Source organism: Roseovarius sp. ZX-A-9 (assembly GCF_028369135.1).
Lineage (GTDB): Bacteria > Pseudomonadota > Alphaproteobacteria > Rhodobacterales > Rhodobacteraceae > Roseovarius.
Map to the genome: position 1 here is coordinate 113,587 of NZ_JAPWHW010000005.1, position 57,671 is coordinate 171,257.

Sequence of the window (57,671 nt, forward strand, 5' to 3'; positions counted from 1 at the left end):
GTCCAGATCACCCGAGGTCGGCATTGGCATCACGCGCACCACGCCCTGATCCGCATTTCCCTGATAGATGCCGAACTGACCATGCTTGTACTCTTGCCGGTAACGCGCCAGCATCGAGCGTTCGGGCGCGCTGTGCATCTTGTCCAGCGGGATATCCTCCAGCGGCAGATAGACCATCCCGGCAGGTGCGGGTCCGTCGACGGTACCGTGGTAGATCATGGCATGATGGCCATGCTGCGGATCCTTGTAGACCGAATATAGGTGATCCAGCTGTACAGTGAGACCCAGAGCCCCCAGATGCGCAGCCAACCCCGTCACGCTGCCCGCGCCAGCCGGGGCAACCGGCACACTGACCCGACCGGCCGCATCCCGGCGAAGCAACAGCGCGCCGTCGCGCTCCATGATCGCGCCAATCCGCATGCCGCCCTGTCCCGCAGCGGCATCGACTAACCGATCTTCCAGCCCGATGGAAAAATAGCTGCCCCGGTGATAGCCCAGCGGCGCGCCGCCGCGCATCTCGAAGCTGAGTACGCGTCCCATCAAGACGACATGATCACCCGCATCAATCTCTGCGTGACGCGCGCAGACAAACGAACACAGCGAGCCGGGCAGGATCGGCATGCCTTCGGGGCCAGGGCGCCAATCGCTCTGATCGAATTTGTCAGGCGCGCGCGAGGCAAAAAGGCCCGAAACGTCGCGCTGCTCTTCGCTAAGAACATTAACGGCAAAATGCGATGCCGCACAGAAGGTGGAACAGCTTTGCGCAGTCTTGGCAACGCAGATCAGCAACAAGGGTGGATCGAGCGAAACCGACGTAAAGGAATTAGCCGTGAAACCACGCGGCGTGCCGTCCGCCTGCCGCGTCGTGACAACGGTGACGCCGGTGGCAAAACTGCCGAAAGCGTCGCGGAGCGCGCTCTTGTCGGCCTCTGTCATTGCGCCGTCCCTTGCCTCAGCCATACTACCCTTCCGCGTTTGCGCCTGCGATCATACCGCCATTGCCACCACCATCGTAACGGGCAGGTCTTTGGCGGCAATCACATAATGCGCAGCGGAGCCACGGCCTGCACCGAACGGGGCTTGGGATCACGTGTGATGCTTTAGATCGCGACCAGGTGATTATCCCAACGCAGCCCGGCCTGTGCCGCCCGCGACAGCCCGCTCCCCTCGATGAGCGCCAACGCCCCAGTGCCCGAAGAGACCAGAACGCCAGTCTCCGAAGGCGCAGCACCGCAGGCATCTGCAAGCGGCAGGGACGCCGCCAGCTCCTGCGCGCCGGTGTCAAAGACCAGCACGGTATTGCCGCGCGGCGAAGTGACGATGACCGCCTGATCGCCGGGAGCCAAGGCGACGCTACCGATATAGCCCTGCATCTTCCGCCATTGCTCATCCGGCGCGCTTAACAGGCGTGGCGCGCTGCCCCTCTCGTGCAGCCCGACCAGCGGCGGTGCCTCGCCCGCCCCTTGCCATTGCATCCCAAAGGCGACCTGCCCGCGCGCTGAAACAGCCAAATGACGGATCGAATTCTTGTGCCAGTCATGCGGCAGTTCTGCCGTTTCGACGATCTGCCCCTCCGCGACATAGCTGAGATTCGGACGCATCGTCGCGATGTTCAATGCGGTTTGGCCGGTATCGGGGTGGGTATCTATCCCGCCATTCGCAACGACCAGCACATCGGTGCCCGGCAACCGCCTGATATCATGCGGGCCGGTCCCGCCGCTGGCGAATTCGTCCGCGCGGGCATAGCCGCGCGCCGTGTCCCAGACCCCGATACGCCCCTTCCCCGCCTCGTAATCATTCTCGGTGGTGAAGAGCCATCTGCCATCCTGCGAAAAAGCGCCATGCCCGTAGAAATGCCGTCCTTCCGGCGCGTTGAGCACCGCCTTTTGAGCCCCCGACATGCAGTCGATCACCACGGCGAAAGTGCCGGGGCGGCGGGCAAAGGCCACCGCCTCTGGCCGCGTCGGGTGGGCCGCCGCCGCATGGCCGCGCGCTGGCAAGGGGATCTGAAACAGCAGATCGCGCGCAACACCGATTCCACACAGCGCATAGCTGCCATCTGCCGTCGCCGCCGCCGACAGGAACGCAGGCCCGCCCACGTCCGCCCAGGTCGGGCGCGGTGCCAGTCCGGTGGCCAGAAGCCCGGCCAGAAATCCCCGTCGACTGGTCATGTCAATCACCATCCAGTGCGTTGAAACCGGCGGAAACGCCCAACCGCGGGCCAAGTCGGGCCGCAACCAGATCGCGGATGCCATCCACCGATTGCTGCACCGCCTCGATGCGAAACCGGCTTTGCGGCTCGGCTACCCCGGCAAAGATCGGATCATCCAGCGCGACAAGATCGCGCTGGACATGATCGAACAATGTACCCAGGCGGGCTGCCAGCTCCGCATCCCCCCCTGCAAGCCGAACAGCCAGATCCCGCAGGGATGCCAGCGACAGCGCCACGTTGCGCGCCGACCGACCCGACCGCCACGCTTCGGCGCGTTTGGGATGCGGACGTTCAAACGTGCCCAAAGGCCACCCCAGGCGCGCATCCGAAGTGAATTGCAGCCCGGTAGTCAGCGCCTTGAAGATCACCTGCAACGCTTCTTCATCGCTGCGATACGGCCCGTTGGCCGATGGCGCGGTCAGGCGTCTTGCATGATCGTGCCGCCATGCGTCGTCGATATCGGCAGCAGTGGCAGCGATATCCGCGGTAATGGTACGAACGAGCGTGCAGCGATACGCCGCTGGGCCAGCGGTGCTGACCTGCGTATCGTACAGCAGAAACTCCAGCGCGTAGAATCCCCGGGCCGCAATCGAGACCTCCCCATAGGCCTGCGGGCTTTGCGCAATCGGATCCTGCGCGGCGATCAGCGCCCCAAGCGCCTTGGGCGTCGCCCCCCGGCTGTCAGGCCAGAAGGCAAGCGCAAAACCGCGATCCGCCTCTTCGGTCGGACCAAAGCGCAGATGGCTGGCCGAAATCCACGCATCAAACGCCGCCCCGTAGGCTGTGCGCAGGGGCCGGGAGGCCGCATCGCAATCGGTTTCTGCCGCCGCGGCCAGTGTCTGCGTCTCCTTCGCCAGCGTCTCGAAACGCGGCAAGATATGGTGCGTGACGATATTCTCGACCAGCTCATCTGCTGTTTGCGCGGCAATCGGGGTGGACATCGCCACCAGCAGGCAGGCAATCTTCAGATGTTTCATAGGCTCTCCAGAAACCGGATCAGGGCCGCGCGGTCTGCCTTCGGCATATTCACGACATTATCACGCGCGACCTGCGCTTCGCCACCATGCCACAGCACCGCCTCCAGCAGCGATCGCGCGCGCCCGTCATGCAGAAAATATGTGTGGCCGCTGACCTGTTGCGTCAGACCGATCCCCCAGAGCGGCGGCGTGCGCCACTCGTATCCCGTTGCGCGGGCTTCGGGCCGATGGTCGGCCAGCCCCTCGCCCATGTCATGCAACAGCATGTCGGTATAGGGCCAGATCAACTGAAAGCTCTGTTCGGGTTGGTTGCGCAAACGGTGCGTGACAAAGCTGGGGGTGTGGCAGGCGGTGCAGCCGGTGGTGTAAAACACCTCCTTGCCGCGCAGCACCTCGGGGTCATCCACATCGCGGCGCTTCGGCACAGCTAGGTTGCGACTGTAGAACGTGACCAGATCCAGCCCCTCGGCGTCGATCTCGAAGCCGCGATCGTCGCCGTCGCCATGTGGCGCGGCCATGCAATCGGCTTGCAGATCGGTGCATTCGCCCGATGCCGCCGGAAAAAGCGGGTTGGAGATGCCGATATCCCCGACAAAGGCCGAGGCCGATTGTTCGCGGATCGTCGGATTGCCCGCCTTGTGGCCGAACCGCCCCAGCATCGGCTGCCCGAACTCGACCGACCAAACGATGTTGGCGCGCCCCGATAGACCATCACCATCCGCGTCCTCTGGATCGGCCCCTGCCAGAATATCCGCCGCCGGGATCGCCTCCAGCAGGCCAAGGCCGATCATCTGCGGCGCGACACGCGGGCTGAGCATCGCCCGTGGGTGCAGCGGCCCGTAGCCAAGATCGGTTGCAGTGTAGGTCGGGTGACGCAAGGAAGCGGTTTCGCCATCCGACATCAGTACCGCGACTTCTTCGTAGGTGATGGCCAACCTGTATTCGGCGGGAATGCCCGGCAGGCTGAAATCCTGCAATTGGGTGCCGTAGGTCGGTTCCGGCAGCGACGCGATGTAATCCTCGATCTCGGCAATCGCATCCGCTTCGGTGCCCGGGATCGACACCCGCAGGAACATCGACACCGCGTTATCCTCCGGCCCTTCGGGCGGGTGGCCGCGCCCGTCCTTGATATGGCAGCGCTGGCACGAGCGCGCATTGAAGAGCGGGCCCAACCCGTCCGAGGCCAGTGTCGACGACGGCGACGACACCCACAGCTTGCGAAACAGGCCGTTGCCGACCTTGAATGTCAATTCATCCTCGAAAGCGACGTTGCCCGAGGGCAACGAGAACGCATCGGCGTTGGGCCGTACGCGCACCGTAGCGGCACCGGCCGACATCTCTTCGAACGGGGCTGCGACATCGAACGTGGTGGCGGGCGCGGTCACATCCGCGATGCGCGCGGCCTCTGCGGCGGTTCGCGGCACGATATCCAGATGCGGTTCGTCCAGCGGACCAGCGAGTGCGGCGGACCCGCAAAGGGCCGCCACGCAGATCAGGCTACTCGACCTCGTCCATTTTGGGTGCGTTGAGTTGGGCATATTTCTCTTCGCCAAGTTTTTCGAGCAGACCGAGCCGTATTTCCAGAAAGCCGGTATGCCCCTCTTTGTCGGCCAACAGCTCCTCAAAAAAGCCCGCTGCCGATTGCGGCACGGGCCTCGGTGGCAAAACCCGCGAGCTCTAGCACCACAAGGCAAGAGATCTGTAGGGTGTTGTTCATTTATCTGGTTCATCATGAGCGGGTGCTGTCTGGCTGAAGATATGGCTGGGGGTGCACGCATGTTTCAGAATGTGTCAGGGGGCGGCGGCTTTGGACCCCGCCCCCTGATGGCCGTCGCGGTTACTGAAAAACCGCGCCGGGGTCGTCGAGGCTATCGGATCCTTCAAAACCGATTTGATCAAGGCCCAGCACCGTCACGACGCGCTCGATGCTGCGGGTCTGGTCAATCAAGCCGTTCACGCCGCCCATCACCAGCGCTTCGCCTCCCGAATTGCCGCGCTCCAGCATCTGGTCATAGGCAAAGCCCGCTTCGGCTGCAGTCTTGATCCGCGCCAGCGCCTGCATCGTCGCCGTCAGTTTCTGCTGCATCTCGGCATCCAGCGCCGCGTCTTTCTCGGCGACCAGATCGGACAGGGACGCGCCCGAAACCAACGTGCCATCGACGCGGACATACTCGCCCAGATAGACATTCTGGATGCCAAGCCCGTCGTAGTAGTGGCTGTTATGGGTATTGTCGGAAAAACAGTCGTGCTCTTCCTCGGGATCGTTCAGCATCAGGCCCAGCCGCATCCGCTCGCCCGCCTGCTCGCCGTAGGACAGCGATCCCATGCCGGTCAGGATGGTGGCGATACCTGCCGCCTCGTCCTCCAACAGGGTCGCACGGGCGGCACCGTCAGCGGCCCATTGCGCCGCCATCCAATCCAGATCGGACACCAGCAATTCGGTCGCGGCGCTCAGATACGCGCCCCGGCGGTCGCAATTGCCGCCCGTGCAGGCATCGCCCTGCGCATAATCCGTCCAGGGACGATTGCCCGCCCCGGCTGCGTGCCCGTTCAGATCCTGCCCCCAGAGCAGGAACTCGATCGCGTGATAGCCGGTGGCAACATTCGATTCGACGCCGTCCGCCTCGTGCAATGTCTCTGCCAGCAGCGCGGGCGTGATCTCGGAGGCGTCCACGTCCTTGCCCGAAAGGGTGAAAACGGGGTTGGCCACCACATTCAGCGCCGCCAGCGCATTTTCGTCCGTCGCGCCCCCATAGGCGCTATCGACATAGTCAATCAGCCCCTCGTCGAGCGGCCAGGCGTTCACCTTGCCTTCCCAGTCATCGACGATGGCATTACCAAAGCGGTAAACTTCGGTCTGCTGATATGGCACGCGCGCTGCCAGCCACGCGGCGCGGGCGGCTTGCAACGCCTCGGCAGAAGGCTCGGAGACCAGCGTTTGCACCGCATCCTGCAGTTTCTGGGCCAGCGTCAGGCTGTCTTGATACTTGGCCGCGGCGATGTTGGCGTAGTTGTCCAGCACTTCCGCCTTTTCCACCGCCAACGCTGAGCTGGCGCATCCCAAGGTTAGAGCAACGGCAAGGGTAAGTGTGTGTTTCATGAATAATCCGATCAGTGGAGTGTTGTCTGTTCGGGCCGCGCAGGCGCGACCGGATTGCTGGCAATGGATAGCCGCATGCGCCGCAGCGCCATGCCGACATCGTGGGCGAGTTCGGCCATCTGCCCCGCCATGGCAGGCCGGACCATCAACGACGCGATCAGCATCGCATCCGCCTTCTCGCCCGCGGCCGCTGTCGCGACGAGATTGGCAAAGCACGCCTCATCCGCGCCGAGGCATTTGCAAGTGGTCGCATGGCGCATCAGCGGCCTACGACCCTCGCGCGTACACATTTCGCAAAGCTGCAGGAAGCTCCGGGCGGCATGCCGGCCCTCGACCTTGCCAAGCGTTGTGGTGAAATCGGTCTCGATTTCCGCCTTGCCCGCCACGCTATCGCACCAGAGACGCAGGTAGATGACCGATGCGGCCTCGACCCTATCCAGATCCCGGATCATCCCGACGGGGGCGCCCCCGCGTCTTGCCTCTGCCCCGTTCATTTGGTCAGGATCAGCTTGCCTGCCCGCGTGATCCGCAGGGTGTAGGTCTGATCGCCCAGGACGATCTGCGCCTGATCGCCGCCCTGCATCAGATCGCGGGCGTCGTAGGCAGGCAGTTGGTTGTTTGCGACAATCTGTTTCCGGGGCGGTGTATGAAACGACATCACAGGCGCTCCTGAAGGGTATCATGGCGGTCGAATATCCATTCCAGATTGAACCCGTCCATAGCTTCGGCCTCGGCTTCGCGCAGCAATGTCGCGATGTCGGCGCGGACGACGCTCGGAGGGCAGGAATGCGATGCTGGGTCATTTCGTCTCTGCTTCACCTGTGCCATGCGAGAAATCCTTCTATCTTTTGGATGTCGGGCTTCCCCAATGAAACTGAGGTGGCTGGAACGTTGCGCGATTATCTGATGGATTCAATCAGGTATGTCAATCCGACTTTTTCAGTCAGGTAAATTTTTACGGAAACATGCGACCGTTCCCGCCCGCATCAACAAGGCCCGCAACGCACAAAAAAACCGCCAGCGCGAGCGCTGGCGGTTGGTCAGCTCTCATAGAGCCTAGACCCGTTAGGTCAGTCCATCGTGCCGTGTTTCGAATGATCCATGGCTTCCCCGTTCCGCTCTTCGACGTCGAAGACAACCTTGACCTCGCCCGCCTTTTCAAAGACGAGCGTCGCCGGGATCTTTTCACCGACTTCAAAGGGATCGCCGTTCAGCCCCATGAACATCACATGCAGACCACCTGGCGCGAATTTCACGGTTTCGCCCGGCGAAATTTCGACCGCCTCAACATGCATCATCTTGAAGACGCCGTCTTTTTCCTCGGTGGTATGCAGTTGGACCTTGGGGTAATCGGCACGCACTTCGATCAGACGGTCAGGCGTGCTGCCGGTATTGGTGATCGTCAGGTAGCCACCGCCGGACATGGCGGTTTTGGGCGTCTCGAACGCCATTGGATGGTCAATGACGAGATCGCCAGCCTTGAATTCATGGGCGCTGATCGGATGGCAGGCAAGGGTAAAGGCCGCAACGGCCGCGAGTGTATAGCGTTTCATGAGGAAACTCCGTGGAAACTGTACCAGACAGGGCTGGCAGGAATGGGAAAACGATGGTGTAACTCGGCTCAGGCGCTCGGGGGCGCCCGCGGCGGGCACGCAAGATCCAGTTGCGCAGCCGGTGCACAGACGCATTGGGTGCCGATCTGATCGGCAGCAAGCCGAATGTGCAGCGGGCGCAGGACGACAGCGGCCTCGGGCAAGACCGCGGCACCAACCAGACGACAAACCTCGCATCGCTGCCCGGATGTGTTCTGCCCCTCGCCGAGGTCGCCGCAAATATCCGAGAACGTTCCGCCAATTGCCAGATACTGTGCCAGAGCCGCATCACGCGGCGCGGCAAAGCCGCGATGCGCAAATCCGGTCGCCGCCAGCGCGAAGCAAATCGCCGCAACGCCCAGGGTCCGGAAAACAAACTGGAGGGTCGGAACATTCATGCCGCCTGAATACCCCTGCCACCCGACGCTTTCAATCGCTGTTGGAGCCGTCGGCGCAAGCCCACTCACCGCTCGCATCCGCCTCAAGGCCAGAGCCGCGCTGCTTATTCGCCCAGCTTGGCGTGAACTTCGTCCAGATCAATCTCACCGATGGGCATCTTGTTCGACGGGTCGGCAGCGTCATACTTGAACAGCTCGAAGTCGCGCTTGTAGATTTCGTAGACCAAGTGCATCGAAAGGTCATCAAAGTAGTCTTCCACCGGGTGGGCGCGTTTTGGCCCATGCCCTTCGCTCTCGTTAAAGCGCGGGATGGTGGACAGATCGACCGGCTTGGGTGTCTGGATAGAGTTCAGAACGTCCTGCATGCCGTCGTTGAAATGTTCGGTCCAGAAAATCCGGTCATAAGTGCCGCCGTTCACGATAAAGGTGCTGACATGCCCCGCCTGAGCGGACCAGTGAATGTCAGGTTCCATCGGGCGCCGCCAGCGGATGGTATCGCGTGCGAACAACAGGAAGCGGCGGAAACTGGCGATCTGATCAAAGTCCTGCTTGCCATCGTCGCCACCCACTTCGACACCGTATTTCTGCATCACCAACGGGACCAGCTTGCCCCGGTATCGCTTGCCATTGCGCTGGATGCCGCAAATCTTGTCAAAGAACGAGCTGAGGATGCGCGTATAGGGGTTGCGAACGCAGGTGAACGCATAAGAGCTGTGCGACGTCACATTGGCGGTGATCAGCGGCTGGCTTTCGTCCAGCGCCCATTTGTGCAATCCGTCCTTGGCATCGTGGATATCGCCGTCGAAAAACTCACCATGATCGGAATAATACAGGATCTGTCCGATGGTTGAGCAGGCGCATTTGGGCACCACGCGGTACACCACGCTTTCGCTCTCGGTCATCCATGTACCCGGAAAACCCATGCCTGCCTCTCCAAACCTCAAATGCCCTGTTTAGGGTCTATTGGTCATTTTCACGTTAAAACCAGAGAAAGCCTGTTTATTCAACGCTTCATCGCGACTATCACTGTAAACAATCACGGTCACAAGGGCTAGTCTGTTTCCCGCATGGCAAAAATCGCCTACATCCTTCTATGCCACAAAGGCCCCGAAGCCATCATCGGGCAGGCAGAGATGCTGACCGCCGCTGGCGACTATATCGCGATCCATTTCGATGGGCGCGCCAACCCCGAGGATTTCCAGCAGATCAAGACCGCACTGGCGGGCAATCCCAATGTCACTTTCGCTCGCAAGCGGCTCAAATGCGGGTGGGGCGAATGGAGCCTGGTGCAGGCAACGCTGCTGGCGGTCGAGGCCGCGGTGCAGGCGTTTCCGCGGGCCACGCATTTCTACATGTTGTCGGGCGATTGCGCCGCGATCAAATCGGCCCGCTATGCGCATGAATTCCTCGACGCCGAGGATGTCGATTACATCGAAAGCTTCGACTACTTCGAAAGCGACTGGATCAAGACCGGGATGAAGGAAGAGCGGCTGATCTACCGCCATTGGTTCAACGAACGCAAAAATAAGTGGCTTTTCGATACATCCTTTCACCTGCAGCGCAAACTGGGACTGAAGCGCGAAATCCCGCACGACATACAGGTTCAGATCGGCAGCCAGTGGTGGTGCCTGCGCCGCCGCACGGTGGAATGGATCCTGAATTTCACCCGCGAACGCCGCGATGTGATACGGTTCTTCCGCACCACATGGATTCCGGATGAGACGTTCTTTCAGACAGTCGTGCGCCATCTGGTGCCCGATTCAGAGATCAGGACGCGCACGCTGACATTTCTGATGTTCACCGAATACGGGATGCCGCAGACATTCTACAACGATCACTACGATCTGCTGCTCGGGCAGGATTTCCTGTTTGCGCGCAAGATCAGCCCCGAAGCCATCGAGCTGAAACAGCGGCTGGGTGCGCTCTATTCGAACGACGAGGCAGAGTTCAAGATTTCGAATGAAGGCCGCAGTCTCTTCAAGTTTCTCACCGGCCGGGGCCGAATCGGGCGCCGCTTTGGCAGCCGCTTCTGGGAAACCGAGAGCACGCTGGGCCGACATCGCGAGCTGATGATCGTGATCTGCAAGAAATGGCATGTGGCCAAGCGTATGCTGGAGCAGATCCGTCAGTACACCAACGTGCCCGCGATCGAATACCTCTTTAACGAAGAACATACCGACCTGCCCGATCTGGGCGGCATCCAGTCCAGCCTGAGCAAGCGCACCCGCCACCGCCGGGCGCTGATGCGCATGCTGTTCGACTATTACGAGACCGATCAGCTTATCGTCTGCATGGACCCCAGCGCGCTCGACCTGTTGCAGGATTTCGCCAGCGACCGTTCCACCACCCGGATGCTGGAGGTCCAGTGCGTGTTCACGGACGAATACCTGATCGGCCATGCCATGCGCGTCGGCCTCGCCGGGGAACAGACCAGCGCCGAAACGCTGGAGCGGCTTCTGCCGACGATCCGCGGCGACATGACATTCGAGAGCGACAAGATACGCGATGCCGAGTTCGAGCATCTCTATGTCGTCAACGAAACCCGCGACCCCGAGGAAAACGCCGGGCCTATCGCCGCGTTCCTTGATATCGACCACGACAAGGCGCGTGCGATCGCGCAATCTGAACACCTGTTCGCCGATTGAGGCGTTTCATGTCCAATCCGGGACAAGCGTTTGACATGGAACCCATGAAACGCTTGTGTGTCGCGCGGAGTTTCGCAAAATGCAGCAATTCCGCGTCCCCCAACTACGGTGAGAACTGCAATGCCCTACGACTATGACGACCAGAACATCTTTGCCAAGATCCTACGCGGCGAGATTCCCAACACCACCGTGCTGGAAACCGAGCATTCGCTCGCCTTCGAGGATATCGCACCCGAAGCGCCGGTGCACACGCTGGTCATCCCGAAGGGGCCGTATGTGACCTATGATCATTTCGCGGCAGAGGCATCGGACGCCGAAATCGTCGATTTCAACCGCGCAATTGCCGAAGTCTGCCGGATCAAGGGCGTTGTGCCCGGCGATGGGCAGGGCGGTTTCCGGATGATTTCCAATGCCGGAGAGAACGGCGTGCAGGAAGTGCCGCATCTGCATGTGCACATCTTGGGCGGACAGAACATGGGCCGGATGGTTCCGCGCCCGACCTGAAACCTTTCAGAAAAACCTGAGACATTGGACAAAGGCGAGGCGCGTGCAGCGATCATGCCCTGCACCGCGCTCCGCCAGATACCGTGATTCAGGCTTCTTGCGGAACGCTTTCGCGGCTCTGCGTCAATTCCAGGAAAACGTCCTGTAGATCGGGCTGTTCGGTGCGCACGTCGCGGATGCGGATGCCAGCCTCGCGGACAGCCGCCAGAACTGCCTCGGCGCTGGTCTGCCCCGCGTGATAGGTCAGCGCCAGCGTGCCGTCGCTGCGCATCGCCACTTCGATGCCCGGGGCGTCCGGACGTGTCTCTACCGGCGTTTCAGGCGCGATGATCATGGTACGCGAATCGAGCCGCGCCAACAGATTCGCGGTGCTGTCGCGCGCCACCACCTGACCGTGATTGATGATGGCGATCTGGTCGCACATCTCTTCGGCCTCTTCGAGGTAATGCGTGGTCAGGATGATCGTCATGCCCTCGGAATTGAGACGGCGGATATTTTCCCACAGCATCTGGCGCAGCTCGATATCCACGCCCGCTGTCGGCTCGTCCAGCACCAGCACATGCGGCGCATGCACCAGCGCCTTGCCCAACAGCAGCCGTCGCCGCATCCCGCCCGACAGGGTGCGCGCATAGGCCTGCGCCTTGTCCTCCAGCCCGATCAGCTTCAGGATCTCATCGCTGCGCCGTTGCGCCTTGGGCACACCGTATAGCCCGGCCTGCACCTCCAGCGCGCCGCGCGGGGTAAAGAACGGATCAAGGTTCAGCTCTTGCGGCATAACGCCGATGGTCGCCCGGCTCTGACGTGGGTTCACGTCCTGATCGAAGCCCCAGATCGTCACCTGCCCCGCGGTCTTGATCACCAGCCCGGCCAGGATATTGATCAACGTCGATTTACCGGCCCCATTCGGCCCCAGCAGGCCAAATACGGATCCTGCCGGAATATCCAGGTCAACGCCGCGCAGCGCCTCTTTGCCCGGAACACCGCGGCGTCCGGCATAGGTTTTGCGCAAACCGCGAATCTGGATGGCGTTCTCGCTCATGGTCCTCTTGCCCCTACCTTTGGGATCGCTCATAACTGGACCTAGGTGAAGTGACGGCAAAAGGAAACGCCCCGATGGTGACGCAGGCCCCTGAAATTCGGATCGTAGACCAGTACAAGGTGGCGTGCGACGGCAGCGAGGGCGCGCTGGGACATCCACGCGTCTGGCTGCAAATCCCGGCCGAGCTGGGTTGGGTCGAATGCCCCTATTGCGACTGCAAGATCATCCACAAGGATTTTGAAGGCAAAGTCTGAAGACATTTGCCCGTTGCGCCGTGCTGCTACGGACCAAATTGAGTATTTGGCCAAAGTAGAAGCCGGGGCTTCAGGATCGCAAGCAGATCTGCCCTGTCGAAGTGGTCAAGGCGTGCAAACGGGTGGCGAGCGGTGCCGCGCCGTGTCATATCATATCCATCCATTCGAGGAGGCGCGCGCGCATGACCACGCAATTCGGCAAGGGATGCCACCTGCATCTGATCGACGGCTCTGCCTTTATCTTTCGCGCATATCACGCGCTGCCGCCACTGACGCGCAAGTCTGACGGGCTGCCTATCGGCGCCGTCTCTGGCTTCTGTAACATGCTGCAACGCTACATCGACGGTAATGCCGGCCCCGATGCGCCGACCCATGTGGCAGTAATTTTCGACAAGGGCAGTCACACGTTCCGCAATGATCTCTACCCTGAATACAAGGCCAACCGCGAAGCGATGCCTGAGGATCTGCGCCCGCAGATCCCCCTGACGCGGCGCGCCACGGAGGCGTTCAACATCGCCTGCAAGGAGGTCGAGGGATACGAGGCCGACGATATCATCGCGACGCTGTCGGTGCAAGCGCGCGATCTGGGCGGGCGGGTGACGATCATCAGTTCCGACAAGGATTTGATGCAGCTTGTCGGCGGCGGGGTCGAGATGCTGGATGCGATGAAGAACAAGCGCATCGATGTCGAAGGCGTCGAGGAAAAGTTCGGCGTCGGGCCAGACCGCGTGGTGGACGTGCAGGCGCTGGCAGGCGATTCGGTGGATAACGTACCCGGTGCACCCGGCATCGGGATCAAGACCGCCGCACTGCTGATCAATGAGTATGGCGATCTGGATACGCTGCTGGCACGCGCAAGCGAGATCAAGCAACCCAAGCGGCGCGAGACCCTGATTGAAAAGGCCGACCAGATCAGGCTGTCGCGCCAGCTGGTTCAACTCGATTGCGAAACGCCGCTCGATTTCGGACTGGATGATCTGGAGGTGCGCGATCCGGATCCCGAAAAGCTGCTGGGCTTTCTGGCCGAGATGGAATTTCGCACGCTGACCAAACGCATCGCCGACGCGATGCATGTAGAGCCGCCCGTGATTGATGATACCCCCCCGCAAGGGGCGGAAGAGGCCGCCCCCGAATGGCCGCCGATCGATGCGGCGAGCTATGAAAAAGTCGCAGACATGGACGCGCTGCAGGTCTGGATCGACCGGATCACCGCTCGTGGATACGTGGCCGTCGATACCGAGACGACATCGCTCAACGAAATGCAGGCCGACCTTGTCGGCATCTGCCTCAGCGTCGTTCCGGGACAGGCCTGTTATATCCCGCTCACCCACAAGGATGGCGAGGCGGATGACCTATTTGGGTCGGACAAACTGGCGGATGGCCAGCTTGATCTGGACGCCGTGCTGACCGCGCTGAAGCCTGTTCTGGAGGATGACAGCGTCCTCAAGATCGGTCAGAACATGAAATATGATACCAAGATCTTTGCCCGCTACGGTATCGCGGTCGCACCCATCGACGACACCATGCTAATGTCTTATGCGCTCAATGCCGGCCTGCACAATCACGGTATGGACAGCCTTGCCGAACGCTATCTGGGCCACACCGCTATCCCGATCAAATCGCTTCTGGGAACCGGCAAATCCGCGATCACCTTTGACCGCGTTCCGATCGATGATGCGGTGAAATACGGCGCCGAGGATGCCGACATCACCCTGCGCCTTTGGCACTATTTCAAACCGCAATTGCACCGTCAGAAGGTCACGACCGTCTACGAAACACTTGAACGGCCGCTGGTCCCGGTGCTCGCACAGATGGAGCGGCACGGGATATTGGTGGACCGTGACGTACTCAGCCGCATGTCGAATGCCTTTGCCCAGAAAATGGCCGGTCTGGAAGCTGAGATTCACGAGCTTGCCGGGCGCAGCTTCAACGTGGGCTCGCCCAAGCAACTGGGTGAAATCCTGTTTGACGAAATGGGGCTGGAGGGCGGCAAGAAGGGCAAGACCGGTGCCTATGCCACCGGGGCAGACGTGCTGGAGGACCTTGCGACCGAGCATGAACTGCCCGCGCGGGTGTTGGACTGGCGGCAATTGAGCAAGCTGAAATCGACCTATACAGACGCGCTGCAGGATCATATCGACCCCGATACCGGACGCGTGCACACGTCCTATGTCCAGACCGGTGCCAACACCGGGCGGCTGGCCTCAACCGACCCGAACCTGCAGAACATCCCCGTGCGCACCGAGGAAGGCCGCCGCATCCGCACCGCCTTCATCGCGCCCGAGGGCCGGACGCTGGTCAGCCTCGACTACAGCCAGATCGAGCTGCGCATTCTGGCGCATGTCGCCGATATCCCGGCGCTCAAGGATGCCTTTCACCAGGGCCAGGACATCCACGCGATGACCGCAAGCGAGATGTTCGACGTGCCGATGGACGAGATGACACCAGAGGTGCGCCGCCGCGCCAAGGCGATCAACTTCGGCGTGATCTACGGCATCTCGGGCTTTGGGCTGGCGCGCAACCTGCGCATTCCGCGTGCCGAGGCACAGGGCTTCATCGACCGCTATTTCGAACGTTTCCCCGGCATCCGCACCTACATGGATGCGACGGTGGAATTCGCAAAAGAACACGGATATGTGCAGACGCTGTTCGGGCGCAAGATCCACACGCCCGAAATCGGTGCCAAAGGCCCGCGCGCGGGCTTTGCCAAACGCGCCGCGATCAACGCGCCCATTCAGGGTACTGCCGCCGACGTCATCCGCCGCGCGATGATCCGCATGCCCGCCGCCATCGAGGGGCTGCCCTGCCGGATGTTGCTACAGGTGCACGACGAACTGCTGTTCGAGGTCGACAATGACGCGGTGGATGATGTGATCGCCGCCGCCCGCGCTGTGATGCAGGGCGCAGCAGACCCAGCCGTGCGGCTCGATGTGCCATTGATCGTGGATGCAGGCCAAGGCGCCAACTGGGCCGAGGCCCACTGACCTCAGCCGAACTCGCGCCGGATCGCCGCACCGTGCTGGTCAAGCGACGGCACCGGGCCATAAGGGGCACCTTCCTCCGAAGCGATCGTCGCACCGGGCGCCAGAACCGCCACCGGCCCACCCGGCAGCGGGGTATCGGCAAAGCGGCTCTGCGGGTGCTCCACCAGATCTTGCATGCTCGACAACCGCCCATAGGCGATGCGCGCCGCATCCAGCAGCGCCGCCGTGTCTTCGCGGCTCTGGCGACCCAGCAGGCTCTGCACCAGCGCATCGACCGCCGGGCGATTGGCCACGCGGTCGTCATTGGTGGCAAACCCTTTGGCGGTCGCATATTCCGGCACGTCGAAAATCTGCATCAGCGCCGCCCACTCGCGATCATTCTGGATCGAAATCAACAATTCCTGCCCGTCGCCACAGACAAACAGGCCGTAGGGCGCAATGGTCGGATGCATCAGCCCCTGCCGCGCCGGCGTCTTGCCGCCATAGCGGTGCTGCAGATAGGGCACGTTCAGCCATTCGGCCATCGCCTGATACATCGACACTTCGATATGGCGGCCCTTGCCGGTCACGCCGCGCCCGATGAGTGCCTCAAGAATGGCGGTATAGGCCGTCATCCCTGCGGTGATATCCACCACCGAGACTCCGACGCGGGCCGGGCCTTCGGGCGTGCCGGTGATCGCCGACAGCCCACATTCGGCCTGGATCAGCAGATCATACGCCTTTTGCCGGGCACGCGGGCCGTGTCGCCCATAGCCAGAAATCGAACAGCAGATCAGCGCGGGAAACTCGGCGCACAGATCGTCCGGGCCAAAGCCGAGGCGCTCCATCACTCCCGGCCCGAGATTCTGGATCAGGATATCCGCCGTGGCGACGATCCGGCGCAGAACAGCCTTGTCCTCGTCGGCCTTCAGATCAAGCGCAATGGATTCCTTGCCCCGGTTCAGCCACACGAAATAAGAGCTCTGCCCGGCGACAAGCGAATCGTAGCCACGCGCGAAATCGCCCTCGGGGCGCTCGACCTTGATCACCCGCGCGCCGGCATCCGCGAGCTTTCGCGACGCAAATGGCGCTGCGACCGCATGTTCAACAGAAACAACTGTCAGTCCCTTCAGATCCTGCATCTTCACCCTTCCTGTTCGCGTTCCCATCACAATGACCGTGCAGGAATTTTTCGGCAAATACCTTGTTTATTACCGCGCGATAGGTTCATCCTATAGGGACACAGAAATCAGCGCATCCGGAGGGTGCTGGCATGGACTCCCGGCAGCTAAAACATTTTCGCAAGATCGTCGAACACGGCTCGATGAGTGCGGCCGCGCGCAGCCTGGGGATCGCCCAGCCGTCGCTGTCGCAACTGGTGCGCAACCTCGAGGCGTCGCTGGGGGTCGAACTGCTTATGCGCTCGGCGCGGGGCGTCTCGGCGACCGAGGCGGGTGATCGGCTATACAACTACGCCTGCCGGATCGAGACCCTGCTGGAGGATGCCAGATCGGAGGTGATTAATGTCGGGTCGCGCCCCGCCGGGCGCGTCACCTTCGGTATGCCGCCGTCGATCTCGATGGCATTGTCGATTCCGATGGCCGAAACCCTGCGGGTTGAGCTGCCCGAAATCCAGTTCTGCGCCACCGAAGGGATGAGCGGACATCTACGCGAATGGGTCATGAGCGGCGAGATCAACCTGGCGATCCTCTATGACAATACCGGGCTTGGTGACTGCATGGCCGAGTTTCTGCTGACCGAAGAGCTGTGGGTCTATTCGGCACCTGACCTTTGGCCGTTCAAGACCCCGCCGGGCACGCCGGTGGATTTGCGCGACGTCATCGCGCAGGACCTCGTGCTACCGTCCAGACGCCACGAGCTACGCAAGTTCATCGACCAGGCAGCCCGCAACGAGCGGCCAGAGCCGATCGTGACGATCGAGATGGATTCACTGCCGCAGATCCTGTCGCTGGTCGCGCGCGGCAGCGCCTACACGGTGATCTCGCCCGCCGCGGTTTTCGGGATGGTCCAGGAGGGCAAGCTGATCGGCAGCCCGATCCGGAACCCCAGCCTCAGCCGCAAGCTGTATCTCGTACGCACCGCCGCCGCCCGCATTACCGCCGCAACCCGCGCGACCGAGACCTGCTGCCGCGAGGTGGTTGGCGATCTGGTCACGCGAGGTTTCTGGCAGGCGGAACTGCCACAAACGGAATAGGCTGGCTCTATCGCCCCTCCCCGCCGGACACTATTGGTCTTGGCACCCGCATCGACGCTAGGATGCCCGAAACCGTGCCAGAAACAGGAGCCGCCGCAATGACTGCCGAAACGGGAAAACTGACCGACGCGGTGCGCGCAGAATGCGAGGCCGCCATTGGCCGGACCCGCACCGTGACCGACAGCATGGCCCCCGAGCCGGCCGCAAAACTCGCCGTCCTGCTGGGCCGCGACATGCCAGAGGCCGGGTTGCCGCCGACCTGGCATTGGGCATATTTCAACACCGGAATCCCCGAGGCCGATCAGGGCCGCGATCTGCACGAAGAAACCGGCCGTTTCCTGCCAGCCGCCCCCTTTCCGCGCAGGATGTGGGCGGCGGACGATGTCACGGTACACGTTCCCTTGCAACTGGGCGTGCCCGCCCAGCGGCGCGTCACCGTGGCCGATGTCGCGTTCAAGCAAGGCAAGTCTGGCGCGATGTGTTTCGTCACGCTCGCCCATGAAATCACCCAAGGTGGCGTGCTGGCCATCGAGGAGGCACAGACAGTGGTCTACCGGGATCGCGGCGCGCCGGACGCAGGTTTACGCGGGCCGAACGACCCGGTGCCAGAGGGCTACCGCCTGCATTCCGAAAGCCAGCTCTTTTTCTATTCCGCCGTCACCCATAACGGCCACCGCATCCACTGGGACCGCGATTTTTGCCGCAAAGAAGAAGGTTATCCCGATCTGGTCGTGCACGGGCCGCTGATGGCGACCGAACTGTGCATGCAGATGTTTGATGGGGTCACCCCCTGCCGCTACAGCTTTCGCGCGCAGGCGCCGGTATTCCTGACAACACCGGTGCGCTACCTGCCGGGCGCGCCGGCGAACCCGCGCGAGGGGCGCATTGAGCGCTCCGATGGTGTCACCTCCATGAGCGCGACGCTGACGGCGCTCTGAGTGCACGCCACACGGTTGCTACCAGTTATTCACCACCTGCGTGCCCCCCCACGGCGCTGCCGATCAGCCCGAGGATCGTCCGCACGTTCGTAACAGGCGATTCGGTGGCAATAATCTTGTCTCCGGGATTGATCTGGAACTGCCGCGCGGCAAAAAGACCATCGGCGCTGGTCAGATCGATGGTAAAGACCACCTGCTGCCGCGCGGGCCCCTTTATCCCGTCGGCCACCTGTTTCGCTTCATAGTCCCGCAGCACCAGCACACCCTTCGGGTCGGCGCGGCTATCGGCCAGCCCGCCCATCGCCGACAGCGCTTCCATCGCGCTCATCCGGGCTTTTTCAAGGTAGATGATCCGCTCGTCGCCCGCGACCCCCAGCGCGTTGAAGCTGCGCGTGTCCTCGACCACCGCGATCTGGTCACCGCCACGCATCAGCACATTGGCCGAGGCCGTGGCCAGCAACCGCTCGGCGCGTATCTCGTAGGTATGCGACCCACGGATCAAACCCACCAACGGATGTCGCAAGTCGCTGTCGATCCCGCCGCCCTGCGCCAGCACGCTGTGAGGATACCCGTATCGCGATTTTCCAGCGTGTAGCGTCCGGGCGCGCCCAGGCCGCTGACCAGATCGACCGCATTGTTGCGCCCGGGCGTCACGTTCAACTGCACCTGCGCCGAGGTCGATATGCCGGTCAGCGCGTCCTGTATCCTGTCGCGTGCCCGAACGGGCGTCAGGCCGCGCACCCGCACCTTGCCCACATATGGCATGAAAATCTCGCCACTGGCCGAAACGGTCATTTGCGGCAATGCCGTGTTACGTCCGCCCCTGCCGATCAACAGTGACGTTTCGTCCGCGTCCCAGACATGGATATCGAGCACGTCACCAGCACGAATGAGCGTCGAATCGGGGCCGCGCCCAGCCTTTGGCCAGTGATAACGCCCTGACCAACCGGTCACCGGCCATGTCGCGATATGACCCATCGCCGTGCGCGTGACGGGCACTACGGCAAAAGTGGGATTAGCCGCATCCTGCTCGGTCAGTATCTCGGATTGCAGGGCGGCACCGCGCGGTAAACTGCACGCAGCCAGAAACACGCTCAGGCCCGAAATGGCCAGTAAACGCAGCAGCACGGACACAGGCGAATTTCTCCAAGCTGAAACAACCCAGAGGTACATAGCCCGACACGCCGTCGAATCACAAACGTAAAAAGTTAGTCACCATAGGGTGTTGCGTGCTCCTCTTGTGGCGCCTCAATCCCCCAGATCAATCGGCCCCATCTCTGGATAGGCTTCGCCCGGCCCGGGGTTCCCCGGATGCGCCCGCCCGCCATAATGATGCATCACGCCCCAGACCGCGTTCAGCGCCGTCTGCACCGCGCCCTCGACCCAGGCCGGCGTCCAGCTGATCCCATCCCCGGCCAGAAAGAGCCCGCGCTGTTCGGGCGGCATGTCGTCCTGCATGAAATGGCCGTACATCCGGTGGTTATAGCGGTAATGGCCGGGCAACGCGCCCTTGAACGCACCGAGGAAATTCGGGTCGTTCTCCCAACTGACGGTGATCGGATTGCCGATGATATGCTTGCCGATATCCACCTCCGGATAGATCTTCGACAGCGCCGCCAATGCCAGATCGACCCGCTGCTCAACCGGCAGAGGCGCCATTTTCAGCGCGTCGGACATCCATGAATAGGTCAGGCAGATCACGCCCGGCTTGTCTGGCCCGTTCTCGAACAGGTAGGTGCCCCGCGTCATCCGATCGGTCAGGGTGACGCTCATGGTCTCGCGCCCCGTTTTCGGATCGCGGTCACGCCAGAACGGGCGATCCACCATCACGAAGGTCTTGGACGATTGCATGTAGCGCGTGCGGTCCAGCGCCATCCACATGTCCTGACTCAGCAGGCGCTCTTCCACATCCATCGCGGTTGTCAGCAGCCAGCTCTGGCAGGTGGCGACCACGGCACCGTAGTGCTTGGTACGCTTCCATCGGTCTGTAACGGCGAAATCTCCGTCACCATCGCGGTGGATACGGATCACGCCGGGCAGCGGCGCACCACTGTGCAGGCTCTCCAATGTGGTGCCACGCGGCCAATGCACGATCCGCTCGGGCGCATGCGACCACAACCCGCGCGGCACGCTCTCGACCCCGCCGACCATGTATCGCTGATCGTCGTCCAGACGCAGCGCGTTCACCCGCAGGATTTCCAGCATCGAGTTGGGAAAATCGCTGTCCCAGCCGCCGGTGCCAAAGCCAACCTGGCCAAAGACTTCGCGATGCCGGAAGCTGAGCTTCTTGAACGCATCGGATTGCGCGACGAAATCGTAGAAGCTGCGCTCGTCCCAGCCCTTGACGATCGGGTTCCATATTTCCTTGACCCCGGCCGCATCGCGGCGCCGGATCGCCGCCTGAAGGTCCGAGAACCGCGCGCCATCCTCCAGTGCCTGATCGTAGGCCTCAGCCACTTCGCGAAAGAGCGGCGGCAGATCGTCCAGGCTCTCGGCATAGAGCGGCTTGCCCTCCAGATCGATGACGGTTGATCCTGCCGCCGCACTCAGCGGGTTGGGGAACGGGCGCGAGTCGATGCCCATCTTGTCCACGTAGTGATAAAACCCCGTGGACGAGATCGGAAAGCGCATACCGCCCAGTTCCGCAATCACGTCTTCGGTGCCTTCAAACAGCTCAGACCGCAGGCGGCCGCCGAACTTGCCGGATTCGTAGATGACCGGCTTCAGCCCCAGCTTCATCAACTCATAGGCAGTCACCACCCCGGCCATGCCCGCGCCGATCACCGCGACCTCCTGCCCGAACTGGTCGGCAGGGATCTGTCCCAAGCCATCGGGATGGGCAAGCCAATCGTCGAAAGCAAAGGTGAAATCCGGGCCAAATGCGGTGATGGGCGTGTCGCTCATGTCTCTCCTCCAGTGTTGGGGGCCGTCAGCGCGGCGTATAAATCGGGGCGCCTGTCTGTCAGATGCGCCCCCTCCGGCGCATGTCTGCCAACGAAATCACCGATCAGCAATGCGGTGTCCGTGGCGCCGGCTCGCGCCAGATCGCGACCGCCCGCATCCACGATGCAAGACGCGCCGCAATAGGTGAATTCACCCTCAGAACCCACGAAATTGGCATAGACCATGCCGATGCCGTTCTCTTCGGCCCGCGCCGGTACGATGCGGCTGCAAACGCTGTCGAACGGCACCATATTGGCCGTGGGCGCGATTACCAGATCGGCTCCGGCCAGCGCATGGGCGCGCACCAGTTCGGGGAATTCAATGTCGTAACAGATGGCCAGTGCAACGCGCATGTCGCCCAGCGCAACAACCGGCGACAGCGCCGCGCCGGGTAGGAACTGCGCACGGTCCACATCGCCAAACAGATGCGTCTTGCGGTAATTGATCCGCATCTGCCCGGAGGCATCCACCAACTGGGCGCTGTTGTAGATCGCACCGCCCTGATCGTCATCCGTGCCGCGCTCGGGATAGCCGTAGGCGATGGCAAGACCGTGTTTGCGGCACATATCAGCAACAGCCTTGTGATAAGCGCCGGTCGCAGGCTCGGCCAGTTTGCGCACGGTGTCGGCCCCGATCGCATAGCCCGTCACGGCCATCTCGGGCGTGACCAGCAGCGCCGCACCGCGCGCGGCGGCGTCACGGGCCGCGCCGTCGATCCGGTCCAGACCGGCAGCAGGATCAGCAGCGGGGGGCGGGCATTGCAGCAGGGCGATTTTCATGCACACGACTCTCTTTCTTTGGCTCAGAATGCCACGCGATACGCGGCGCTGCCATAGATGTCTGGGCCGGGGTCAGTAATCCTTCTGGAAAAAGATGCCCAGCTTGCTTTCGTTCTCACTGTCGACCGAGCCACGCGCTGTCACGGATTTGCTGAGATCGATATTCAGCGAAATCGCACCACCACCACCGCTGGAGGTGGTGACATCCGTATAGACATTGTCAGAGATATATTTTCCCACGCGCAGCCCGGTATTGCCGTCCTCGTCCGATGTGACGTCCAGATCATCCACCCCGATCTTGCGCCGCAACCGGCTGACAACGCCCTCGCCCCCCTTGCCCGCAAGCGTCGCGACAGCACTGGCCAGTTGCGCCGCCTGCAACGGCGACAGTTCCGTCAGGTCGCGGCGAAAGAAGATCTGCGACAGCACCTCGTCCTGTGGCGCATCGGGCACCGAGCTGAAACTGACCTCGGGAGAAGATGCCGGGCCTTCGATGGTCACGCTGGCCGTACCGTTGCCCGTGTCTGTTCGGGCGACGAACATCAGGTAGGGGTCGAAATCCCCTTGCAGCAACACCCGGCCCTCGTCCAGATTGAACCGCTTTTCCAGAACGTCGAGCCGCCCTCGGACAAGATCGAAACGCCCGGCCGAAATGATGTCCGCCGTGGTCCCGGTCAGCCGCAGTTCTCCCCCCAGTTCCGCGTCTATCCCGCGCCCGCGCACAAAAATGCGCGATGGGGCCGAGATCGTCACATCAAGAGGATAGACCGGCCCGGGGCGCCCCTCCTCGCCGCCAGCGCCCGACCCGACACCGGCGCGCTGCTGGGTCTGGCGCGCGGCGGCGGGCACGTTCACATGGGTGATCGGCGGCAAAGAGCCAAAGCTGGTGATCCCGGTCGAGGGAATGCTGATGCTGGTCTTGCCCAGGCTCAACCGCCCGGCGATGCGTGCCCCACCCTGCAGCGGGCCGTTGACATCCAGAGCGCCCGACACCCGCGTGTGATAGATCAGCGAATCCGTCACCACCACCTCGGCCAGTGACACGCGCAGATCGGCGGGCATTGCCCCGGTCAACTGCACCGGGCCGCTGACCGACAGGCGGCCACCATTCGCGACATTGGCGCTAAGCGACAGGTCAGCGCGCCCGCCGGCAATCTCGGCGCGCGCATCGATCCCGGTGAGTGCGATCAGCAACAAGGGTGCAGAAAAGCGCGCGCCGCTGGTGCTAATCGTGCCCGACAGCGCGCCAAGCCCCGGCGCACCATTCAGCGCCAGGTCGAAGGTCGCCTGTCCCTGCAAGCTGCGCGGGCGCAGGAAAGGCTCGCTCAGGCCCAGCGGCACCGACCCGCTTGCGGTCAGGTTCATCTGCTCACCGCTCGCGATGGTGCCCGCGACCCTGGCATTGGTGCCGCCCGGCCCTGCCAGTGCCGTGTCGATAGTCCACCCTTCGCCGGTCTGCTGTGCAGTGCCGTCGAGCGTGAGCACACCGGCAATTTCCGGCACGAAGGGACGGATATCCGGCAAGCGCGCGGTATACCGGAACGCAGGCGCGGCCCCTGTCACGGTTCCTTCGACATCCGCGGTCAGCCCGTAGGGCCCGGAGATATCCGTATCAACCTGCCAGCCATCCGATGTTTCCTCCAGCGTACCGGTGGCGGCAAGCGGACCGGAATAGCCGGGCACAAGCGGGCGCACATCCGGCAGCCGCGCGTCAAAGTAGAAGTTCGGCTCCTTGCCCGTCACACGCCCTTCGACCTCTCCCGTCAGCCCGTAAGGCCCGCGCAGTTCCGTGTCGATCAGCCATCCCTCGGGCGATTGCCCCAGCGTGCCATTCAACGCCACGGCACCGGAATAGGCCGGAACGAGCGGGTTGATATCCGGCACCCCCGCATCAAAGCGGATGCGCGCATCGGGGCCGGTCACCAGCCCTGCGATCTTGGCGCGCGCTTCAAGCGGCCCTGACGCCGTCAGATCGACGCGCCAACCGACAGCATCCTGCACCGCCTTGCCATGGACCGTCAGTGGACCGGGCAGGCGTGGCTCGATCTCGCCAAACTCGGCCAGACGCAGCGCATAGGATGCCTCGGAATCGTCGGTGGCGAATCGACCCGTCGCCGAAAGGGCAACTTGCTCGTTCACGATCTCGGCACGTTCCAGCACGGTGCCCTCGGTTCCGCGCCGTGCCGTGATGTTCAACGCGGTCTTGCCCCGCAGCAGCGTATCTGCCTGCGCCTGCCCCACACCCAGATCGGTGGCGGTGCCGATGATGGACAGATCGAACTGCCCGCCCAGCGCTACGGTGCCGTTCAGACCAAGCTTGGCCGCGCCGCTCAACGGCTGTTCGACCAGGCGCGAGAACTTGGACAAGTCACTGGTGGTCAGCTCGGCTTCCAGATCGGTTTTGAAACCGCTTTGCAGCGCGTCAATATCCGCCGCGCCAGTCAGTTGCGCCGATGCACTGCGCAGGTCAAGACCGGTCAGCTTCAGCAACTCGCCCTCAAGATAGGACATGCTGAACGTGCCCACCAGATTGGGCCCCACCGCCTCGGCCAACGCCGGATCGGCCAAACTCAGCTCCTCGGCGGCAAAGCGCACATCGGCGGTCACGCGCCCCAATGTGCCCACGTCGCCCTCCAGCACCCCGCCTGCGGCCAGTTGCAACGTGCCAATGCCGATGCCCGCGCGCGCCAGTTCCGACACGTCAAAGCGCGCAGTCCACGCGTTCGACCGATCTGCCGCGTAGGTGATGTTCAACGCCGCGTGGCCCACTTTGGTCTGCGGGCCGGGGATCGGCAGCACTGTAGCCCCGCGTCCGCCCAGTTCGATCTCCAGCGCGATCTGCGTCGGCCACTGTTCGGCATTGAGCGCAAGCGCCCCGGTCAATGACACTTCCTGCGCCGTAAGCCGCAGATCGCTCAGCGTCAGCGCGCCGTCCGGCTCGCGCTGCCCGGCCACGCGCATGATGACGTCATCCCCAAAGAAAGGGCGATATTTCGGCGCAAGCAGGGCGGTCACATCCCCGCCCAGATTGGCCGAGAATTGGCGTGCAGGGTCGTCACCACCTGCCCGGGCCTTGACCGCGCTCAGGATGACCTGACCCGACAGGCGCTTTTCACCGTCGGATTTCAGCTCGATGTCAGAGGCGAAATCATCCAGCGGCCCCTCGCCTGCAACGATCAGATCAACGCTGGGGCGTCCCGGCAGGTCGAGCAGCCGCGACGCGATCCCCCCTGCTGCCTCGCTCAACGCCAGATCGAGGTTCAGCATCTGGCTGGCCTCTGCGAACTTCGCCTTGAAATTGAACGTGCCCCGCTTGTCGTCCAGCCTGCGGGCCGACAGGTCCACCGATGCGTCGCCGCCCGCCAGCATCGCTGAAGCCTTGAGTGACAGCCGCAGTTCCTCGCCCAACAGCGGCGCACCAATGATGATCTCGTCCACCTTGAGCGTGTCGAGCTTGATCGACACCGGAAGTTCCGGCAGCGAAAACGGCTCTGCCTCGGGGGCGGGCAGACCGTCGTTCTTTTCCTTGGGGGCGCGGGACAGCACGATCTTCTTGGCGCTCAGGGTCTGCACGTCGAGCTCGCCACGCAACAGCGCCGAACGCGTCCATTGCAAGGTAAGATCGGTCAGGGTCAGCCAGATGCCGTCCTTGTCCGCCACGGTCACCTTGTCGATGGTCGCCTCGCTGCTCAATGCGCCGCGAAACCCGGTGATATCGACCACGCGCCCCTCGCCGCCCAGACTGTCCTGCAACAGGCGCGTCAGATACCCCTTGTCGTCGGCACTGTCCTGCGCCGTCACGACGGCTGGCAGGCACAGGACCAGCGCGACCAGTATGAAGCGAAGCCAGCTCAAAATGCCTGTCCTATGCCGATATAGATTTCAAAGCCCGAATTGCTGCCCGGCCCGCTGACCGGGACGGCCACATCCAGCCGCACCGGACCGATCCCGGTGTCATAGCGCGCACCGATGCCCGCGCCGCTATGCCACTTGCCGGAACTGCCATCGGGGAACCCCTCGGCGCCGATATAGCCGGTGTCGTAGAACCCCACGAGGCTGATCTTTTCGGTGGTTTGAACCCGCAATTCCCCCGACAGCCCCAAGAACGACCGGCCGCCGCTGATGCTGCCGCCGCCCAAATCCACGCCCAGCGACTGGTAGCCCTGCCCGCGCACCGTGCCGCCGCCGCCCGAGTAATAAAGGAAATCCGCAGGCGCGTCCGCCAGGTTGGGGCCGACCAGCGACCCGACCTGCCCACGCGCTGCAAGTGTCACCCGCTTTTCCGGCCCGACACTGTAATAGCCGCGCAGGTCAAGCTTGCTGCGCATCCCGTCATCGGTGCCAGACAGATTGACGAACGGAGTCATGCTGGCCTCGGCAAAATAGCCCGATTTCGCGTTGAGCTTGTCATCGCGGTAATCGTAGCGCGCGCTCAACGGCAGCGTGAAAATCGAATAGGATCCCGTCCCGAACACATCCACCGTGTCCGAGACCCGATAGCCCACCCCGTAAGAAAACTCGCGATGCTCCGACGCATGGTGCACGATCCCGCTCTCCAGCGCGAAGGTGGTGGCAGAAAACGATGGTTCGTCCAGTTCTTCGAACTCGAAACCCAGGAAGAAATCCATATCGGAATCAAACGTTGCAGGCCGCTCGAACCGCGCGCCAAGCCGGTAATCGATCCCGCCGCTGTCACCGCCAATCCCGGTGACCTCGCCATCCAGCCGCAACCGCTCTGCCCCGCCAAAGATATTGCGATGCATCCACATCGTGGAAAGCCCCAGCCCTTCAAGCGACGACAGTTCCGCACCAAAGCTGAACCGGCGCGGTGGCGCCTCGGTGATCTGCGCGGTGATATCCAGCGTATCGCCCGGCCCGACCTCATCGGCCTCGCGCAGAGTCGCAACATTGAATGCACCGCTTCGCCGCAGCCGTTCGGTGGCGCGCTCCAGCGTCTTGGGTGAATAAACCTCACCTTTCGGCAGCCCCGCGATTTCCTTGATCCGTTTGGTACGCACTTTGTCGTTTCCGGTGACCAGCAGATCACCGAAACGCAACAACGGGCCAGGCTCCAGCGCGATCGCCGCGTCGATACGGGCGCGGTCGTGGCGCGCGGTGATCTGCTGTGCCCCAATCGCGGCCTTGGCATGCCCGACGGCCCGCCAGTTGTCCACGCCCGCCTCGGCGGTGTCTCTCAGCACATCAACACCGGCCACCTGACCCTTTGCGAATCCTTCGGGCAAGCGCGTGCCCGGCGCCAGCGGTGCCATGCGCAGATCGCCAAACCGAAACAGCGGGCCGGGCTGCACCCGGATCACCGCACGCTTCACATCCCCCAGCGGCGCGACGGGCGACAGATCCGCCGCTTCGCGACCGTCCAGCGTGATGCTGATCACCGGCGAATAATACGCCTGTTCATAGAGCGTGGTCAGCAACCGTTGATAATCAGCCCGCGCAGCGGCGACGATATCCTGTGCCGCAAGGTCCGTGCGCGGCTGCATTGCCATCAGCAGCGACGCGGCGCCCAAAGTCTCGTTCAGGGCCGGATTGTCGCGGGGCGTGGGTATCTGCACCTCAAGCGCCAGAGCGGCCGACGGCACACCGGCGAACGCTGCCAGAAGCAGCAAGGAAAACAGGGAATTTCGGCGTCGTTCAGCCACGGTTCGGTCCTGTTCCGCCTCTTCGGCCATGGGCGATTGCCCCTTGATTGCGACATTGGATTACCCACAACGTCGCGCTATTGTCGTAGCAGCAAAGTCTAGGACTTCGCACAGGTATTTCAAACCACCCATATGCCCCCGGCCCCTTAAATCAGCGACTTTCCGAGCATGGCAGCGCCCGGCCGCCCGAAACACGGGAAATTGCTGAATTCTCCTGTCGCCATACGCAAAGGTCAGGATGTTCCAACCGCCCGGAACCTGAAAAGTTCCCGACTTTCGACGCCGACGGCCTGACAACTCACCCCGCCTCGACTGCGCAACGCATGACGCCCCGAACAGTTGGGCTATTTGTGCTCATTTGCGGGTCCGGCGGCCCATGCGCAGAAACCCCAGCCGGGCAGCAATGCCGCCATCAGCCATCCGAGACAGGCAGCGAAGGCTGTAAACCCCGCACAGGACCGCGGCCAACACGCCAGGAACGATGGCCGCACCGGGCCACAGCACGGCAAGGATACGCAGCGCCGCGATGATCGCCATGAACAGGACCGCCAAGGTGACAACCCTGCCCGACCACCGAAAGCCGTGATGCCGTCTGGCCAACCCCGTCGCCAGCGCCAGCAGAATTGCCGTCATCGCGATCTTGCCAATGGCCAGCGATGCCAGCCCGAATTCCAGCCCGAGCAGGCCGGACACCACCAAGGCAAAGGCAAGGTTGGCCAGAAACTGGGTTGTGAAATAGGCCTTGCTGTTCTGGTGGGCGACCATCAGGAAACCAACCACCCTGGCAGGTATCAGCAGGATATCCGACATCAGCCACCACCCCATGAGCGTCGCGACCGGTGCAAACTCGGCAGAAAAGAGCAAGGGCAGGATCCATTCAGCCGTCCCCGCCAACCCGATCAGCAACGGGCCACTGACCAGCAGGCCCAGCCGGGCCTGCGCGTTCACCAAAGCGTTCGTTTCGGCAACGTTGGCAGCAGATTTCACCAACCGGGGATAGTAATCAGTCTGCATCGCCGCGATGAGAAAGCTGGTTGAAAGCCCCGAAATCGACAACACGGCCTGCAACCGTCCCACATCGGCCGTGCCGCGATAATACCCGGTCACCGCCAGGACAAAGGTCACCGTCAGAAGTGCGACGCTGGTTCCGGCCATGTGAGCGAGCGAAATCGACACCGTCTCGCGCCATTGACCCGGCAGTGCCGCCCACCGCGGCGCCACGTCGACAGCGGCGTTGCGGGCCACCAGCACCAACCCGATCAGGAAGTTAAGCGCAGGCGTCAGCAAGACCAGCGCAATGACCCCCCCAAGGCGCCACTCCAGCAAGATCAGCGTGCCTATCCCGGTCGCAAGCGTGATTTCGATCACGCTCAGCCAGGCGAGTGGCTTGATAAACCCAAGTGCCTGAAGCACCGCCGCCTGCGATCCGGCCATCAACGCCAGCAAGACGCCGATACCGATCAGCCCGCATTCCCATGCGCGTCCCGGATTCTGAAAAATCAGCTCAGCCAGCCATTCGCGGGCGAAGAATGCCGCCGGCACGGCAATCAGGCCAAGCAACAGATTACCGATGAACAGTGCAGTGCGGGCGTTCGACAGGCGCAGGGGATCATCCTTCGCCAGCGCCATCTGGCGGACCCCGCCAAAGTTCAGCCCGAGCCCCGCAACCGACGCGACCGTTCCTTGCAGATTGGTAAACAGCCCGAACAGCCCGACCCCCGTCGGCCCCAGCAGCGCCGCGATGATCTTGAGCCGGACAATACCGATCAGGATACGTAACACCGAGGCGCTGCCGATGATGGTCAACGCGCGCAGCGCCGCGCGGGATGCACTGCCCGAAGGCGTTTCGTTTTGCACCGGGGCGTTCAGCCTGCCGACTTTCTGGCGATTCCGTCAAACGCGGCCTCAAAACAATCGGACACGCGGCGCGCGGTTTTGGCCGTCATGCCGATATCCCAGTGCGTGTCCTCGACGTAGTGGATGGTACGATCCGGCAGGATCGCCTGCAGGAACTCGGGGCTTCTCTCGAAGATCGCGCGGTGCTCTTCGGAGGCGACAATATCGACGTGGTCAGTGTAGGGTGCGAGGTCGTCATAGGCTGCCGCCGACAACATCAGGCCACGCGCCCAGTAATCGAGGCTCATATGCTCCGGGGCGCCGTTGAACCGGCGCAGATAGCGCATCGATACATAGATCCCATAGGCCCGCAGCGCCTTGGATCGCCGCCGGTCTCCCCGCAGATACCCGTCGCCGCCCAGCAGTCGTGCGTTGATCGCCCGATCGCACAGGTCGATCGCGCGCCCTGCAAAGGTCTTGGCCGTGAGGGTGTTCGGCAGGCCGGCTTCCAGACGCATGCGCATGACCTGCAGACGCGGGATATTCGGGTCAAGCAGGACCAGATGCGTGATCGGGCGCCCCTTAGCGGCAAACTGGCGTGCAATCTCGGTGGCGACATAGGCGCCGATGCAGAATGCACTCAGCAGGATCGGCCCGGTCGGCCACCGCTTTTCGATCTGGCCAACATAGATCTGCGCAAGCTCTGTCAATGTCCAGATCGGCGGCGTGCCGGGGCGCATGCAGGGATGCTCCAGGTACTTGACTGGCCGATGCGCGGTCAGCGCCAGATGAAACGCGGGCGGCGGTGCGGTGTATCCGACATCGCAGGGCACGATGAAAATCGGCGCCTGCCCGTCATTGCCCTCTCCAAGTCCCAGATGCGTGGCAAGCGCGGCCGGGCTCGGCGCTTCGTATAGAACAGTGGTCGCCAGCCGGACTCCGAACTCTTTCTCGATCGCCAACAGCAGCCGGATCGCCGCCAGAGAGTTGCCGCCATTATCGAAAAGCGAATCCTGCGGCCCGAAAGCCAGGCTGCGCAGTTCGTGCCGGAACAACTCCGTCAGCTTTGCCACCACAGCGTCATCCGGCGCGGCCGCAGCGTGCGCCGAAGGGGCGGGCTGCGCCTCCTCGATGATCGGCAGCTCGGCCGCAGCGATGCGGTCGAGCTTGCCGTTCGGGGTGCGTGGTAGCCGGTCATGGGCGACATAGATCGCCGGGCGCAAATGAGGCGGCAAATATCGCGTCGCCGCTGCGCGCAACGCGCCGACATCCAGCGGGCCGCGATGTTCGACATGAGCAACCAGACGCATGTCGGCCAGCCCTTCGCGTTGCAATAACCGCATCAGCGCGGTCGCCGGATCATCGCTTGTGCCAGCCTTCTGCATCGCCGTGGCGATGGTTTCGGCAGGCAGCGTGCGCAGCAGTTCGGGCAAAGGCCGAACATCCGCTGCGGTGACAACCACTGCCGGTATCATCCGGGTCCGCAGAAGGGTGTTTTCCACCTCCCCCGGCTCGATCCGCGCACCACCGATATTGATCTGGTCATCGCTCCTGCCAAGATAGACAAGCTGCCCATCGCAGATGACGGCGCGGTCACCGGTTCGGAAATAGCGCGGCCCCGGCAACTCGGCAAAAGCCGAATGATCCGCGCACGCGCCAAATCGCTCTGCCGTCGCGGCGGGGTTTTCCGCATAGCCATCTGCCACGCCTGCGCCGCCGATGATCAAATGCCCCGGCACGCCGCTGGGCAGGATATTGTCCTCGGCATCGACCACGGCCACCCACGCCCCCGCGACCGGACGGCCGGACAGGACGACGCTGTCGGTCGGCTTGCATTTATGCGCTGTTGCCCAGACCGTCGCTTCTGTGGGGCCGTATTCGTTGGTCAGGGCCGATCCGGGGACCGCTTCGAAATGGCGCGTCAACGTGGTCACGGGACAGGCCTCGCCTGCGACAATGACATGTGTCGGCCATGGCTCTGCCGGGTCGCGCCGATCCAGCATCGCGTTATAGAGCGTGGGAACGCAGAGCGTATGTGTCGCACCGGTCAGAAGCCGCGCCAGCGCATCCACATCCCGCGCCTCCTGCTCGGTCGGCAGCACGAGCGTGCCACCCGTCGCAAGCGTCCAGAACAGCCCGGCGATACTGCTGTCAAACGCAAAGCTAGACAGCATTGCGAAGCGGGATGGCGGGGCATCGTAGAAAATGTCGCGTGCATTGGTGCTGTCCGATACCTGCCGGTGGGTGATGCTGACCCCGCGCGGCGTGCCCGTCGATCCGGACGTGAAGATCAGGTAGGCCGCATCGTCGGCCTTCGGGCTGGGCAAAGGCGCCCTCTGGCCATTCCATCCAGCGCCATCAATGCCATTTTCCGTAACACCAAGGCAGGGAATGTCTATTCCCCCCGCCACCGCCGCCGGGTCATCCACGATGGCAAGACGCGCCTTCGCGCCCACCACGATCGTTCGGATACGCTCAGGCGGATAGCTGGGATCGACCGGGACATAGACGCCTCCCGCCCGAAGCACACCCAGCATCGCAGCGATCAGATGCGCCGAGCGGGCCTTGCAGACGATCACCCGGTCGCCCGCGCCAACGCCCGCGGCCCGCAGCCGCGCGGCGATGGCATCCGACCACTGGCTCAGTTGCGTCCAGCTGATGCTCTGCCCGCCGCAGGTCACTGCTGTCGCAGCCGGATTTTTCTCTACATTCTCAAGTATCCGGTCGAGGACAAGCCGGGGATCGCGCACCGGCGGCCCGATCAGCACGCTCCGGTCCATCGCGCCATCGCCAACACGGTTTACAGTGTCGGTTGGCGATCGAACGGCGCGGCACAGGGCATCTTCTACCCGTGCCAGCATCGCGTTTGCCACGTCCCGGCTGATCTTTGCGCCTGAATATTCGATACCGACATCCACGGTATCCTTCCGCAGCTCGACAAAGATCGAAAGATCCGTCACCGCAGAACCGTTGAACGCAACCCGTTGCGTGACGGGCTTACCATCCAGTTCGGTGGGGATCGCATCGTCATAGGCGACCAACACGCGCAGCGGCTCCGCCGCCAGTCCGGCGGCCCGCCTGTCATCCAGGATTTGGCTGATGGGATAGGACCGGTGCGGCAACGCACGCCCGACCGCGAGCCCCGCCTGCTGCGCCAACGCCGCAATTGTCGTCCCCCGCGCGCAATCGAGCCTGACAGGCAACGGATTGAGAAGATATCCGAAAAGCGGCTGTGCATCCGGGTGGTCACGGGTAGAGGCGACAATGCCGATCTCCAGATCACTGCCAGCCATGTAGGGGCGCAACCCTGCGGCGGTCGCTGCCAGAGACAGCGACACCGGCCTTTCGTTCGCAGCGCGCACTTCATCTGGCGACAGTGAACTGCGGCGCGTCACAAAACCGTCCGGCGCACCCGGTGCAGCAGTTTCGCAGAGCAGAGCCGAGGCCGGCGTCTGCGTCCCGGACTCGAACCAGAACGCTCGATGCGCCGCCTGCCCCGTTTCAACCTGCCAAGCGCAGAAAGATGCGTAATCGGTTCGCAATTCGGGTGCCGGGTGGCCCGCCAGCACGTCGATGATCTGCGCCCACAGCTGATCAAAGCTGTCGTGATCGCCACTCACATGGTGGATCGCAAAGGTGATCACCGTCGACCCATCCCGCACCGGCTGTATCAGGCACCGCAACAACGGGCCATCCGACAGATCAAACGGCGTGATCTGGAATGCCGAAATGGCCTCCGGGACGGCCTCCACCACGATCGCATCGCGAGAGGTCACGACCTCGATTGCCTCGTCCCGCCCCAGCTTGCGGCGCGGTGTTCCATAGCTCCATGACAGCGGTTGATGCTGCGGCGCGACCGCCCGCAACGCTGCCTCGAACCGGGGCGCATCTACTGTGCCCGCGACATGAAAAACCCGCGCCACATTGTACATCAGCGCATCAGGCCGCGCCCGTTGGTCAAAGAGCAGCGTCTGCTCGCCCACCGACAGCGGCGGGACATCGTCTTCGAGCAGCCGCGTGATTTCCGGCGCCGCCGCAGCGGGCCGAGCCGCCCCTTCGGATGCCATCAGCCGGTCGATCTCTTCAGCGAGCGCGCGCGGCGTGGTGTGGGTAAAGGCCAGATCCTCGCGGATGCGCGCACCGAACTCGGCACTCAGCCGCACGATCATCTCAAGCGCGGCCAGCGAATCGCCGCCAAGCGCAAAGAAACTGTCATCGATCCCGATAGGCTCGATCCGCAGTTGCTTCTCCCATGCCGCTATGATCACTTCCTCGGTGCTATTCGATGGCGCGGCAACCGGCTCCAACGTATGGCGATGGATCCGATCCGGCCCCGGCAGCGCAGCCATGTCGAGCTTGCCATTGCGGGTCAGCGAAAACTCCGGAACCGCCACGAACGCGGCTGGAATCGCATGGGCTGGCAGGGTTTGCGCCAGAAAGGCCCGAAATTCGGCCGCCGAAGGCGCCTGCGTCACACCTTCGGCCAGCTTGACCCAGGCGGTCAGGGTCTGGCGTGGCGCGGGATCATAGCCGATCTCTGACAACATGCGCGCCACATCATCCGCGTCCAGATCGTCGTCCAGCTCTGCCATCGCCTCGTCGCGGGTCTTGTGCCCCAGACGCACATCCCAGGCATAGGGAACCGCGTAGTTGTGATAGCCCTGCTCGATCTTGTGGGTGTGGATTCCTGCGGCGTTGATCAGGCAGTTGGTTGACCGGCCGGTATCCTCGGGCCGCAGCCAGGGGGTGCGATCCGCGAGGTACGCCAGCATCGTCGTGAGATCGACATCGACGTAGCGATAGAAATCCAGGTATTCGACCTGCTCGAACACCGCGTCATCCCGAAAGGCACGGGTATCCAGCAGCCGGTTCGCGGCGTCGTCGATGCGGTGATAGCTGCGCCGCGCCTTCAGCACGGCCCGATCGATGGCATCGGGGTCGAACCGGTCCAGCGCGAACTGTTGCGGTATCAGCCGCGTCTCGAAAAGCTGCCCGCGCGACAGGCCCGTGACGATCAACGGGATACCCAGCTCCAGCGCGCGATTGGTGGCCAGCGTGTAGATGGTCTTGAAACAGCCATTGCAGACGTTGGAATGCGACGCCAGAGAGTCTCGGAAAATGGCGTTCATCGCCGGGGTGGTCGCGAACTCGTGGTCAATGCCCAGCTCATTCACGATGCGGCGGATGTTGTCCTTGGCCTGCTCCGAGATATAGCCATTGTCGAGCGTCAGGGCGTAGGGCGTGAACCCCAGATCGATCAGGCGGTAGAGCGCATAGGTGGAATCCTTGCCGCCGCTCAGCAGGTGCATGCAGTCATATTTGCCCGTTGCGGACGCGCGGGCCGCGGTTTGCCTGGCGGCCAGATCCTCCTCGGTCCGGAACCAGCTACGAGCGACCGGCGCAACGCGGTCATACTCGCGACAGGTCTGGCATATCTGCGCATCATCGAAGGCAATACCCGGCACATCATCCGGCAACCCGCAGCGCGCGCAATACACGCGCACAGGTTTCGGCGAGGGCGCCCAGCAGCCCGCGGCGACATTCGCGACCGACGGATGACAACTCAGCGCGTGTTCGATCTCGGTCAGGTCGATACGGATGCCGCCAACCTTGATCTGCGTGTCAAAGCGCCCGAGATACTCCAGCTCACCATCATTGCGAAGTCGCACGATATCGCCCGACCGGTAGTAGCGCATGCCGTCCAGTTCCACGAAAGGTCCGCGCCCCGTGTCGCCCAGGTATCCGGCCATCACACCGGGATGCGAAATCAGCAATTCGCCCGCAACCCCCACAGGCACGCGCTGGTCATAGCGGTCGACGATCCGCAGTGTTGTGCCGGGGGCCGGTTTTCCGATCAACACATCACTGCCGGCCAAATCCGCACCAAGGCGGTAGATCATGCAGCCGACCACAGCTTCGGTCGGGCCATATTCGTTGAAGATTCCGATACCGGAGTTGGCACTGCGCAAATCCTCGGCAATGCGCATGGCAAATGCTTCACCCCCCACCACCAGCGTTTGCAGCGCATGTCCCCTACCCATGAGCCGGGTCAGGATCTTTAGGTGCGAGGGTGTCGCCTTGCACCATGTGATCGCGGGCGTGGCGGCGATCTGCGCCATCGCCTCGGCGCCGCTGCCGGGACAGACAACCAGCCGCCCCCCGGCAAGGATCGGGGCAAAAACCGTCGTCAGGGTCAGATCGAATGTCAGCGAGCCGAATAGTGACGCAACAGGTGGTTCCGCTGCGTCGAAATAGGACGCGAGCGCGAAGCGGACGTAACGCGCCAGCCCCAGATGGGTGATCGGCACGCCCTTCGGCTCCCCGGCAGAGCCGGACGTGAACAGCAGGTAGGCTTCGCTTTCATCGCTGACCGCCGCTAGCGGGGCGGCGGCGTGGGTGCGCAACCCGTCGACCTGATCGGCAGAGGTGAACACATGGGCAAGCCCCGCCCGTTCAGCCAGCTTCCTGCGCCGCGCCTCAGGCTGGGTCGGGTCGATGGGAACAAAGGACGCCCCGGCCAGCAGGATGCCGTAGATCGCGGCCACCGCCTGAATGGACGGGCCCAGCGCGACGCCGATCCGCGCTCCCGGTTGGCACGTCTGGCCGATCGATGCGGCCACCCCGCACGCCCATTGCCACAACGCGTCCCCGGTCAGTGCGATATCGTCCTGCTCGATCACGACCGCAGAATTGCCAGCCAGCGCCGCTTTCAGGCGCTCAGGCAGCAGCACTGCCGCGCCATCGAAATCCGGGGCGGCTTCCCATTCGGCAATCAAGGCCGCATCCGCCGCGCCACAGATTGGCACCGCCCCCAGTGGGCTCTCGGGATCATCCAGCAGGGCGCGCAAGATCGCTTGCAGATGCTCCGCGATCCGGTCGCGATAGCCATCGCCCGCCGCACCGTGCCCGATGTCCAGCACTAGGTCGAAGCGGTCGGGCGTGCGCCCCTGCGCATCGGCATATAGGGTCGAATGCAACCGCAACGCCTGCCCCGCATCCATCGCGCCACAATGCAACCACTGCACGCGGGCCGGGATATCGCAGAACTGCGTCGGTGCGGTTTCGGGCGGCAGAACGTTGACCAGCGCCGCGTAGTCAGGCGCGGGGCTGGTTCCGGGGATCGCGAATTTGAGCGTGTCGAAAACAGCCGCCGCAACCCGTCGATGAAACGCCGCATGCGTCTCGCCCACGACAATCTCGATATCCATCGGAAACACCTCGACAAGCGCGCCGATACAGCGGCGCGAGGCCGCACTGGTCCGGTGGCTGACGGGCAGACCAATGGAAAACTGGCAATCGCCGCTGACCCGGTGGATCAACAGAGCCAACGCCGCTGTCAGCAGCACCGTATGCGACAGGTTGCCGAAAGGGAGAGCATAAACACCTTTTTCGCGTGTCTCCAGCAGATCGCGTATCTCATCCGAAAGCGGAACGGCCACCTGCGACGCGCAAGGCGTCGGCAGGTCGGACGCTGGGTAAAACCCACCGGGGCGCGGTGCCGGAACACGCTTTCTCCAGTGCTGCAACGCGCGCTGCACCATCGGATCAGGCGCACGCGGCAGCGCCGCAACCCAGCCATGGTAAGACACCTCCCCGAGCGCGCCATCTCCGCCGTAGGCCGCGGCGGTCGCCTCAAACACAAGCGCGGAACTGGCAGCATCGGTGAGAGTATGGTGAATGTTGAGATACCACGACGCCGTGTCGTCCTCGTGCCGCAGCAAGACGCTGTCATAACCGCAAACACCCATGTCGAGCGGCCGCGCAGATCGCCGCCGCGCCCACTCGGCCACCTTGCCTCGCGCCAGCGGTATCACCTCGGCCGGACGTGGCGGATCAGCCAGAACCACGGCCGCCGCACCACCCGCAGGCGTCATCCGGGTACGCAAGGCATCCGACGCCTGAACAACCGTACCAAAGGCCCGTACGAACCGGTCGTTATCGATGGCGCCATCCAAATGCGCAAGCAATGCCATGTTTTGGACAGGCGCGTCCGGATGCCGTGTCTGGGACGCCCAGAGTACCCGCTGCATCGCAGATAGCGGCACTTCGATCTGACGCGGCGGGTCTGCCACCGCCAGATCAGTCTGCTCAGACCCATCCACTGGAATTCTCCCGGGTTGCGTGACACATGACCTTAGACGAAATCCCAATTTGCAAGAAGGCTTGGATACCCGATTTACGAGCCCGTTCAAAAGTGCATTACGCACCATATCGGGATCAGTACAGCCCATGATTGAGTCTTGTTCCTGCAGGGGATTTGACTAAACTGCTGTCTCGATTACTTTCCACGCCCCATCAAAGATCATAAGCTAATGAAAAGGCTGTTTTATTTTGATTTTAAGACGGCTGATCTATCTGATCCTGGTTGCTGCGCTGGCGCCGACACTGGCAGCAGCACATAGAACAGGTGAAAGCTATGTGTACCTGAACATCGGCGAAACTTCGGTTTCCGGGCGTTTTGAAATACTGCTGAACGACCTGGGTAATTCCATGGCGCTCGACGATGACGGGGATGGCGTCATCACGGAGCAGGAGTTCGACGCCCATAGCGCGGATGCCTACGCGCGACTACAGTCTGATCTGACTTTTTTCATTGGCGCACAGAGCTATCCTATCGAAATTACCGGTCACGATTTTCTCCCGGTGGGGTTCGGAACCTTCGCGCGCATCAAATTCACCACCGCCATCAACACCGCGCTGCCAGACACGATCGAAATCGAACACCATCCCTACTACGCGGATGGCGGACCAGAACACCCGATCTTGCTGGCCATCGAGAGCAATGCACGTTCGGGCCTTGAGGGCAACGAAGCGCGGCATACGCTGATTTTCGCCTCCGGGAGCGACCGGCGCAAGATTGACCTGACCGGAACCGCCGCAGCCGACCTGTTCAAGAGCTTCGTCATCTACGGCGTCAAACATATCCTGATCGGTCTTGACCACCTTCTGTTTCTGCTCGCATTGCTCTTTCCTGCGGTTCTGGTGTTCCGCAACAGGCATTGGGAAAGGGTGGACGGGCTGCGCCCGGCCCTGCTCAATGTGCTCGCGGTCGTGACGTTGTTTACCATCGCGCATTCAATCACGCTGAGCCTTGCCGCACTCGAAATCCTGAGGCTGCCCGAACGATTGGTCGAATCCCTGATCGCGGTCTCCATCGCCATTGCTGCCGCTGCGAACCTCGTTGCAGCGCCCCGCCGCCAGATTTGGGTGGTGATCTTTGGCTTCGGGCTGCTGCACGGGATGGGCTTTGCCAACGTGCTGGCCCCTTACGGCGTCGAGCCATCCAACATCGTCGTCACGCTGCTGGCCTTCAACATCGGTGTCGAACTGGGGCAGATCACATTTGTTGTGGCCTGTTTCCCGATCCTCTACATGCTGAGAAAGTCGCGGCTCTACATACCGGTGGTGCTATATGGCGGCTCGGCCCTGTTGATCCTGATCGCGCTCTACTGGTTTGTCGAGCGGGCCTTCGGGATCAACATGTCTGTTTTAAGCCTGCTGACCTGAGCGTTGCCAAGAACGGAACTTAAATATGACCAAGACTGACAACGCACAGGCCCGTGCGGCCATCCGAGCGTATCTCGCCAGTTCGCCGCTTGCCGGGCACGAGTTCCAGGACAGCGATGAATTGCTGCTCAGCGGGTTACTTGATTCGCTGTCGGTGATGCGTCTGGTGGCTTTCCTCGAGATGGAATTCGGGATCACCATCCCGCCCGAGGACATCACCGTGACCAATCTGGCGAGCATTGATGCAATGGCGGCATATCTCGCCCGTGAAAAGGTCTGAGCGGATGGCGGAGCGTAGCGAAGGGATGAGTTTCGACCCAACCGATGAGCAGCGCGCGCTCTGCGCCTCCGCACGGGAATTCGCGGAAAGCACCCTGAACGCCGGACTGGCCGAACGGGACAGGCACGGCGCGGGCCAAGAGGCCGGATGGCGTGGCCTATGGCAGAAATGTGCGGATTTCGGCCTGTTCGGCCTTTGTATTCCGCAGGAATACGGCGGCGCGGGGCATAGCACCCTGACCACGATCATGGCGCTCGAAGCGATTGGCCGGGGCTGCGCGGACAATGGCCTGACCCTTGGAATCAACGGCCAGATTTGGGCGGTTCTGAAACCGATCCTCAGCTTTGGGACAGACGCGCAGAAGCGCAAATACGTGCCGGGCCTCATCGACGGGCGTTTGGTCGGCGCGCATGGGCTGACCGAGCTTGAAACAGGCTCTGACGCCATGAGCCTGAAAACCACCGCCGAGGCCTGCGATGGCGGTTATGTCCTGAACGGCACCAAGGCGTATATCGGCATGGGCCCCGACTGCGATCTGGCGCTCGTCTTTGCCAGCACGACGCCGGATCATGGCGCGTGGGGTGTCTCGGCCTTTCTGGTCGAAGCGGGCGATGCGGGGTTTGAGCGCGGCCAGCCCGAAGAAAAGATGGGCCTGCGGTCGGTGCCGCTCGGCGGGCTGCGCCTGACCGATTGCTGGGTGCCCGAAGACCGGCGTCTGGGCCCGGTCGGCGCAGGCATGAGCATTTTCCAGCACACGATGGAGTGGGAGCGCAGCTTTATCTTCAGCAGCCATGTGGGGGCAATGGCGCGACAACTGGACGAATGCGTAGCCTATTCCCGAAACCGCGAAACCTTTGGCACGCCCATCGGCGAGAACCAGTCCGTGTCAAACCGTCTGGCCGAGATGCGTCTGCGCGTCGAAACATCGCGCCTGCTCCTGTATCGCGCCGCGTGGCTCAAGGACATGGGGCGGCCCTCGGCGCTGGAAGCCGCCATGGCCAAGCTGCACATATCCGAAGCATTTGCCGCGTCGAGCCTTGATGCGGTCCGTATTTTCGGTGGCCGGGGGTATCTGAGCGCCGACGGAATCGAGCGTAACCTGCGCGATGCGACCGGCGGGCTGATTTATTCCGGAACATCCGATATCCAGCGCCAGATCATCGCCCGGCTGCTGGACTGACGGATGGCTGATCCGCCTGCGGCACCTTCTGCACCGCTGTCAAAGGCCGAGGTGAATGATCGCCTTATCAAGGCAATACATGCCCACCGGCTGCACCGGGAGGTAGAGTCGCTGCTGGCGCTGCCGCCCGTAGCCCTGCCAGACGATGCACGGCCCACGGTGTTGGCGGCAGCCGCAACCCTCGCGGCAATCGCATCGGACATCCGGCAGGCGCAGCAAGCGATCATCGCGCGCCTTGCGGCAATGGGGTTTTCGGCGCGCCCCGAACAGGCCGTGCCTGCGCAGTTTCAGCAGTTCACCCAGCAGATCCCCCCGAACCAGATCGAAGCCGCGCTGCGGGCAGCCGCCGCAGAGGGTTACGCCATCCCGAACGGCATCGGGCCTGCAGCACTCCGCGCGCTGCGGTACACGCATGGCGAGCTTGCCCTGATGAAACGCGATGCCGTCACGACGCGGATGACGCTCCGCTGGGGCGCGCCTTTGCCGCGCACAATGGGCTGTATCCGACGTGTCCTGTCGCCGGGACTTGCGGATTTTGCCACCGCATCACCGCCCGCATGGCTCTGGCCCGCCTATTTCGCGATAAAACCGGCTCGGGTGCTCCGCAAAATCCTGCACGGGCGGGCCGGACAGGTGGCTCCCGGTCGCTATGACCCCGGCATCAACTTGGGCACCCCCCTCCCCCTCGTCGCGCAACTGCTCGATATCGCTGGCGTCTCCGACGTTGATACGTTGTTCGATTTCGGATGCGGCGATGGCCGGGTCGTGACCGCAGCTGCGCAGAGCCGGAACTGTGAGGCGGTCGGCGTGGAACGGGACGCGGAGCTTGCCGGGATTGCGCGCGCGACCGCGCAGGCCGCAGGCGTTTCGGGCCGCGTCCGCATCATCACCGGCGATGCCGCCGACACGGATATTTCCGAGGCCACGGTCGCCTTTCTATTCCAGCCGATGACCATTCTGAAACCTCTGCTCGACCGGCTGCGCGGGAATCTGCGCCCCGGCGCCCGCATTCTGGTACATGAACAATCGCCGCTGGCACCGGGTCTGCACCCCGACCTTTCCGTGCCAGTCTTTGCCGCCAATGCGCTGACGGTCGCACATGTCTGGTATTGTTGATAAATCCACCGCACCGCGGCGTGCCGGGCAGGCAGGATCTTGAGGAAAGAACACGATGAGAGTGAATTTTCTGCACGAGATGGTCGACCGATCTGCCTCCCGCGATCCGAACCGGGAGGCATTTCGGTTTCTGGGCAATAGCCTGACCTATCAGGCGCTGGCGACCCTGAGCTCCCGCCTCGCGGGGGTGTTGATGGATCAGGGCGTGCGGCGCGGCGACCGCGTTGGCATCTACATGAACAAGGCACTTGAAACGCCGGTCGCGCTCTACGGCATCCTCAAGGCCGGCGCAGCCTATGTGCCGATTGATCCCGGCGCGCCGGTCGAAAGGGTCGCCACAATGCTGGAGCATTGCGGCGTGCGGCATCTGATCACCGGCAACGACAAACGCGCCCAAGTACAGGCACTGCTGGATGGCAAGGCCAGGCTCGACTGCGTTATCGGTCTGTCCGACGACCCTGAGGGAGACGCGCAGAGCATCAGCTGGGACGCGATCCGGGCGGCACCGCCCGCCGCATCAGCGAAAGTCACCCCCGAAGATATCGCCTATATCATGTACACTTCCGGCTCGACCGGAACGCCGAAGGGGATCACGCATACCCATTCCAGCGGGCTGAGTTATGCGCGGGCCATCGCCGATCTCTACGCCATCACATCGTCCGACCGCTTCGGCAACCACTCGCCCCTGCATTTCGACATCTCGCTCTTTGACTACCTGTGCGCACCGCTCTGCGGGGCCACGACAATCATCATCCCCGAACCCTACACCAAGCTGCCCGCAAGTCTGTCGGAACTGATGGAGGCAGAGCGCCTGACGGTCTGGTTTTCCGCCCCCCACGCGCTGACCCAGCTCCTGCTTCGCGGCGTTCTGGACAAGCGCGACCTGTCCACGCTGCGATGGGTGATCTTCGGCGGAGAACCCTTTCCGCCGAAATACCTTGGCGCGCTTATGGCGCAATGGCCCCATGCGCGTTTCAGCAATTCCTATGGCCCCGCCGAGGTGAACATGTGCACCTATCATCACGTGGATGCGCCCGTGACCGAGACCACCGAAACCATTCCCATCGGGCGCGCCTGGAATATCGCCGAAGCGTTGATCCTGGATGAAAACGATCATCAGGTGGCACCGGGTGAAACTGGCGAATTGCTGATCCGATCACCGACGCGAATGCGGGGCTACTGGCGGGCGCCCGCGCTGAACGCGGCTTGTTTCTATCGCCGCAACGTAACCGATGACATCACAGACGTGTTCTATCGGACCGGCGATATCGTGGTCGAGGATGGCGCGCACGGGATGCTGTTTCTGGGGCGCAAGGATCGGCAGATCAAGATACGCGGTTTTCGGATCGAATTGGACGAGGTGGAGGCCGTGCTTGCCGAGCATGGCAACGTCGAAGAGGCCGGCAGTTATACGGCCCGTGAAGGCACCGTTATCGAAGCGGCAGTCACATTGCACGGCAGCAGCACTGTTTCGGCCAATGACCTGCTGCGACATTGTGCAGACCGCTTGCCATCCTATGCCGTCCCGCAGGCCGTACACATCATCGACGCCTTTCCCCGCACGACCTCGCAGAAAATCGACAGGCGCGCGCTTGCCGCGCGGTTCGATGGTAACGAGGTGGGTTGAGAGCGCCGGCACTGCTGGCTCTACGCAGGTCGACACCGTGGAACTGGATGAAAATGAGTAAGCTGCCGCTGCCGATCAGGGGTAAGGGGCGGGATCGTTATTGCAGAATGATGATTCGACATGTTGAGGGCGCATGTAACCCTGCAAACCGCTAGCTATTGAACGTCATCGCCAAGGTGAATGTATAGCTCGGCTTGGTCAATCCGTTTGGGGCAGAGGGAAACCGACGGGAAGCGCGCACAGCGCGCAGTGCGGCCTTGTCCAGCACCTGATGGCCTGACGAACCCGCCAGGGAAACGCCGCGCAGGCTTCCGTCACGGCCCACGGTGATCCGCACCGTAACTGTGCCCGACGCCCCCCGCGCGCCAGCCGGATATCGCTTTGCCTGTTCAATCTTACGCCGCACCTTCGCCCCCCACTGGGCGGTCAGGCTCTGGATCTGGCCCGCGTTCAAGGTCGCGGGGCGCTGCTGGCCTTGCGTTCCGGCATTGGCCCCGCTTCCCTGGCCACTGGCCTTCTGCAGCGCACTGGACCTTGACGTGACCGGCGACTTTTTCTGCTTGCGTGATTCCTGCGCCGGGGCCTGGCGCGCCAAATCCTTGGGTCGTGCCGTCGGGCGAATATCGGCGAGCCGTGCAGTCTCGGTCTCGGGCCGGGGATCCGGCACCTCAGGCGGCAGCGGGCTGGCCGTCACGCTGCGATTCGGCAGGCTTTCCGATTGCGGGACGGCGAGGCTCAAGGGTTGCGGGGCTTGCATGGGCGGGGGTGAATCGGTTTGAGCCTGTGGAATCTGGGGGACGGGCGTAGCCAATTGCGGTGTCTCGGGCGCGGCAGGCTCCACCGCCAGATCGGGCGGTCTCTCCCAAACTTCGACCATGGCGGCGACCGTGGCGCTGGCGGCTTGAAGCGACACAACCGAGGTGCCTTGGTTTCCAGCCGCCTGCGCGCCCTTGAGATCCGGCACAGAGGCCGCGACCACCAAATGCGCTCCCGCCGCGAGAGCGACGAACACCCCAAATTCCATCACCCCCCTCATTCCGACACCGTTACCAGTTGGATCTCGGGGAAGCCCGCCTGTGCGATACGCGGCATGAGCCCGGCCAGTCGCGCGCCCGACACGTGCGCATCCGCCCTCAGGACCAAGCGGGGCTGCTCGCCCCTGTCCGAACACCCCTCGATTTGGCAGTAGCTGTCTTTTGCGGCCTCAAGCGCGGCCAGCGCGGCCTCTTCGTCCATGTTTTCGCCAAAAGCCAGCGCACCATCCCGGCTCAGATACAGCGTGAATGCGCCATCCGCCGGTGCGCCGTCGCCGGTCACGTCAGGCGGCGTGACATCAAACGGCTCGGGCGGAGCGATTTGCGCGGTCATGAGAAAGAAGATCAGCAACAGGAACACCACGTTGATCATCGGTACGATGCTTTCAGGTAGCTTTCGGCGCGGGGGATCGGGAAATTGCATATCCTACTCCACCAGAACCAGAGTACTCAGCCCCGCGTCGGTCAGCTGCTGCATCACGTCGACCACGCGTTGTAGAATGGCGCCGGACCGCGCCCGCAGAACGACCGTGTCGGTCGGAGCCTGCGTCAACTCCAGCACTGCGGCGGCCAGCGCGTCAGGCTCCACGCTCCGGCCATTGAGCAGAACCTGGTCGGGCAGGATGTCGATCAGGCGCGGTGGGCCGGTATAGGCGCTGTCGCCGGCCTCCCCGCCCGCGTTCAGCGGCAGATGCGTATCCACGCCGAAGCGTGAGGCCAGCATGAAGAAGACCAGCAACAGGAACACCACGTCGATCATCGGCGTCAGGCTGGGCTTGCGGCGCGGCTTCGGGGGAGCGAAAACGAACATCCTACTCAGCCGCCTGCGCCATTGCCGCCTTGTCCATCTGCGATGTCGGGCGCAGGAATATCCGCGTTGCGGCATCCTCCATCTCCAGTCGCAGGCGGTCGACAATGCTTTCGAACCATGTCAACGCCATCGCCGCCGGGATCGCCACCGCCATGCCTGCGGCCGTGGTCAACAACGCCTCCCAGATCCCGCCGGCAAGCATCGACGGATCGGCACGGCTCCCGGCCTCTTGCAGGGCCTGGAAAGCGGCGATCATACCCAACACCGTGCCCAGGAGACCCAGCAGGGGCGCAATCGCCACGATCAGCTCCAAAGGGCGCAGGCCAACGCGCGCCCGCGCAAGCAGGTTGCGCGCGACGCGTTCGGTTTCGGCGCGCTCTCCGGTGTTATCGAGCGACGCGTCGCGCCGGGCCGTCATCGCGGCCCGGATCAGTTGGGCCCGGCAACTTCGCCGTCTCTCCAGCAGGGCAAGCGCCTGGACTTCCTGTCCCGAGGCCCACAGGTCCACTGCGGCGCGGGCATTGCGTCCGCCACTCCAGGCCCCCATCAGCATCAGCCGCCAGATCTTCCAGAGGGTCAGGGCCAAGGCCACGACCGAAAGCGCGGTGATCGCCCAGATCGCAGACCCGCCCAAACGCACGAACCGCACCGCGCGCTGCAAGGACGTGCCGTCTGCAGCCGGGGCGGGGCCGAGGTCAGTCTCGATGACTGTTGTCTCTGCCACATCAAGCCCGGCCTGGGGCAGCTCGGAGGGCGCGGTTACGCCTCCCTCCTGCGCCTCGGCCTCGCCCAGCGGCATCATCGTCAAGGCAAGAAATAGCGATAGCGGCAACGCCCAGAGGGCGCCTGCAATAATCGCCCTAGAACCGCGTATCAAGCGAGACATATATGGTCCTCCCGGGTTCATTGACCTGCGTCAGGGCAGGGTCGAACAGGTTTGTGCGGCTGAGGTGGTTGGCATAGGTCTCATTGGTGACGTTGTTCACACCTGCGCGCAGGCTCGCTGCTTCACTCAGTTCGTAGCTGCCGAACAGGTCGAGCGTGGCGTATCCCGAGGTTGTGCCGGGATCGCGGGCCGGGTCGATCCGGCTTTGCTCGGTCGCCCAGTTTACGCGCGCACCGGCGCGCCACGAATCCCGCCCATAGGCCGCGGAAACCTGCCCTTGCAACGGCGGGATCTGCGCCAGCGCGCGGTTATCAGTGGTGTTCTCGCCATAGGTATAGGTGGCGTCCCCCCAAATCTCCCAACCGTTCCCTTCCCATCCGGCGGCGATTTCGACCCCGGCCAGTTGGGCATTCACGTTGCGATAGGTGGTCGTTCCCGCAACGCTGAACTGATCGCGCAGGATGTAGTCATCCACCCAATCCGCATAGGCGTTGGCATTGAGATACCAAGCACCCCGGTCGATCTGCACCCCGAAATCAAGCTGGTAGTGCTTTTCCGGATTGATGTCGGGGTTGCCGACCCAGCCCATGCGCGCGATCGAACGCTCGGTCGCATCCGCCGTTCGCACAGACCGCGATACGCCAGCGAATAACAGCGTGCCGGCATCCAACTCATGCTCAAGGCGCAGCAATCCGCCAAAGTTGTGCTCTTCCCGCGCGGAATTGAAGTTGGTGCCGTACTGCGCGGTGTAGAGCGCATTCGGCGAGGGGCCGAGCGCGGGCGTCACTGCGGCCTTGTCGGCATCGGCCCGGACATAGTCGTAGCGCAGGCCGTATTTCAGACGCGTCGCCTCGGTGATCTCGGTCTCGGCCTCGAAATAAAGGCCGGTCTGCGCAATCGTCGTATCCGGCCAGATCAGGAACTGCGCCCGCGCCGGGTTCTCGGCTTCCAGCATGGGAATCATCGCGGGCATCCCGCCAAAGGCTGTCGCATCGCGCCTATTGGCCTGATGGTCGAGCCCGATCTTAACCTCGGTCGCGCCAAAGCTCAGATGAGCCTCAAGCTTGCCGCCCAGAGTGTCCGAGGTCGCAGGCGTGCGCATCGCCATCGCGCCCACGGGCCGCAGCGAGTAGTTGTCCATCACGTGATCGACCGCGGTATGGTAAAGCACCCCTTCGATGCGGATCAGAGCGCCTGCATCCACATCCACGCCACCGCGCAGACGGTAGGTGATCGCCTCGTCAAAGGGGCTGTCCATGCCCGCACCGGGGAAAAGCATATCCTCGGCCAATTTGTATTCGGCGTCGAAAGCCAGATCGGCGCCATTGCCCGAATACCCAAGGGTCACGCCGGCGCTTTTCTCGTCAAAGGAACTTCGCACGCTTTGTCCCGAACCGTCCTTGTAGTTATCGGCCGATTTGATCTCTCCGCCGGCCTCCATGTAGAATCCGCCGCCCAGATCGACGGTAAACTGCCCGCCCAGATCGATATTGCCGCCGTTGCTGGAAAGGCCGGTCCTGAATTCACCTGAAAAACGCGTTTCCTGCTCCAGCTCCGGCGCTTCGCGTTCAAGGATCACTGTCCCGCCTGATCCGCCGGGGCCATGTGTCACACTGGCATAACCCTTTTCCACGATGATCCGGTCGGCGCGGTTGAACGACGCCGTCGCGGTCGGCGGGTCCATGCGGTTAGGACAAGCACCATAGGTGAATGAGCCCGCGTCGATCACGTTGAGCTGGTTTTGCTGCTGGCCGCGGATGACCAGTTCAAGGCCGTGACCACCCATACGCCCCGAAGTCACACCGGGGACCGAGCGCAAGGCCTCCGCCCCATCCTGCGCAGGGGCCGTGCCAAGATCGATCTCGTCAACCACGGTCGACATGGGGCCGTCGGCAATGGTCTGGTTTTGCACCAGAATGGGGTCGAGCGCGATCGTGATCGCATCGCTTTCCTGCGCGAAGGCCAAGTTGGAGGTCGAGCACATCAGCAGGACGGTCGTGCCGAAGCACGCGTGTTTTTTTAGGGTCATTCGAATTGTCATCCAGGGTTTTGTTGGAAAAACGCGCGCACCCACCCTAGGCACCGCCGACAGGGCAAATCACGCGAAGATGTCTGGCAACATTAACCGAATGGTGGAGCGCGAATGGCATCAAGCCAGTCGCCATGCTGGCCACGGGTCTGGGGCGAGGGGGTGTAGCCATACCGCAATGTCGATATGATGCGACTTGCATCGACAGGTTCCAAACCGCAGTCGAGCACGGCCGCCGACACGATACAGAGCGGGCAATGCCCGTTCGGCATGGGCGTACCGTCTGCATCATCGTCGTTCGCAGGCATCGAAATTGTGCGCGTACCGCCGTCCGAGCAGATGACGATACTGAAACCCGAGGCGCCATCGTCATTCACGGCCTCGACCGGCAGGAACGCAACCGCGACCTGTACCGCAAGCAGCGCGGACAGCATAAACGCCAAAAGCCCGCTGGGATTGGCTGGTAGGATCAGGCGCGATTTCATAGGGCAGTTTATCTGTCACGAAGATGTGAATTGGCAAGGTGAACAATTGCCGCACAGTCGGCTGCTCCTTTGATGGCTTTCATGCGAACAGCCAGCAAGAGTAAAATGTCGACCACACGCATCATGCTAGCGGTTTTCACTTGTTTCGCTGTTCGTCAGAATGCCAATCGACAACGGGTACAACGGAAGGGATCGACCGGATATCCGACCCTCGCCCGGGACCACGCTGATGTCGGCTCTGGGCGAAAACTTTATGGACCCGTTGATTTGAGACCATCATGTCGCATTTCTCAGAACCGGAAACGACATGCTCGCATTCACGCTTCGTGTTGCCCCGCTTCAGGCGCAGCGGTTGTATATCCTTTCCAAAAGTCGGCAGACGGAGTAGGCATTCCAATCTTTGAAGATTTGGAACAAATCATGGCGCAAAAGGCCACTATTTATAAAGTTGAACTCTCGGTCTCTGACATGGATCGTCACTATTACGAGACCCATAAACTGACCGTGGCCAAACATCCCTCAGAGACGGATGAACGACTGATGGTGCGCATTCTCGCTTTTGCGCTGAATGCCCATGAGCATCTGGAAATGACCAAGGGCCTCTCAACGGATGACGAGCCAGACATCTGGCAGAAGAGCCTGAGCGGAGAGATTGATGTGTGGGTGGCGTTGGGCCTTCCAAGCGAGAAGGTGATCCGTCAGTCCTGTGGCAAGGCCGGCAAGGTGATCATCTACCCCTATGGTGGCAGGACTGCCGAGATGTGGTGGGACAAGGTCAAGAACAGCACCACCCGTTTTGACAATCTCCATGTGACAAATTTTTCCGAAGCCGAAACAGGCGCACTGGCCAATCTGGCAAGCCGCGCGATGAAGCTCCAGGTCAACATTCAGGACGGCGATGTGATGATCAGTGTTGATGACAGCGTCGCTTACGTTACCCCCGTAAAATGGAAAAGCGCTGCGTGATGCAGAGTTGCCGTCGGTGTGAACGGCCCGACAGAAGATATTCTGACCCTACCATCAATGGGTGTTGCATCCATTTGTCGAGCGACGCCTGGGTGCCTTTAGATATCTCGAAGCGTACAGGTTTCTGAGTCTTGCTTTGCCGCATAGACGCTCGTTCTTAGATCTGGCCAGACGCAATGACATCGACGACCTTCACTTTGATAAGAGCAATTCCGCAGCTTCCACTGCCAATCTCACCTTCCGGCGGGAAAGGAGGCGGGCACATATTTCCTGATCCCGTGGAAAAAGATGTCGATCTCCAACGCGAGCCCCACCTCGAACTCATTGAGTTCGGGTCCGCTCCACCTGTGCTGCTCGAGGCGAGCGAGGAAGCCTTGACGTGTCTGTTTGTCGCGCGGCTCTAGCGGCAGGGCCTCGGCGGCACGCAGCAAGTCTATCCGTTTGTGGACCTCGCGCATGCCTGAGAAAGCTTCCATCATCACTGGCATGAGGCGGGGTTCGTTTTGCCAAGTTCGCCCCCCGAATACTTCCTGAACAACTCGGTTTCCGGCGCCGAGACAATCGTAGGCAACGCAGCCCGGAAAACCATCCTGCTTTAACTTGTCATGGATTGAGCAACTGTGCCCCGACAGATTCCTGCACGGTTCCCCCGGGTTCTTGTCGAATGCGAAATCCTCACCTTTGTCGAAGGCAAGCACGACGCAGCAAAGAGCTGCGCATTTCGAACAATCTGTTTTGAGTTGGTCGGCCTGGGGCATTGTTGTTTTCGACTTTCGATTGTCCGCCCGAGATGGGTCTTTGCGCGTCCGTATCCCGCGAAACGCCCACGGAATGCAAGATCTGGCCTTGGAAGCCAAGTTCTCGGTCTACAGGCGTGCCGGGCTGCTTGCGCCTATTTGGGGGGGGATAGAATTCGGTTGCGCGTGCCTCCAGCAGGAGGCGTCGCCTACGCTTAACCCAAATGACGGCTGCGGCGCACTTCTCAAAGGGCGGAAAGCGCCGCGAGCGGCCGAGGCAATCAGGGCAGCCCCGGACCTTCGCCGCACCACGCATGAATTTCTTGAAGTTTAGTCGACGATGTGACCGGAGATGGACTGGGAAGCCACACCATCAGTCCGGCATGGGTGCCGGCAGACCTACAGAGATGCCGCGGGCCATGCATGCCTTAAGAGGACGGAGTTTTTGGGCGTGACGCTGCGGCAAACCACCGGTTGGCGAAATCCAAGAAAGTGACGATAACCGGCTTGGTGGGGCCTCTCTGGTGAAGGTGGCCGATCTGGAGTTGCTGATCAAGCGGACCGGCGCCAAGCGAGGCACGTCCTGAGGGGCTGCAATCGTGGCCCTTCTTTTCCTTGCATGAAAATATGGGCCTCAAGCAAAAAAGTGGTGCGGTCGGAGAGACTCGAACTCTCACGGGTGTTACCCCACAGCGACCTCAACGCTGCGCGTCTACCATTCCGCCACGACCGCAATCCGTGATGGTCAGAGGCGTTTAGCTGACCCGAAGAGGTTTGTGAAGGCCAAATTCGCACCTATCACAGCGGCTTTTCAACCGCGCGGGCGCGCTGTATCAGGCGGGTATGGTGGAATGGGTCATCTCTGACGGTTTGACAGATTACGAACACGCTTTGCACGTGATGGAAACGCGCGTCAAAGCGATAGCCCGGGGCGACGCCGACGAGATGATCTGGCTGGTCGAGCATCCGCCCCTCTATACCTCGGGCACATCGGCCAATCCTGCCGATCTGACCGACCCGGACCGCTTTCCGGTTTATGAGGCGCGGCGCGGCGGGCAGTACACCTATCACGGCCCCGGCCAGCGTGTCGTCTATGTCATGCTCGATGTCGGGCGGCGTGGCCGTGACGTGCGCGCCTTTGTCCGGCAGCTTGAGGCATGGGTGATCGCCACGCTGGAGCGTTTCAACGTGCGCGGCGAAATCCGAGCGGGCCGCGTCGGCGTCTGGGTCGAACGCCCCGAGAAGCCACGCAGCGCCACCGGCGCAGTGACCGAGGACAAGATTGCTGCCATCGGCATCCGCCTGCGCAAATGGATCAGTTTCCACGGCATCTCGATCAACGTCGAACCGGATCTGGAGCATTTCAGCGGTATCGTGCCTTGCGGAATCACTGACCACGGCGTGACCAGCCTCGTTGACCTGGGCCTGCCGGTGGCGATGGAAGACGTGGATGTGGCATTGCGTCAGACCTTTGATGGCGTGTTCGGCACGCCGGGCTGAAGCACCGCCCACGGAATGGGCTCCAAAATCGGGCACGATGCGGTGCGACACCGTGCAAAAACCTTGCAATGCGCCCTTCTACCCGTCAATTTCACTGCAATGATCCAGCAAATGGACATAGGGCGGAGGCAGTAAGATGTCAGAAATCACCGATCCCAACAGGATAAATGCGTTCCTTGAACACCCGCTGCCCAGCGTGCCCAGGGGCTTTCCCAATGGCTGGATGTCGGCCAGCGATCTTCAGGCGATCTATAACGCGGCGCGACGCACCACCGGCGACGTTCTGGAAGTCGGGCCATGGCTCGGGCGATCGAGCACAGCGATTGCCGCCGGTTTGCGCGACCGCGAAGCGGCGGGTGGCTCGCGGGTGAAATACGACATCATCGACTTTGGCATCGCCAGCGCCGAGGAATGGCAGGAACGGTTCAATCAACCGCTGCGCCTAGACCATGACAAGGGCCGCGTGGCCGAAGCGATCCTGCACCCTGGCGGATCAAATGCCGTCATGATCAACAATCTGAAAATGAACGATCTTCTGGGTTACACCACAACCATCATGCGCGGCGATATCGTCGATAGCCCGATCCAGCGCAAATACAGCATGATCTTCTGCGATGCGCTGCATGACTTCGCCGAAATCGAGCGCAACATGCCCCGCCTGGCCGAGCTTGTGGCACCCGGTTGCGTATTCGTGGCTGATGATGTGGTCACCGACGAAACCGCAGAGCGGGTGCGCAGCTATCTCGACGTCAAGGAATTCTTCTTTACCAAGACGATCCGGCGCAAACGCAGCAAGCTCTGCGTTTTCCAGATCGCGGATGCGCCGTCACCCCAACCCGAGGCGACCAGCCGCAAACCGTCAAAGGGTGTTACCAAATCGGCGGCCAAGACCGCCAGCAAGCCAACCGCCAAATCCCGGACGTCCGCGAAAAAGGCGCGCAGGGCGGAGCCCGCCCAAGCCTGACAGGCTGGTGGGGCGCCCGAACAACGAAAGGCCTGGCACTGATTGCCGGGCCTCGAAATTCAGCGCACAGATGCCGGCAAAGGTATTTCGGGCGCAGATTCCAATAGGGGTGCGACAATATTCGACAATATTTATCGCCGTTGGCCCGACTCTGACATTGCCCACGCCGCCACGGCGCACTAAAACCACTTGGAAGTCAGGGCACGCACAATTCCACGCTATTTGCCCGGCAACAGACCACTTAGGAGGCACCCAATGGCAGATGCAGCCATTCATGGCCATGAGCACCACGACTCGCGCGGCTTCTTCACGCGCTGGTTCATGTCCACGAACCACAAGGATATCGGTATCCTTTACCTTGTCACCTCGGCAGTTGTCGGGCTGATCTCGGTCATGTTCACAGTCTACATGAGGCTGGAACTCATGGAACCGGGGGTACAGTATATGTGCCTCGAAGGCGCGCGGTTCACCGCGGCGGCTGCGGGCGAATGTACGCCGAACGGGCATTTGTGGAACGTGATGATCACCTATCACGGCGTCCTGATGATGTTCTTTGTCGTGATTCCGGCACTCTTCGGTGGGTTTGGCAACTACTTCATGCCGCTGCAGATCGGTGCGCCGGACATGGCGTTCCCGCGGATGAACAACCTCAGCTTCTGGCTCTACGTGGCCGGTACATCGCTTGGGGTGGCCTCGCTGCTGACGCCAGGCGGCAACGGACAGCTCGGCTCCGGTGTGGGCTGGGTGCTTTATCCGCCGCTCTCGACCACCGAGGCGGGTATTTCGATGGATCTGGCAATCTTTGCCGTGCACCTTTCGGGCGCTTCGTCGATCCTTGGTGCGATCAACATGATCACCACCTTCCTGAACATGCGCGCACCGGGCATGACCCTGTTCAAGGTGCCGCTCTTCTCGTGGTCGATCTTTGTCACTGCCTGGATGATCCTTCTGGCACTGCCGGTTCTGGCGGGCGCGATCACCATGCTGCTGACAGACCGCAACTTCGGCACGACCTTCTTTGATCCGGCAGGCGGGGGTGATCCGATCCTCTACCAGCACATCCTGTGGTTCTTTGGTCACCCTGAGGTGTACATCATCATCCTGCCCGGCTTTGGCATCATCAGCCACGTCATCTCGACGTTCAGCCGCAAACCGATCTTTGGCTACTTGCCGATGGTCTGGGCCCTGATCGCCATTGGCGCGCTCGGCTTCATCGTCTGGGCACACCACATGTACACGGTTGGCCTGTCGTTGACGCAGCAAAGCTACTTCATGATGGCGACGATGGTCATCGCGGTGCCGACGGGCGTGAAGGTGTTCAGCTGGATCGCAACGATGTGGAGCGGTTCGATCGAGTTCAAGACACCGATGCTCTGGGCGTTCGGCTTCCTGTTCTTGTTCACCATTGGCGGCGTGACCGGTGTTGTGCTTTCTCAAGCTGGTCTCGACCGGGCCTATCACGACACCTACTATGTTGTGGCTCACTTCCACTACGTGATGAGCCTTGGCGCGATCTTTGCGATCTTCGCTGGCGTCTACTTCTACTTCGGCAAGATCACGGGCCGTCAATATCCCGAATGGGCAGGGAAGCTGCACTTCTGGGTGATGTTCATCGGTGCAAACCTGACATTCTTCCCGCAGCACTTCCTGGGTCGTCAGGGCATGCCGCGCCGCTACATCGACTACCCCGAGGCATTCGCCACGTGGAACTATTGGTCATCCGTGGGCGCATTCATGAGCTTTGCCAGCTTCGTATTCTTCTTTGGTATCGTGTTCTACTCGCTCTTCCGCGGCGCGAAAGTGACCGAGAACAACTACTGGAACGAATACGCCGACACGCTGGAATGGACGGTATCCTCACCGCCGCCCGAGCACACGTTCGAGATCCTGCCCAAGCAGGAAGACTGGGACAAGAGCCACGCCCACTAAAGCGTCTGGCACCCGAGACAGAAAAAAGGCCCCGGAGATATCTCCGGGGCCTTTTGCTTTGCAGTGCTTCTCTCCGGGATCAGCCACTCGCGACACGGGTCTGCCTGCCACCGCATCGCTTGCCTGCCGAACGACGCAGTGCCGGACACCGGCGCGCTGGATTCTTTTGATCCCGCAGGTTGTCAGCGCCGAGTTGGTATCGAATCTGGACGCTGCGTCATCCTCTGACGGCCTGTCGGTCAGCGTGGAATTCGTGAGCGGGCGCCCGCAGGGCTAGACGCCGTCCGGTCAACCCACGCCACTGGCCCGGCGGATTACCATCCGTGAATTCGATCCCTATCGCCCGTGGCTGCCGTCATAGCCGTTGACCGGCGGGCTTTCCCAGCCTGCCAGCGCAGCCTCTTGTGGCGCGAACACCTCGACCCGTAGCGGAAAACAAGCTGCAGCATCGCTGGTATGCTCGGCAGAACAGTCACCGCCCGGGCACGCGCTGAGCGCGCCCAGCAGGTCGATCTCGGCAAAAAATTCAAGATAATCACCGGGGCGCACCGGGCTGGCCTTCATGAAATACTGGCCGGTGTCGCGAGTGAACCCGGTACACATGAAGACATTGAGAACATCATGCACATGGCCCTCCGCTTCTTGCAGGGAAATCCCCGCTTCGTCGGCCAGCGCGCGCGTCAGGTTCGAATGACAGCAATGATGATACTGCGCACCAGATAACAGGTTACCTGTATAGGGATCGCAGCGCGTGCCGATAACATCATGCACCGAGCCACCGAATTCATCCATACCATACCAGCCCAGCGTATCGCCCGTGATCGTCGCCATCGGCCGCAGATGCGGAAAGCTGGACCACATCCGCTCGCCCGTCGTCAGGTGCGTGCCGTGCAGCGCGCGCGTCTTGCCCGAATAGAATCGCTCGCCCAGATCATTTGCATTCCACAGGTTCAGATCACCGACCTGCGGGCCGTCAATCGACGTGATGCGAAAGAACTGCCCCGCCGCCACGCGAAAACACGCCGCTTCACGCGGCGGCACGATCACCTCGTCGATCTTGGCGGCACCCTCCCTTGCCCGCGCGTAGAGTGCCAGATCGGGCGCCGGCAGGGTTTCGTTGGGATAGCAGATCACCGGCACCATGGCACGGCGGGCGGCGGCGTCATCCGGTTCGGGGGTGTGTTCGGTCATGGGTGGCTCACATCTCAGAGGGTTTTCTCTGACAATCCAAAGGCGGTTTGCCATTGGTTGTAAAGGCCTCGCCCCCGCAGGCCATGCAACGATAGTACCGGGCGCCTCCCACATCCTGCGCGCGATCCTCGCGCCAGCGGCAGTTGCGGGTCCGTCGATTCGAAAAGATGAGCACCAGAACGAAGGCCAGGATAAGGCCGATGATGATTAACATTTGCGCCCCTTCATTTGCCGGGACAGCTTATAGTGTTTCACAGCGAACCTGAATCACCGATTTTCCCAAACCGCCTGTGACACTGAATGGGTGGCTGCATTTCGCCTTTGATTGATGGCTCGGGCGACGCCGAAATGGTTCATCGCCACCGCTGCGGCGCCTCAACCATTTGGCGCACCGGCGGCTTGGCGCTTACAATACCAAAACGACCCCTTTATCCGCCCCGGTGCCCACTCTATAAGGACATCTGGTTCGGACCTCAAAGTCACGGACCCGAGATACGTTTCACCACAGGATTCCGACATCATGTCGATATTGAGCAGAATTCCCGGCCTATTCACATCCGACATGGCCATTGACCTCGGGACCGCGAATACGCTGGTCTACGTCAAGGGGCGCGGTGTGATCCTGAGTGAACCATCGGTCGTGGCCTATCACGTCAAGGATGGCGTCAAAAAGGTGCTTGCCGTTGGCGAAGACGCCAAGCTGATGCTGGGCCGCACCCCCGGCAGCATCGAGGCGATCCGCCCGATGCGCGAAGGGGTGATCGCCGATTTTGAGGCCGCCGAGGCGATGATCAAGCATTTCATCCGCAAGGTGCACAAACGTTCAACGTTTTCCAAACCCAAGATCATCGTCTGCGTGCCGCACGGCGCGACACCTGTCGAAAAACGCGCCATTCGGACTTCGGTGCTCAGCGCCGGTGCCCGTCGGGCCGGCCTGATTGCCGAACCGATCGCCGCCGCCATCGGGGCCGGCATGCCGATCACGGACCCCACCGGCAACATGGTGGTGGATATCGGTGGCGGGACCACCGAGGTTGCCGTGCTCAGCCTGGGCGATATCGTCTATGCGCGCTCGGTCCGGGTGGGTGGCGACCGGATGGATGAAGCGATCATCAACTATCTGCGCCGCCAGCAAAACCTGCTGGTAGGCGATTCGACTGCGGAGCGGATCAAGACTTCGATCGGGACTGCGCGCATGCCCGATGACGGACGTGGTGCCTCGATGCAGGTGCGCGGCCGCGACTTGCTCAATGGTGTGCCCAAGGAAATCGAGATCAGTCAGGCCCAGGTTGCCGAAGCGCTGGCCGAACCGGTGCAGCAGATCTGCGAGGCCGTGATGACCGCGCTGGAAGCGACACCGCCCGACCTGGCCGC

Annotated in this window: 46 protein-coding genes and 1 tRNA gene (2 of these 47 only partly in view); 16 read left to right on the forward strand and 31 right to left on the reverse strand. The window is 62.3% G+C overall.

What is annotated here, in order from left to right; genetic code table 11:
• The 12 genes from O3306_RS06715 to O3306_RS06770 form a co-directional block, all read right to left on the reverse strand.
• Positions 1 to 936, reverse strand: partial view of a flavin reductase family protein gene (locus O3306_RS06715; protein WP_272004837.1) — the 5' portion only. It extends 6 nt beyond the left edge of the window; the window shows 936 of its 942 coding nt (coding positions 1-936); the start codon lies at positions 934 to 936; the stop codon falls past the left edge of the window.
• A gap of 164 nt (positions 937 to 1,100) precedes the next feature.
• Positions 1,101 to 2,171 (reverse strand): DUF1513 domain-containing protein, encoded by a 1,071-nt coding sequence (locus tag O3306_RS06720; RefSeq protein WP_272004839.1) that lies wholly within the window; start codon positions 2,169 to 2,171, stop codon positions 1,101 to 1,103.
• A gap of 1 nt (position 2,172) precedes the next feature.
• Entirely contained in the window at positions 2,173 to 3,189 is a 1,017-nt protein-coding gene (locus tag O3306_RS06725; RefSeq protein ID WP_272004841.1) for an imelysin family protein, read from the reverse strand.
• Complete coding sequence (locus O3306_RS06730) at positions 3,186 to 4,727, reverse strand: di-heme oxidoreductase family protein (protein WP_272004843.1); 1,542 nt, start codon at positions 4,725 to 4,727, stop codon at positions 3,186 to 3,188. The genes O3306_RS06725 and O3306_RS06730 overlap by 4 nt, the downstream gene beginning before the upstream one ends.
• Positions 4,687 to 4,839, reverse strand: coding sequence for a hypothetical protein (locus O3306_RS06735; protein ID WP_442969980.1), 153 nt, complete (start codon positions 4,837 to 4,839; stop codon positions 4,687 to 4,689). Before O3306_RS06735 ends, O3306_RS06730 begins: the two co-directional genes overlap by 41 nt.
• Positions 4,840 to 5,026: 187 nt before the next feature.
• Positions 5,027 to 6,289 carry an imelysin family protein gene (locus O3306_RS06740; protein WP_272004845.1) on the reverse strand — a complete coding sequence of 421 codons (1,263 nt, stop codon included), beginning with the start codon at positions 6,287 to 6,289 and terminating at the stop codon, positions 5,027 to 5,029.
• Between the two features lie 11 nt (positions 6,290 to 6,300).
• Positions 6,301 to 6,741 (reverse strand): hypothetical protein, encoded by a 441-nt coding sequence (locus tag O3306_RS06745; RefSeq protein WP_334312343.1) that lies wholly within the window; start codon positions 6,739 to 6,741, stop codon positions 6,301 to 6,303.
• A 38-nt stretch (positions 6,742 to 6,779) separates the two neighbouring features.
• A complete protein-coding gene (gene hemP / locus O3306_RS06750; protein ID WP_272004850.1) occupies positions 6,780 to 6,947 on the reverse strand; it encodes a hemin uptake protein HemP in 168 nt (55 codons plus the stop codon).
• The gene (locus O3306_RS06755) at positions 6,947 to 7,117 is read right to left on the reverse strand and encodes a hypothetical protein (protein WP_272004851.1); all 171 of its coding nucleotides are present in this window, start codon (positions 7,115 to 7,117) and stop codon (positions 6,947 to 6,949) included. Before O3306_RS06755 ends, hemP begins: the two co-directional genes overlap by 1 nt.
• 242 nt (positions 7,118 to 7,359) lie before the next feature.
• Positions 7,360 to 7,842 (reverse strand): copper chaperone PCu(A)C, encoded by a 483-nt coding sequence (locus O3306_RS06760; protein ID WP_272004852.1) that lies wholly within the window; start codon positions 7,840 to 7,842, stop codon positions 7,360 to 7,362.
• A 68-nt stretch (positions 7,843 to 7,910) separates the two neighbouring features.
• Entirely contained in the window at positions 7,911 to 8,279 is a 369-nt protein-coding gene (locus O3306_RS06765) for a hypothetical protein (protein WP_272004853.1), read from the reverse strand.
• A 104-nt stretch (positions 8,280 to 8,383) separates the two neighbouring features.
• Entirely contained in the window at positions 8,384 to 9,202 is an 819-nt protein-coding gene (locus tag O3306_RS06770; RefSeq protein WP_272004854.1) for a sulfotransferase family protein, read from the reverse strand.
• Positions 9,203 to 9,346: 144 nt separating this feature from the next.
• Here O3306_RS06770 and O3306_RS06775 point away from each other — a divergent pair, with 144 nt between their 5' ends.
• Both O3306_RS06775 and O3306_RS06780 read left to right on the forward strand, forming a co-directional pair.
• The gene (locus tag O3306_RS06775; protein WP_272004855.1) at positions 9,347 to 10,924 is read left to right on the forward strand and encodes a DUF5928 domain-containing protein; all 1,578 of its coding nucleotides are present in this window, start codon (positions 9,347 to 9,349) and stop codon (positions 10,922 to 10,924) included.
• A gap of 120 nt (positions 10,925 to 11,044) precedes the next feature.
• A complete protein-coding gene (locus O3306_RS06780; protein ID WP_272005039.1) occupies positions 11,045 to 11,428 on the forward strand; it encodes an HIT domain-containing protein in 384 nt (127 codons plus the stop codon).
• Between the two features lie 88 nt (positions 11,429 to 11,516).
• Here the strand turns inward: O3306_RS06780 and O3306_RS06785 are convergent, their stop codons facing one another.
• Positions 11,517 to 12,467 carry an ABC transporter ATP-binding protein gene (locus O3306_RS06785; protein ID WP_272004856.1) on the reverse strand — a complete coding sequence of 317 codons (951 nt, stop codon included), beginning with the start codon at positions 12,465 to 12,467 and terminating at the stop codon, positions 11,517 to 11,519.
• A gap of 74 nt (positions 12,468 to 12,541) precedes the next feature.
• Here O3306_RS06785 and O3306_RS06790 point away from each other — a divergent pair, with 74 nt between their 5' ends.
• Both O3306_RS06790 and polA read left to right on the forward strand, forming a co-directional pair.
• Entirely contained in the window at positions 12,542 to 12,721 is a 180-nt protein-coding gene (locus O3306_RS06790) for a zinc-finger domain-containing protein (RefSeq protein ID WP_272004857.1), read from the forward strand.
• A 182-nt stretch (positions 12,722 to 12,903) separates the two neighbouring features.
• Entirely contained in the window at positions 12,904 to 15,705 is a 2,802-nt protein-coding gene (gene polA / locus O3306_RS06795; RefSeq protein WP_272004858.1) for a DNA polymerase I, read from the forward strand.
• Positions 15,706 to 15,707: 2 nt separating this feature from the next.
• Here polA and O3306_RS06800 read toward each other — a convergent pair whose 3' ends face one another.
• A complete protein-coding gene (locus tag O3306_RS06800) occupies positions 15,708 to 16,826 on the reverse strand; it encodes a CaiB/BaiF CoA transferase family protein (RefSeq protein WP_272004860.1) in 1,119 nt (372 codons plus the stop codon).
• Positions 16,827 to 16,957: 131 nt separating this feature from the next.
• On the opposite strand from O3306_RS06800, the gene O3306_RS06805 reads away from it, so the two are divergent.
• Positions 16,958 to 17,899, forward strand: a complete 942-nt coding sequence (locus tag O3306_RS06805) for a LysR family transcriptional regulator (protein WP_272004862.1) — start codon at positions 16,958 to 16,960, stop codon at positions 17,897 to 17,899.
• Positions 17,900 to 17,997: 98 nt separating this feature from the next.
• Positions 17,998 to 18,837, forward strand: a complete 840-nt coding sequence (locus tag O3306_RS06810) for an FAS1-like dehydratase domain-containing protein (protein ID WP_272004864.1) — start codon at positions 17,998 to 18,000, stop codon at positions 18,835 to 18,837.
• A 25-nt stretch (positions 18,838 to 18,862) separates the two neighbouring features.
• Here O3306_RS06810 and O3306_RS06815 read toward each other — a convergent pair whose 3' ends face one another.
• The 8 genes from O3306_RS06815 to O3306_RS06850 all read right to left on the reverse strand — a co-directional run bounded on the left by O3306_RS06815 (position 18,863) and on the right by O3306_RS06850 (position 38,157).
• A complete protein-coding gene (locus O3306_RS06815; RefSeq protein WP_272004866.1) occupies positions 18,863 to 19,345 on the reverse strand; it encodes a hypothetical protein in 483 nt (160 codons plus the stop codon).
• Positions 19,336 to 19,965 carry a polysaccharide biosynthesis/export family protein gene (locus tag O3306_RS06820; protein ID WP_272004868.1) on the reverse strand — a complete coding sequence of 210 codons (630 nt, stop codon included), beginning with the start codon at positions 19,963 to 19,965 and terminating at the stop codon, positions 19,336 to 19,338. Before O3306_RS06820 ends, O3306_RS06815 begins: the two co-directional genes overlap by 10 nt.
• Positions 19,966 to 20,085: 120 nt before the next feature.
• Entirely contained in the window at positions 20,086 to 21,741 is a 1,656-nt protein-coding gene (locus O3306_RS06825; protein ID WP_272004870.1) for a flavin monoamine oxidase family protein, read from the reverse strand.
• On the reverse strand, positions 21,738 to 22,559 hold the full coding sequence (locus O3306_RS06830; protein ID WP_272004872.1) for a carbon-nitrogen hydrolase family protein: 822 nt from the start codon (positions 22,557 to 22,559) through the stop codon (positions 21,738 to 21,740). Before O3306_RS06830 ends, O3306_RS06825 begins: the two co-directional genes overlap by 4 nt.
• 72 nt (positions 22,560 to 22,631) lie before the next feature.
• Positions 22,632 to 26,414 carry a translocation/assembly module TamB domain-containing protein gene (locus tag O3306_RS06835; RefSeq protein ID WP_272004874.1) on the reverse strand — a complete coding sequence of 1,261 codons (3,783 nt, stop codon included), beginning with the start codon at positions 26,412 to 26,414 and terminating at the stop codon, positions 22,632 to 22,634.
• Entirely contained in the window at positions 26,411 to 28,249 is a 1,839-nt protein-coding gene (locus O3306_RS06840) for an autotransporter assembly complex protein TamA (protein WP_272004876.1), read from the reverse strand. Before O3306_RS06840 ends, O3306_RS06835 begins: the two co-directional genes overlap by 4 nt.
• Before the next feature lie 324 nt (positions 28,250 to 28,573).
• Positions 28,574 to 30,076 carry an oligosaccharide flippase family protein gene (locus O3306_RS06845; RefSeq protein WP_272004878.1) on the reverse strand — a complete coding sequence of 501 codons (1,503 nt, stop codon included), beginning with the start codon at positions 30,074 to 30,076 and terminating at the stop codon, positions 28,574 to 28,576.
• Between the two features lie 8 nt (positions 30,077 to 30,084).
• Complete coding sequence (locus O3306_RS06850; RefSeq protein WP_272004880.1) at positions 30,085 to 38,157, reverse strand: non-ribosomal peptide synthetase; 8,073 nt, start codon at positions 38,155 to 38,157, stop codon at positions 30,085 to 30,087.
• A gap of 229 nt (positions 38,158 to 38,386) precedes the next feature.
• On the opposite strand from O3306_RS06850, the gene O3306_RS06855 reads away from it, so the two are divergent.
• The 5 genes from O3306_RS06855 to O3306_RS06875 are packed head-to-tail and all read left to right on the forward strand — an operon-like array spanning position 38,387 to position 43,765.
• Entirely contained in the window at positions 38,387 to 39,562 is a 1,176-nt protein-coding gene (locus O3306_RS06855; RefSeq protein WP_272004882.1) for a HupE/UreJ family protein, read from the forward strand.
• Positions 39,563 to 39,587: 25 nt separating this feature from the next.
• On the forward strand, positions 39,588 to 39,842 hold the full coding sequence (locus O3306_RS06860) for a phosphopantetheine-binding protein (RefSeq protein WP_272004884.1): 255 nt from the start codon (positions 39,588 to 39,590) through the stop codon (positions 39,840 to 39,842).
• 25 nt (positions 39,843 to 39,867) lie between these two features.
• Positions 39,868 to 41,022, forward strand: coding sequence for an acyl-CoA dehydrogenase family protein (locus O3306_RS06865; protein WP_272004886.1), 1,155 nt, complete (start codon positions 39,868 to 39,870; stop codon positions 41,020 to 41,022).
• A gap of 3 nt (positions 41,023 to 41,025) precedes the next feature.
• A complete protein-coding gene (locus O3306_RS06870) occupies positions 41,026 to 42,138 on the forward strand; it encodes an SAM-dependent methyltransferase (RefSeq protein ID WP_272004888.1) in 1,113 nt (370 codons plus the stop codon).
• 55 nt (positions 42,139 to 42,193) lie between these two features.
• The gene (locus O3306_RS06875) at positions 42,194 to 43,765 is read left to right on the forward strand and encodes an amino acid adenylation domain-containing protein (protein WP_272004890.1); all 1,572 of its coding nucleotides are present in this window, start codon (positions 42,194 to 42,196) and stop codon (positions 43,763 to 43,765) included.
• A gap of 151 nt (positions 43,766 to 43,916) precedes the next feature.
• Here the strand turns inward: O3306_RS06875 and O3306_RS06880 are convergent, their stop codons facing one another.
• From O3306_RS06880 to O3306_RS06905, 6 genes are all read right to left on the reverse strand, one after another.
• A complete protein-coding gene (locus O3306_RS06880; protein ID WP_272004891.1) occupies positions 43,917 to 44,789 on the reverse strand; it encodes an energy transducer TonB in 873 nt (290 codons plus the stop codon).
• 8 nt (positions 44,790 to 44,797) lie between these two features.
• Positions 44,798 to 45,223 carry an ExbD/TolR family protein gene (locus O3306_RS06885; RefSeq protein WP_272004894.1) on the reverse strand — a complete coding sequence of 142 codons (426 nt, stop codon included), beginning with the start codon at positions 45,221 to 45,223 and terminating at the stop codon, positions 44,798 to 44,800.
• A gap of 3 nt (positions 45,224 to 45,226) precedes the next feature.
• Positions 45,227 to 45,610 (reverse strand): ExbD/TolR family protein, encoded by a 384-nt coding sequence (locus O3306_RS06890; RefSeq protein ID WP_272004895.1) that lies wholly within the window; start codon positions 45,608 to 45,610, stop codon positions 45,227 to 45,229.
• A gap of 1 nt (position 45,611) precedes the next feature.
• Positions 45,612 to 46,496 carry a MotA/TolQ/ExbB proton channel family protein gene (locus O3306_RS06895; RefSeq protein ID WP_272004897.1) on the reverse strand — a complete coding sequence of 295 codons (885 nt, stop codon included), beginning with the start codon at positions 46,494 to 46,496 and terminating at the stop codon, positions 45,612 to 45,614.
• On the reverse strand, positions 46,471 to 48,525 hold the full coding sequence (locus O3306_RS06900; RefSeq protein WP_272004899.1) for a TonB-dependent receptor domain-containing protein: 2,055 nt from the start codon (positions 48,523 to 48,525) through the stop codon (positions 46,471 to 46,473). The genes O3306_RS06895 and O3306_RS06900 overlap by 26 nt, the downstream gene beginning before the upstream one ends.
• 92 nt (positions 48,526 to 48,617) lie before the next feature.
• On the reverse strand, positions 48,618 to 49,010 hold the full coding sequence (locus O3306_RS06905; protein WP_272004901.1) for a DUF2946 family protein: 393 nt from the start codon (positions 49,008 to 49,010) through the stop codon (positions 48,618 to 48,620).
• Positions 49,011 to 49,430: 420 nt separating this feature from the next.
• On the opposite strand from O3306_RS06905, the gene O3306_RS06910 reads away from it, so the two are divergent.
• Complete coding sequence (locus O3306_RS06910; protein WP_272004903.1) at positions 49,431 to 49,976, forward strand: YaeQ family protein; 546 nt, start codon at positions 49,431 to 49,433, stop codon at positions 49,974 to 49,976.
• 233 nt (positions 49,977 to 50,209) lie between these two features.
• Here O3306_RS06910 and O3306_RS06915 read toward each other — a convergent pair whose 3' ends face one another.
• Together O3306_RS06915 and O3306_RS06920 are read right to left on the reverse strand one after the other, a co-directional pair.
• Positions 50,210 to 50,734, reverse strand: coding sequence for a hypothetical protein (locus O3306_RS06915; protein WP_272004905.1), 525 nt, complete (start codon positions 50,732 to 50,734; stop codon positions 50,210 to 50,212).
• A 626-nt stretch (positions 50,735 to 51,360) separates the two neighbouring features.
• Positions 51,361 to 51,446: transfer RNA gene (locus O3306_RS06920), tRNA-Leu, on the reverse strand.
• Between the two features lie 110 nt (positions 51,447 to 51,556).
• Between O3306_RS06920 and lipB the strand changes: the two genes are divergently transcribed.
• From lipB to ctaD, 3 genes are all read left to right on the forward strand, one after another.
• Complete coding sequence (gene lipB / locus O3306_RS06925) at positions 51,557 to 52,213, forward strand: lipoyl(octanoyl) transferase LipB (protein WP_272004907.1); 657 nt, start codon at positions 51,557 to 51,559, stop codon at positions 52,211 to 52,213.
• Positions 52,214 to 52,349: 136 nt separating this feature from the next.
• Complete coding sequence (locus tag O3306_RS06930; protein WP_272004909.1) at positions 52,350 to 53,177, forward strand: class I SAM-dependent methyltransferase; 828 nt, start codon at positions 52,350 to 52,352, stop codon at positions 53,175 to 53,177.
• Between the two features lie 255 nt (positions 53,178 to 53,432).
• Positions 53,433 to 55,106 (forward strand): cytochrome c oxidase subunit I, encoded by a 1,674-nt coding sequence (gene ctaD / locus O3306_RS06935; protein WP_272004911.1) that lies wholly within the window; start codon positions 53,433 to 53,435, stop codon positions 55,104 to 55,106.
• A 336-nt stretch (positions 55,107 to 55,442) separates the two neighbouring features.
• On the opposite strand, the gene O3306_RS06940 is transcribed toward ctaD, so the two are convergent.
• The gene (locus O3306_RS06940; protein WP_272004913.1) at positions 55,443 to 56,297 is read right to left on the reverse strand and encodes an urea carboxylase-associated family protein; all 855 of its coding nucleotides are present in this window, start codon (positions 56,295 to 56,297) and stop codon (positions 55,443 to 55,445) included.
• A gap of 520 nt (positions 56,298 to 56,817) precedes the next feature.
• On the opposite strand from O3306_RS06940, the gene O3306_RS06945 reads away from it, so the two are divergent.
• Positions 56,818 to 57,671, forward strand: partial view of a rod shape-determining protein gene (locus O3306_RS06945; RefSeq protein WP_272004916.1) — the 5' portion only. It continues 193 nt past the right edge of the window; 854 of the gene's 1,047 nt are visible here — the first part of the coding sequence; it begins with the start codon at positions 56,818 to 56,820; the stop codon falls past the right edge of the window.

Bases quoted from the DNA above. Each gene is read 5' to 3' on its own strand.
- O3306_RS06725 (WP_272004841.1), bottom strand. From the start codon at position 3,189: ATGAAACATCTGAAGATTGCCTGCCTGCTGGTGGCGATGTCCACCCCG.
- O3306_RS06770 (WP_272004854.1), bottom strand. From the start codon at position 9,202: ATGGGTTTTCCGGGTACATGGATGACCGAGAGCGAAAGCGTGGTGTAC.
- O3306_RS06720 (WP_272004839.1), bottom strand. From the start codon at position 2,171: ATGACCAGTCGACGGGGATTTCTGGCCGGGCTTCTGGCCACCGGACTG.
- O3306_RS06910 (WP_272004903.1), top strand. From the start codon at position 49,431: ATGGCGCAAAAGGCCACTATTTATAAAGTTGAACTCTCGGTCTCTGAC.
- O3306_RS06755 (WP_272004851.1), bottom strand. From the start codon at position 7,117: ATGGCACAGGTGAAGCAGAGACGAAATGACCCAGCATCGCATTCCTGC.
- O3306_RS06885 (WP_272004894.1), bottom strand. From the start codon at position 45,223: ATGCAATTTCCCGATCCCCCGCGCCGAAAGCTACCTGAAAGCATCGTA.
- O3306_RS06880 (WP_272004891.1), bottom strand. From the start codon at position 44,789: ATGGAATTTGGGGTGTTCGTCGCTCTCGCGGCGGGAGCGCATTTGGTG.
- O3306_RS06745 (WP_334312343.1), bottom strand. From the start codon at position 6,741: ATGATCCGGGATCTGGATAGGGTCGAGGCCGCATCGGTCATCTACCTG.
- O3306_RS06730 (WP_272004843.1), bottom strand. From the start codon at position 4,727: ATGCCCAACTCAACGCACCCAAAATGGACGAGGTCGAGTAGCCTGATC.
- O3306_RS06765 (WP_272004853.1), bottom strand. From the start codon at position 8,279: ATGAATGTTCCGACCCTCCAGTTTGTTTTCCGGACCCTGGGCGTTGCG.
- O3306_RS06775 (WP_272004855.1), top strand. From the start codon at position 9,347: ATGGCAAAAATCGCCTACATCCTTCTATGCCACAAAGGCCCCGAAGCC.
- O3306_RS06840 (WP_272004876.1), bottom strand. From the start codon at position 28,249: ATGGCCGAAGAGGCGGAACAGGACCGAACCGTGGCTGAACGACGCCGA.
- O3306_RS06875 (WP_272004890.1), top strand. From the start codon at position 42,194: ATGAGAGTGAATTTTCTGCACGAGATGGTCGACCGATCTGCCTCCCGC.
- lipB (WP_272004907.1), top strand. From the start codon at position 51,557: ATGGTGGAATGGGTCATCTCTGACGGTTTGACAGATTACGAACACGCT.
- polA (WP_272004858.1), top strand. From the start codon at position 12,904: ATGACCACGCAATTCGGCAAGGGATGCCACCTGCATCTGATCGACGGC.
- O3306_RS06895 (WP_272004897.1), bottom strand. From the start codon at position 46,496: ATGTCTCGCTTGATACGCGGTTCTAGGGCGATTATTGCAGGCGCCCTC.
- O3306_RS06915 (WP_272004905.1), bottom strand. From the start codon at position 50,734: ATGCCCCAGGCCGACCAACTCAAAACAGATTGTTCGAAATGCGCAGCT.
- O3306_RS06785 (WP_272004856.1), bottom strand. From the start codon at position 12,467: ATGAGCGAGAACGCCATCCAGATTCGCGGTTTGCGCAAAACCTATGCC.
- O3306_RS06870 (WP_272004888.1), top strand. From the start codon at position 41,026: ATGGCTGATCCGCCTGCGGCACCTTCTGCACCGCTGTCAAAGGCCGAG.
- O3306_RS06900 (WP_272004899.1), bottom strand. From the start codon at position 48,525: ATGACCCTAAAAAAACACGCGTGCTTCGGCACGACCGTCCTGCTGATG.
- O3306_RS06860 (WP_272004884.1), top strand. From the start codon at position 39,588: ATGACCAAGACTGACAACGCACAGGCCCGTGCGGCCATCCGAGCGTAT.
- O3306_RS06780 (WP_272005039.1), top strand. From the start codon at position 11,045: ATGCCCTACGACTATGACGACCAGAACATCTTTGCCAAGATCCTACGC.
- O3306_RS06760 (WP_272004852.1), bottom strand. From the start codon at position 7,842: ATGAAACGCTATACACTCGCGGCCGTTGCGGCCTTTACCCTTGCCTGC.
- O3306_RS06825 (WP_272004870.1), bottom strand. From the start codon at position 21,741: ATGAGCGACACGCCCATCACCGCATTTGGCCCGGATTTCACCTTTGCT.
- O3306_RS06830 (WP_272004872.1), bottom strand. From the start codon at position 22,559: ATGAAAATCGCCCTGCTGCAATGCCCGCCCCCCGCTGCTGATCCTGCT.
- O3306_RS06740 (WP_272004845.1), bottom strand. From the start codon at position 6,289: ATGAAACACACACTTACCCTTGCCGTTGCTCTAACCTTGGGATGCGCC.
- hemP (WP_272004850.1), bottom strand. From the start codon at position 6,947: ATGTCGTTTCATACACCGCCCCGGAAACAGATTGTCGCAAACAACCAA.
- O3306_RS06800 (WP_272004860.1), bottom strand. From the start codon at position 16,826: ATGCAGGATCTGAAGGGACTGACAGTTGTTTCTGTTGAACATGCGGTC.
- O3306_RS06930 (WP_272004909.1), top strand. From the start codon at position 52,350: ATGTCAGAAATCACCGATCCCAACAGGATAAATGCGTTCCTTGAACAC.
- O3306_RS06865 (WP_272004886.1), top strand. From the start codon at position 39,868: ATGAGTTTCGACCCAACCGATGAGCAGCGCGCGCTCTGCGCCTCCGCA.
- ctaD (WP_272004911.1), top strand. From the start codon at position 53,433: ATGGCAGATGCAGCCATTCATGGCCATGAGCACCACGACTCGCGCGGC.
- O3306_RS06905 (WP_272004901.1), bottom strand. From the start codon at position 49,010: ATGAAATCGCGCCTGATCCTACCAGCCAATCCCAGCGGGCTTTTGGCG.
- O3306_RS06805 (WP_272004862.1), top strand. From the start codon at position 16,958: ATGGACTCCCGGCAGCTAAAACATTTTCGCAAGATCGTCGAACACGGC.
- O3306_RS06790 (WP_272004857.1), top strand. From the start codon at position 12,542: ATGGTGACGCAGGCCCCTGAAATTCGGATCGTAGACCAGTACAAGGTG.
- O3306_RS06940 (WP_272004913.1), bottom strand. From the start codon at position 56,297: ATGACCGAACACACCCCCGAACCGGATGACGCCGCCGCCCGCCGTGCC.
- O3306_RS06890 (WP_272004895.1), bottom strand. From the start codon at position 45,610: ATGTTCGTTTTCGCTCCCCCGAAGCCGCGCCGCAAGCCCAGCCTGACG.
- O3306_RS06810 (WP_272004864.1), top strand. From the start codon at position 17,998: ATGACTGCCGAAACGGGAAAACTGACCGACGCGGTGCGCGCAGAATGC.